General features: G+C 61.6%; 48 protein-coding genes, 1 pseudogene and 1 riboswitch (2 of these 50 running past the window's edge). Of the genes and pseudogenes, 39 read left to right on the top strand and 10 right to left on the bottom strand.

The features are described 5' to 3' along the window. Nucleotides 1-125: the beginning of a cation:proton antiporter gene (locus WHJ28_RS07305; protein ID WP_340041130.1), read on the bottom strand. It extends 1,057 nt beyond the left edge of the window; 125 of the gene's 1,182 nt are visible here — the first part of the coding sequence; the start codon lies at nt 123-125; the stop codon falls past the left edge of the window. Between the two features lie 162 nt (nt 126-287). Then, nucleotides 288-360, bottom strand: a riboswitch (Fluoride riboswitch). Between the two features lie 58 nt (nt 361-418). Between WHJ28_RS07305 and WHJ28_RS07300 the strand changes: the two genes are divergently transcribed. Together WHJ28_RS07300 and WHJ28_RS07295 are read left to right on the top strand one after the other, a co-directional pair. Then, nucleotides 419-1,222, top strand: a complete 804-nt coding sequence (locus WHJ28_RS07300; protein ID WP_340041128.1) for a TatD family hydrolase — start codon at nt 419-421, stop codon at nt 1,220-1,222. A gap of 41 nt (nt 1,223-1,263) precedes the next feature. Continuing rightward, nucleotides 1,264-1,881, top strand: coding sequence for a TatD family nuclease-associated radical SAM protein (locus WHJ28_RS07295; RefSeq protein WP_340041126.1), 618 nt, complete (start codon nt 1,264-1,266; stop codon nt 1,879-1,881). 44 nt (nt 1,882-1,925) lie between these two features. Here the strand turns inward: WHJ28_RS07295 and WHJ28_RS07290 are convergent, their stop codons facing one another. Next, nucleotides 1,926-2,159, bottom strand: coding sequence for an HPr family phosphocarrier protein (locus WHJ28_RS07290; protein ID WP_087189457.1), 234 nt, complete (start codon nt 2,157-2,159; stop codon nt 1,926-1,928). Nucleotides 2,160-2,564: 405 nt separating this feature from the next. On the opposite strand from WHJ28_RS07290, the gene mtaB reads away from it, so the two are divergent. Together mtaB and WHJ28_RS07280 are read left to right on the top strand one after the other, a co-directional pair. Next, on the top strand, nt 2,565-3,848 hold the full coding sequence (gene mtaB / locus WHJ28_RS07285) for a tRNA (N(6)-L-threonylcarbamoyladenosine(37)-C(2))-methylthiotransferase MtaB (RefSeq protein ID WP_340041120.1): 1,284 nt from the start codon (nt 2,565-2,567) through the stop codon (nt 3,846-3,848). Nucleotide 3,849: 1 nt separating this feature from the next. After that, on the top strand, nt 3,850-5,250 hold the full coding sequence (locus WHJ28_RS07280) for a S41 family peptidase (RefSeq protein WP_340041118.1): 1,401 nt from the start codon (nt 3,850-3,852) through the stop codon (nt 5,248-5,250). A 43-nt stretch (nt 5,251-5,293) separates the two neighbouring features. Here WHJ28_RS07280 and WHJ28_RS07275 read toward each other — a convergent pair whose 3' ends face one another. Then, nucleotides 5,294-5,860 carry an FUSC family protein gene (locus tag WHJ28_RS07275; RefSeq protein WP_340041116.1) on the bottom strand — a complete coding sequence of 189 codons (567 nt, stop codon included), beginning with the start codon at nt 5,858-5,860 and terminating at the stop codon, nt 5,294-5,296. Between the two features lie 60 nt (nt 5,861-5,920). Between WHJ28_RS07275 and thyA the strand changes: the two genes are divergently transcribed. The 6 genes from thyA to htpG all read left to right on the top strand — a co-directional run bounded on the left by thyA (nt 5,921) and on the right by htpG (nt 13,161). Next, nucleotides 5,921-6,751 (top strand): thymidylate synthase, encoded by an 831-nt coding sequence (gene thyA / locus WHJ28_RS07270; protein WP_340041115.1) that lies wholly within the window; start codon nt 5,921-5,923, stop codon nt 6,749-6,751. A 12-nt stretch (nt 6,752-6,763) separates the two neighbouring features. After that, on the top strand, nt 6,764-7,243 hold the full coding sequence (locus WHJ28_RS07265; protein ID WP_340041114.1) for a dihydrofolate reductase: 480 nt from the start codon (nt 6,764-6,766) through the stop codon (nt 7,241-7,243). Then, on the top strand, nt 7,243-7,815 hold the full coding sequence (locus tag WHJ28_RS07260) for an NUDIX hydrolase (protein ID WP_340041112.1): 573 nt from the start codon (nt 7,243-7,245) through the stop codon (nt 7,813-7,815). Before WHJ28_RS07265 ends, WHJ28_RS07260 begins: the two co-directional genes overlap by 1 nt. Before the next feature lie 381 nt (nt 7,816-8,196). Beyond that, entirely contained in the window at nt 8,197-9,567 is a 1,371-nt protein-coding gene (mnmE, locus tag WHJ28_RS07255; RefSeq protein WP_340041110.1) for a tRNA uridine-5-carboxymethylaminomethyl(34) synthesis GTPase MnmE, read from the top strand. A 122-nt stretch (nt 9,568-9,689) separates the two neighbouring features. Further along, complete coding sequence (locus WHJ28_RS07250; protein ID WP_340041108.1) at nt 9,690-11,120, top strand: hypothetical protein; 1,431 nt, start codon at nt 9,690-9,692, stop codon at nt 11,118-11,120. A gap of 121 nt (nt 11,121-11,241) precedes the next feature. Beyond that, nucleotides 11,242-13,161 carry a molecular chaperone HtpG gene (gene htpG, locus WHJ28_RS07245; protein WP_340041106.1) on the top strand — a complete coding sequence of 640 codons (1,920 nt, stop codon included), beginning with the start codon at nt 11,242-11,244 and terminating at the stop codon, nt 13,159-13,161. Between the two features lie 60 nt (nt 13,162-13,221). On the opposite strand, the gene WHJ28_RS07240 is transcribed toward htpG, so the two are convergent. The 5 genes from WHJ28_RS07240 to ybaK all read right to left on the bottom strand — a co-directional run bounded on the left by WHJ28_RS07240 (nt 13,222) and on the right by ybaK (nt 19,422). Continuing rightward, entirely contained in the window at nt 13,222-14,730 is a 1,509-nt protein-coding gene (locus tag WHJ28_RS07240; protein ID WP_340041104.1) for an Ig-like domain-containing protein, read from the bottom strand. 37 nt (nt 14,731-14,767) lie between these two features. Then, a complete protein-coding gene (locus tag WHJ28_RS07235; protein ID WP_340041102.1) occupies nt 14,768-17,041 on the bottom strand; it encodes an Ig-like domain-containing protein in 2,274 nt (757 codons plus the stop codon). 246 nt (nt 17,042-17,287) lie between these two features. Next, nucleotides 17,288-17,758: a hypothetical protein gene (locus WHJ28_RS07230; RefSeq protein ID WP_340041100.1), complete on the bottom strand. Its 471-nt coding sequence runs from the start codon at nt 17,756-17,758 to the stop codon at nt 17,288-17,290. Nucleotides 17,759-17,850: 92 nt separating this feature from the next. Next, nucleotides 17,851-18,696, bottom strand: coding sequence for a DUF4358 domain-containing protein (locus WHJ28_RS07225; protein ID WP_340041098.1), 846 nt, complete (start codon nt 18,694-18,696; stop codon nt 17,851-17,853). A gap of 249 nt (nt 18,697-18,945) precedes the next feature. After that, nucleotides 18,946-19,422 (bottom strand): Cys-tRNA(Pro) deacylase, encoded by a 477-nt coding sequence (ybaK, locus tag WHJ28_RS07220; protein WP_340041096.1) that lies wholly within the window; start codon nt 19,420-19,422, stop codon nt 18,946-18,948. 67 nt (nt 19,423-19,489) lie between these two features. On the opposite strand from ybaK, the gene WHJ28_RS07215 reads away from it, so the two are divergent. The 15 genes and pseudogenes from WHJ28_RS07215 to WHJ28_RS07145 all read left to right on the top strand — a co-directional run bounded on the left by WHJ28_RS07215 (nt 19,490) and on the right by WHJ28_RS07145 (nt 37,937). Then, entirely contained in the window at nt 19,490-20,530 is a 1,041-nt protein-coding gene (locus WHJ28_RS07215) for a M42 family metallopeptidase (RefSeq protein WP_340041094.1), read from the top strand. Between the two features lie 186 nt (nt 20,531-20,716). After that, nucleotides 20,717-22,783 (top strand): single-stranded-DNA-specific exonuclease RecJ, encoded by a 2,067-nt coding sequence (gene recJ / locus WHJ28_RS07210; RefSeq protein WP_340041092.1) that lies wholly within the window; start codon nt 20,717-20,719, stop codon nt 22,781-22,783. 176 nt (nt 22,784-22,959) lie between these two features. Next, nucleotides 22,960-25,191: a RelA/SpoT family protein gene (locus WHJ28_RS07205; protein WP_340041090.1), complete on the top strand. Its 2,232-nt coding sequence runs from the start codon at nt 22,960-22,962 to the stop codon at nt 25,189-25,191. 95 nt (nt 25,192-25,286) lie between these two features. Further along, the gene (locus WHJ28_RS07200; RefSeq protein ID WP_340041088.1) at nt 25,287-25,502 is read left to right on the top strand and encodes a hypothetical protein; all 216 of its coding nucleotides are present in this window, start codon (nt 25,287-25,289) and stop codon (nt 25,500-25,502) included. Continuing rightward, nucleotides 25,489-26,700, top strand: coding sequence for a carboxylate--amine ligase (locus WHJ28_RS07195; protein WP_340041086.1), 1,212 nt, complete (start codon nt 25,489-25,491; stop codon nt 26,698-26,700). Before WHJ28_RS07200 ends, WHJ28_RS07195 begins: the two co-directional genes overlap by 14 nt. Nucleotides 26,701-26,877: 177 nt before the next feature. Further along, nucleotides 26,878-27,582 (top strand): cysteate racemase, encoded by a 705-nt coding sequence (gene cuyB, locus WHJ28_RS07190; protein ID WP_340041084.1) that lies wholly within the window; start codon nt 26,878-26,880, stop codon nt 27,580-27,582. A gap of 52 nt (nt 27,583-27,634) precedes the next feature. Then, nucleotides 27,635-29,161 carry a Mur ligase family protein gene (locus WHJ28_RS07185; protein ID WP_340041082.1) on the top strand — a complete coding sequence of 509 codons (1,527 nt, stop codon included), beginning with the start codon at nt 27,635-27,637 and terminating at the stop codon, nt 29,159-29,161. Then, nucleotides 29,151-29,969: an epoxyqueuosine reductase gene (locus WHJ28_RS07180; protein WP_340041307.1), complete on the top strand. Its 819-nt coding sequence runs from the start codon at nt 29,151-29,153 to the stop codon at nt 29,967-29,969. The genes WHJ28_RS07185 and WHJ28_RS07180 overlap by 11 nt, the downstream gene beginning before the upstream one ends. Before the next feature lie 338 nt (nt 29,970-30,307). Beyond that, nucleotides 30,308-31,450, top strand: coding sequence for an acyl-CoA dehydrogenase family protein (locus tag WHJ28_RS07175; RefSeq protein ID WP_340041080.1), 1,143 nt, complete (start codon nt 30,308-30,310; stop codon nt 31,448-31,450). A gap of 71 nt (nt 31,451-31,521) precedes the next feature. Then, nucleotides 31,522-32,565, top strand: coding sequence for an MBL fold metallo-hydrolase (locus WHJ28_RS07170; protein WP_340041078.1), 1,044 nt, complete (start codon nt 31,522-31,524; stop codon nt 32,563-32,565). 18 nt (nt 32,566-32,583) lie between these two features. Further along, complete coding sequence (locus WHJ28_RS07165) at nt 32,584-33,381, top strand: electron transfer flavoprotein subunit beta/FixA family protein (protein WP_340041076.1); 798 nt, start codon at nt 32,584-32,586, stop codon at nt 33,379-33,381. Between the two features lie 13 nt (nt 33,382-33,394). Next, nucleotides 33,395-34,378 carry an electron transfer flavoprotein subunit alpha/FixB family protein gene (locus tag WHJ28_RS07160; RefSeq protein ID WP_340041074.1) on the top strand — a complete coding sequence of 328 codons (984 nt, stop codon included), beginning with the start codon at nt 33,395-33,397 and terminating at the stop codon, nt 34,376-34,378. Between the two features lie 42 nt (nt 34,379-34,420). After that, nucleotides 34,421-35,680: an acetyl-CoA C-acetyltransferase gene (locus tag WHJ28_RS07155; RefSeq protein ID WP_340041072.1), complete on the top strand. Its 1,260-nt coding sequence runs from the start codon at nt 34,421-34,423 to the stop codon at nt 35,678-35,680. Between the two features lie 5 nt (nt 35,681-35,685). After that, a pseudogene (locus WHJ28_RS07150) lies at nt 35,686-36,468 on the top strand (enoyl-CoA hydratase-related protein). A gap of 623 nt (nt 36,469-37,091) precedes the next feature. Beyond that, on the top strand, nt 37,092-37,937 hold the full coding sequence (locus WHJ28_RS07145) for a 3-hydroxybutyryl-CoA dehydrogenase (RefSeq protein WP_340041070.1): 846 nt from the start codon (nt 37,092-37,094) through the stop codon (nt 37,935-37,937). Nucleotides 37,938-38,036: 99 nt separating this feature from the next. Here WHJ28_RS07145 and WHJ28_RS07140 read toward each other — a convergent pair whose 3' ends face one another. Together WHJ28_RS07140 and WHJ28_RS07135 are read right to left on the bottom strand one after the other, a co-directional pair. Continuing rightward, nucleotides 38,037-38,897, bottom strand: a complete 861-nt coding sequence (locus WHJ28_RS07140) for a nitroreductase family protein (protein WP_340041068.1) — start codon at nt 38,895-38,897, stop codon at nt 38,037-38,039. Nucleotides 38,898-38,969: 72 nt separating this feature from the next. Continuing rightward, nucleotides 38,970-41,651, bottom strand: coding sequence for a sigma-54 interaction domain-containing protein (locus tag WHJ28_RS07135; protein WP_340041066.1), 2,682 nt, complete (start codon nt 41,649-41,651; stop codon nt 38,970-38,972). Nucleotides 41,652-42,027: 376 nt separating this feature from the next. Between WHJ28_RS07135 and WHJ28_RS07130 the strand changes: the two genes are divergently transcribed. The 14 genes from WHJ28_RS07130 to WHJ28_RS07065 all read left to right on the top strand — a co-directional run. Further along, nucleotides 42,028-43,221: a CaiB/BaiF CoA transferase family protein gene (locus WHJ28_RS07130; protein ID WP_340041064.1), complete on the top strand. Its 1,194-nt coding sequence runs from the start codon at nt 42,028-42,030 to the stop codon at nt 43,219-43,221. 71 nt (nt 43,222-43,292) lie between these two features. After that, nucleotides 43,293-44,474: a CaiB/BaiF CoA transferase family protein gene (locus tag WHJ28_RS07125; RefSeq protein ID WP_340041062.1), complete on the top strand. Its 1,182-nt coding sequence runs from the start codon at nt 43,293-43,295 to the stop codon at nt 44,472-44,474. Nucleotides 44,475-44,534: 60 nt separating this feature from the next. Beyond that, on the top strand, nt 44,535-46,169 hold the full coding sequence (locus tag WHJ28_RS07120) for a BCCT family transporter (protein ID WP_340041060.1): 1,635 nt from the start codon (nt 44,535-44,537) through the stop codon (nt 46,167-46,169). A 74-nt stretch (nt 46,170-46,243) separates the two neighbouring features. Further along, nucleotides 46,244-47,410, top strand: a complete 1,167-nt coding sequence (locus WHJ28_RS07115; RefSeq protein WP_340041058.1) for a CaiB/BaiF CoA transferase family protein — start codon at nt 46,244-46,246, stop codon at nt 47,408-47,410. Between the two features lie 12 nt (nt 47,411-47,422). Then, entirely contained in the window at nt 47,423-48,613 is a 1,191-nt protein-coding gene (locus tag WHJ28_RS07110; protein WP_340041056.1) for a CaiB/BaiF CoA transferase family protein, read from the top strand. Nucleotides 48,614-48,630: 17 nt separating this feature from the next. Next, a complete protein-coding gene (gene acrB, locus WHJ28_RS07105) occupies nt 48,631-49,431 on the top strand; it encodes an acryloyl-CoA reductase electron transfer subunit gamma (RefSeq protein ID WP_340041054.1) in 801 nt (266 codons plus the stop codon). A 20-nt stretch (nt 49,432-49,451) separates the two neighbouring features. Then, nucleotides 49,452-50,558, top strand: a complete 1,107-nt coding sequence (gene acrA / locus WHJ28_RS07100; protein ID WP_340041052.1) for an acryloyl-CoA reductase electron transfer subunit beta — start codon at nt 49,452-49,454, stop codon at nt 50,556-50,558. A gap of 31 nt (nt 50,559-50,589) precedes the next feature. Next, nucleotides 50,590-51,732, top strand: a complete 1,143-nt coding sequence (locus tag WHJ28_RS07095; RefSeq protein WP_340041050.1) for an acyl-CoA dehydrogenase family protein — start codon at nt 50,590-50,592, stop codon at nt 51,730-51,732. Nucleotides 51,733-51,805: 73 nt separating this feature from the next. Continuing rightward, entirely contained in the window at nt 51,806-52,690 is an 885-nt protein-coding gene (locus WHJ28_RS07090; protein WP_340041048.1) for a MaoC/PaaZ C-terminal domain-containing protein, read from the top strand. Nucleotides 52,691-52,719: 29 nt separating this feature from the next. Continuing rightward, nucleotides 52,720-54,060 carry a butyryl-CoA:acetate CoA-transferase gene (locus WHJ28_RS07085; protein WP_340041046.1) on the top strand — a complete coding sequence of 447 codons (1,341 nt, stop codon included), beginning with the start codon at nt 52,720-52,722 and terminating at the stop codon, nt 54,058-54,060. 31 nt (nt 54,061-54,091) lie between these two features. Then, complete coding sequence (locus WHJ28_RS07080) at nt 54,092-54,961, top strand: radical SAM protein (RefSeq protein ID WP_340041044.1); 870 nt, start codon at nt 54,092-54,094, stop codon at nt 54,959-54,961. 81 nt (nt 54,962-55,042) lie between these two features. After that, nucleotides 55,043-55,852, top strand: a complete 810-nt coding sequence (locus tag WHJ28_RS07075) for an AAA family ATPase (protein WP_340041042.1) — start codon at nt 55,043-55,045, stop codon at nt 55,850-55,852. Between the two features lie 3 nt (nt 55,853-55,855). Further along, complete coding sequence (locus tag WHJ28_RS07070) at nt 55,856-57,058, top strand: VWA domain-containing protein (RefSeq protein ID WP_340041040.1); 1,203 nt, start codon at nt 55,856-55,858, stop codon at nt 57,056-57,058. A gap of 27 nt (nt 57,059-57,085) precedes the next feature. Further along, nucleotides 57,086-57,671, top strand: the 5' end (the start) of a protein-coding gene (locus WHJ28_RS07065; RefSeq protein WP_340041038.1) for a sodium:solute symporter family protein. Its footprint extends 845 nt past the window's final position; the window shows 586 of its 1,431 coding nt (coding positions 1-586); its start codon is at nt 57,086-57,088; the stop codon falls past the right edge of the window.

Below are 57,671 nucleotides of genomic sequence, written 5' to 3'. Positions count from 1 at the left end.
AGGACATAGGGCCCCAGCAGAATGCCCGCCAGCAGCATCCCCACCAGGGAGGGCAGCCGCAGCCTGACGGCCAGCGTGCCCAGCACCAGGCCCAGCAGCAGCACGAAACCTAAACTTGTCAACATAACACACATCATCCTTCCCAGAGGGCGTCGCCCTTCCTGCGCGGCATTGCCGCACAGGAAGGATTGTGCATCATTTCCGGAGGCCTTAACGGGGCGAGGAAATGGCACATTTCTCTTTTTTGTTGCGTTTTTGCACAACAAAAAAGCCAATGCCCCCTGCAATAAATTGCAGAAGTCATCAGCCAAACGGCGGTTCGGGCAAATGCCCCGGGCGGACCTCATCCCCGTATTTCTGTGGCAGTATACCACAGGCTGATCCCCTTGTCAACCATGGGAAAAGGGAGTATGATAATATGGATAGAGCAAAACCGAACCCACAGGAGGCCCTTATGATCTTCGATACCCACGCCCACTACTACGACGACGCCTTTGACGCCGACCGGGACACCCTGCTGGCCCAGCTGCCGGACAAGGGGGTGGACCTGGTGGTGTGCCCCGGCTGTGACCTGGAGTCCTCCCGGCAGTCCATGGCCCTGGCCGAGCGCTGGGACTACCTCTACTTTGCCGCCGGGTTCCATCCGGAGAACCTGGAGGGCGTGACCATGGACCAGCTGGATGAGATCCGTGCCCTGTGCGCCCACAAAAAATGTGTGGCGGTTGGTGAGATCGGCCTGGACTACTACTGGGTCAAGACCCCAGAGGACCGGGCCAACTCCCGGGACTTTTTCGATGCCCAGCTCTCCCTGGCGGAGGAGCTGGACCTGCCCGCCATCGTCCACGACCGGGACGCCCACAAGGACTGTGTGGATATGGTCCGTGCCCATCCCAATGCCCGGGGTGTGTTCCACTGCTACGCCGGCAGCATGGAGGACGCCAAGGTGCTGGTGGACAAGGGGTGGATGCTCTCCTTCACCGGCAATATCACCTTCAAGAACGCCCGCCGGGCCCCTGAGGTGATAAGCTGGCTGCCCATGGACCGGATCATGCTGGAGACCGACGCCCCCTACATGGCCCCCGAGCCCTACCGGGGCCGCCGGTGTGATTCCTCTCTCATCCCCCTGATGGCCCAGACGGTGGCCCAGCTGAAGGGGCTGACCACCGAGGAGGTCCTCCGCATCACACTGGAGAACGGAAAGCGCTTTTTTGGAATCGCATAAGGACGGCCCCAGGCCGCCCATTGATATGGAGGTAATGTACCATGATGACCATTTCCTATGAGTACGAAGGCGCCCTCTATGTGAACCTGACCAACCGGTGCGACTGCCGGTGCGTGTTCTGCCTGCGGCACAACGGCCACAAAGGCTCCATCTACGCCGACGATCTGTGGCTGGACCACGAGCCCACCCGGCAGGAGGCTCTGGACGACCTGCTGGCCCGGGACTACGCCAAGTACCGGGAGCTGGTGTTCTGCGGCTTCGGCGAGCCCATGTACCGCACCGACGACATTCTGTGGCTGGTGGACCAGCTGAAGGAGCAGGTGTCCAACCTGCCGCCCATCCGCATCAACACCAACGGCCACGCCAACCTGATTTTGGGCCGGGACGTGACCCCGGAGCTGTCCGGCCGCATCGACACTGTGTCCATCTCCCTCAACGGCTCCACGCCGGAGGAGTACTGCGCCGTCACCCAGCCCAGAGACGGGGTCAAGGCCTGGGAGGCCATGCTGGACTTCGCCAGGAAGGCCAAGGCCCATGTGCCCCACGTGGTGATGACCATTGTGGACAAGGACAAGACCCAGGCGGAGATCGACCGCTGCCGGGTCATTACGGAGGAGCTGGGGGTCACCCTCCGCATCCGGGCCTACATTGAGGATTAAAAACAGCTGGGGCGCTGCAACAGCAGCGCCCCAGCTGTTTTACTTCACTTGACAAAGGCGTCTACCGCCTGACGGAAAGCGGCCTGGTCGCCGTCGCTGCCGTGGAGGCGGACCGTCACCGGGTGGGACAGGTCCAGGGAGAACAGCCCCATGATGGACTTGCCGTCCACCACATAGCGGCCGGACAGAATATCCACCTCGCAGGGGGAGCGGGTGGCGGCGTTGACAAACTGGCGGACCTCCTCGATGGAGGCCAGAGAAACCTGGAATTCAGACATGGGGCACCTCCTGAACGAATATTATCCTTGCAATCAAACCGGAATTCCGTATAATAATGTCTGCCGAATAAACCGCGATGCGGTTTATTTGCGCGGAGGTAGCCGCGCAATTTCATAAAAACAGCTTGAAGTGGCCGTTTTTATGAAATTCAGCCATTGTTACAATGCGTATTTCCGTTGGCGTGTCTCAACGCACCAACGGAAAGTGCGAGGTTTTTTGGACCGGATCGTCCAAAATCCTTGCACTTGAACAAAGCCATTTGGCCTTGAAAACCTTGGTTTTCAAGGCTTGTGGCTTTGTTCAGTACGCATTATAATAGGGGATGTCAAAACTCTGTCCTGTTTATTATACTGGCAAGTCGGACATTTTTCAACAGGAAAACGCCTGTAAAGAGAGGAAAGCGTATGCGTACAGCGATCTATACCCTGGGCTGCAAGGTGAACCAGTACGAGACCCAGGCCATGGAGGCCGAGCTCACCCGCCGGGGCCACACCCTGGTGCCCTTTGACGGGGAGGCCGACGCCTATATCATCAACACCTGTACCGTCACGGCGGTGAGCGATAAAAAATCCCGCCAGATGATCCGGCAGGCCCGCAAACGTGCCCCCCACGCCATCGTGGCGGTGTGCGGCTGCTACGCCCAGACCGACCCCGAGGCGGTGGAGGCCCTGGAGGTGGACCTGGTGATGGGCACCAACGACCGCATGGGTTTTGTGGACCGGCTGGAGGCCCTGAGTCCCGACGGGGGCCAGGTGGTGGACGTGGACGACGCCCTCCGCCGCCGCACCTATGAGCACTTGCCCGCCGGCGGCCTGGAGGGCCGCACCCGGGCCATGCTGAAGGTGGAGGACGGCTGCGTCAACTTCTGTACCTACTGCATTATCCCCTATGCCCGGGGGCCCATCCGCTCCCTGACTCTGGACCAGGCCGCCGCCGAGGCCGCCAAGCTGGCGGCGGAGGGATACCGGGAGATCGTGCTCACCGGCATTGAGATCTCCTCCTGGGGGCGGGACCTGGAGGGCAGGCCGGAGCTGATGGACCTCATCGAGGCGGTGTGCGCCGCCGCCCCGGACTGCCGGGTGCGGCTGGGCTCTCTGGAGCCCCGCACCATCACGGAGGAGTTCTGCCGCCGGGGGGCCGCCATCCCCAACCTGTGCCCCCACTTCCATCTGTCCATGCAGTCGGGGTGCGACAGCGTTTTGAAGCGGATGAACCGGAAATATGATACCGCTCGGTATTATGAGAGCGTCAGATTACTGCGGGAATACTTTGACCGCCCCGGCATCACCACCGATCTCATCGTGGGCTTTCCCGGGGAGACCGAGGAGGAGTTTCAGGAGACCCTGGATTTTATCAAAAAGTGCGCCTTCTCCGCCATGCATATCTTCCCCTACTCCCGCCGCACCGGTACCCCTGCCGCCGCCATGGCCGGCCAGTGCTCCAATGCGGTGAAGGAGGACCGGGCCCACCGGGCGGGCGAGGTGGCCCGTGGGCTGCACCAGGCCTGGCTGGAGGGCTGGGTGGGCCAGACCCTGCCGGTGCTCTTCGAGGAGGAGAAGGACGGCCTGTGGCGGGGCCACGCCCCCAACTACACCGAGGTGTTCGCGCCTGGTGAGGGATTACACAATGTGATGAAAGATGTGGAAATTCTTGAGGTTTATCAGGACGGCTTGAAAGGAAGGGGATAAGATGAAAACGCGCCTGCTGCCCCTGGCCCTGGCCCTGGCTCTGCTGGCCGGCTGCACGCCCGTGCCGAAGCCCTCTCCCTCGCCCACCCCGGAGCCTGATCCCACCCCCGTGGCCGGGCTGGACTTTGACGCCTTTCTGGAGGAGGTCAACGCCCGCCGCAAGGCGGTCATTGAAGGGGAGGCTGCTCTGGATATCAGCGCCTGGACGCCCGATTTCACCGAGCAGAACGACACCTATACGGAGGAGGAAATGGACATTCTCCTGACGCCCCACGATCTGGCGGAGCCGCTGACGCTAGAGACTGCCCAGGAGGATATCGGGGCTTTTTTTACCCTTCTGCGCACCACCTATGGAGCCTACGAGTATTTCGGCGGCGACGAGGTGTTCGGCCCGCTGGAGGAGCAGGCGCTGGCACAAATCAAGCAGGAGGCGGCGGATGGGAAAATCCTGCTGAGCAGGACCGTTCAGGATATTCTGGTGGACGCCCTGACCCCCGTGGTCCGGGACGGGCATTTTACCATCGGCGGACAGTCTCTCATTGAACCGTATCGGGTCTATCTGTACTATGTGCCCGGTCTGTATCTCTCCGAAGCGGAAGGGCTGGACCCGGACTATGTGAAGCCCACCATTGGCCCGGAGGGACAGATCTGTTATGGCTTTTATGCCCTGAGCCACGATGGGACCGACCTGCCCCACACCCTGGGGGACTATGACCTGGACTGGACCCAGGCGGAGCGGTCGACGCGTGGAAGTGAGGTATTTACGGAATATTCCTATCAAGATATCCCTGTGCTGCAATCTACTCAGATGTACGCCAGCACGCCGGAGCAGGAGGCCCAGCTGGAGCGGTTTGCCGCCTGCGGCGGGGAGTATGCCCATGAGCCGGTGCTGATCTTTGATGTGCGGGCCAACCCCGGCGGCAGCGACAGATGGATCATGAATTGGTTTGAGGGCTTTGCTGAACAGCAAGCTGAACCCAAGTGTGCCTATGGGCATCGATACAGCCAGCTGTCCTGCCGGACGATTTCCTACCCGGCAGACAGGATGGGGACCTGGGGAATATCGGAGAAGCAGGGGACATGGGTGCCGAGGGAGAGCGTGGCGCTCCTGCTGACGGATAAGGGGACCGCTTCTTCCGGAGAGACGGCGGTAAAATATTTCCATACGATGGAAAATGTGCTGGCAATAGGCGCCCCAAGCAGCGGCTGTGACCTAGTGTCCAACAACTGTGAAGTTTATCTTCCCAATACCGGCATTCCGATTTTCTTTGGTACCGGTCTGAGCTTTTGTGAGACACTGAACAACCGGGACGGCATGGGCTATCTGCCTGACCTGTGGGTCAACCCGCCGGACGCCCTGGACGCGGCGGCCCGCCTGTGCGACTACTACGGCCTGAAGTAGCGGACAAAAACCGGGCGGCCATTGGCCGCCCGGCAGAGTGATCCTACCGATGAAGCTTTGCCTTGAGCTTCTCCACCCAGGGCTCCAGCCGCTCCCGGGGGAGGAGCCAGTTGATAAGCAGGGACATGGCCACCCCCACGCCGGTGTCAAACATCCGGTTGAGGGCGTAGGACACATAGGTGTCCACCGGGGTGTTGAACAGGACGATGCACAGCACCACGCCGCCGGGCTGCACCGCTCCCACCCAGAAGGTCTGGGACAGCAGGATCAGGATGACCACCCCCACAAACAAAAGGGGCACCAGCAGCAGCCGGTTCTCCCCGTCGGGGTAGAAGATCAGATAGATGCGGAACAGGCCCATCCCCAGAAAGCCGCCGATGATGGTGCCGAACAGGCGGTTGCCGCCGTGGAGCTTGGAGTGGTCCATGTTGGCCCCCATGCCGAAGATGGCGCCGATACAGGCGAAGGTGGGGTTGCGGTTGTCCAGGAAGACGAAGTAGATGAGGGCGCACAGAGCAGCGGAGAGGGCGGTTTTCAGGTTGCGCAGGCCCACGTGCAGGTGCAGATGATGGGATGTGGTGGCGGAGCCGGAGGCGGGCACGTCTTTCATGGTGAGGTCACACTCCTGATGTATGATTTTAACGAAGTTTTCAAAAACGGGAGGTACGCGATGAGCAGAGCAGATGAGCTGTTTATTCAAAATTGCAAGGATATTCTGGCCCATGGGGTGTGGGACACCGACCAGGAGGTGCGCCCCCGGTGGGAGGACGGTACCCCCGCCCACACCGTGAAGAAATTTTGTATCGTCAACCGCTATGACCTGCGGGAGGAGTTTCCCGTCCAGACCATCCGGAAGATGGCCTTCAAGAGCGCGGTGGACGAGCTTTTGTGGATCTGGCAGAAGAAGTCCAACAACATCCACGACCTGAACAGCCACATCTGGGACGCCTGGGCCGATGAGAGCGGCTCCATCGGCAAGGCCTACGGCTATCAGCTGGGGGTACGCCACCAGTATGCCGAGGGAATGTTCGACCAGGTGGACCGGGTGCTCTACGATTTGAAGCACAATCCGGCTTCCCGGCGGATCATGACCAACCTCTATAACCACCACGACCTCCATGAGATGGCCCTCTACCCCTGCGCCTACTCCATGACCTTTAACGTCAGCGGACACACCCTCAACGCCATTCTCAACCAGCGCAGCCAGGATATGCTTACCGCCAACGGCTGGAACGTGATGCAGTACGCCGCCCTGGTCCACATGATGGCCCGGGTGTCCGGCCTGGAGGTTGGCGAGCTGGTCCACGTCATTGCCGACGCCCACATCTATGACCGCCATGTGCCGGTGGTGGAGGAGATCATCGCCCGCACCCCCTACGAGGCGCCCAAGCTGTGGATAGACCCGTCCGTCACCGACTTCTACGCCTTTACCAAGGAGAGCTTCCAGCTGGAGGGCTACCAGTTCCACACCCTGGACCAGCCCATCCCGGTGGCGGTGTAAGGAGGGACTGCTATGAATCTCATTGCAGCGGTAGACCAGAACTGGGCCATCGGCAAGGACGGGGATCAGCTGTGCTATATCCCCGCCGACCTGAAGCGGTTCCAGTCCCTCACCACCGGCCGCGCCGTCATTCTGGGCCGCAAGACCCTGACCACTTTCCCCGGCGGCCGGCCGCTGAAGAACCGGCGCAATCTGATTTTGTCCCGCAATGCCGCCTTCGCTCCCGAGGGATCGGAGGTGTTCTCCGGCGTGGAGGACCTGCTGAAGGCGGCCCCGGCGGATGCTTTCGTCATCGGCGGGGAGAGCGTGTACAAGGCTCTGCTGCCTTACTGCGACAAGGCCTATATCACCAAGATCGACAGGGCCTGGCCCGCCGATTCTTTCTTCCCCAACCTGGACGCCGATCCGGCGTGGCAGGTGACGGAGGAGGGGGATTGGCAGGAGCATGAGGGCCTGACCTTCCGCTATGTGACTTACGAGAGGGTGAACTGATGTACCGGGCGGAGATAGCGGCCTATGTGCCACAAAACCAGCAGGAGGTTGGGGACAAGGAAATGATGCTGGAGTACCTGCGCTTGTTCCCGGACGATATCCTGACCCGGCAGAACAGGATCGCCCACTTTACCGCCTCCGGCTTTGTGGTCAACGCCGACGCCAGCCGTGTGCTGATGGCTCACCACAACCTCTATAAAGTATGGGCCTGGACCGGCGGCCATGCCGACGGGGAAGCCGACCTGCTGTCGGTGGCCCTGCGGGAGGCGCGGGAGGAGACGGGGGTGGAGCACATCCGGCCCCTGAGCACGGCGCTGGCCTCTCTGGAGATCCTGCCGGTGTGGGGCCATGTGAAGCGGGGGGCGTGGGTGCCCTCCCATCAGCACCTGAATCTCACCTATCTGCTGACCGCAGACGAAAGTGACCCCCTCCATTATCGGGAGGGGGAGAATACAGGTGTGGCCTGGCTGCCGGCGGACCGGCTGCTGGAGCTGACAGGCGAGTGGCAGATGGATGAGATCTACACCAAGCTGCTGGAACGGGCCCGGCGGCTGGTGGGAAAAAGGCCGTAAAAGGTCTGCCGCACAAGGGCTGGGGCCATGCGCGGCAGACGGTTACCATATGGTTATGATATCATGCCTGTCTGCCCGGCGCAAGTGCCGACTTGCCCAAAAACCAGCCATATTTTTTGACAAGCTGACAAAAAATGTGAGACCATAAATTCTTTTGACACGGCATATACAAACAGATATGCAATGTAAAAAGATGGAAGTTGCGCGAAAGCGCGTTGGCCCACAGGGTTTTCCACATTATCCACAGGGTTTTCCACACTTGTCTACACCAGTGGAAAACAGCCGTTATTCATATTCCGGTAGACATAAAAGCAGTCAAGGGAAAAATCCACGGCAGAATTGCCAAAGTTTCCACACAGGGGGAGACGGGAAGGAAAGACCATGTCCGACACCATCGCAGCCATCGCCACGCCAGCCGTTCCCAGCGCCATCGGCATCCTGCGTCTCAGCGGGCCGGAGGCCATTGCCGCGGTCTCCGCGGTGTTTCGGCCCCTGGGGGGCAAACCTCTGACGGCGCAGGAGGACCGGCACCTGGTGCTGGGGGAGCTGCTGGGGCCGGGGGGCGAGGTGATTGACCAGGCCTTGGCCACCATTTCCCACGGCCCCCACAGCTACACCGGGGAGGATACGGCGGAACTCCAGTGCCACGGCTCCCCGGCGGTGCTCTCTCTGGGCCTGGAGGCCCTCTTTGCCCAGGGGGTGCGGCAGGCGGGGCCGGGGGAATTTACCCGTCGGGCCTTCCTCAACGGGCGGCTGGACCTGACACAGGCGGAGGCGGTGGCCGACCTCATCGACGCCGAGACCCCCGCCGCCGTGCATCAGGCCGCCGGGCAGCTCTCCGGCGCTCTGGGCCGCCGGGTGGGGGCCATTTACGACGGCCTTACCGACCTGCTGGCCCACTTCCACGCCGTGCTGGATTATCCCGACGAGGATATCGACCCTTTCCGGGCGGACACCATCCGGGCGGGATTGACCGGGGCAAAATCGGCCCTGGAGGACCTGCTGGCCACCTACCAGCGGGGCCGATACATTGCCGGGGGGGTGCCCTGCGTGCTGGTGGGGCGGCCCAATGCGGGCAAGTCCTCCCTGCTCAACGCCCTGGTGGGCTATGACCGGGCCATCGTCACCGACATCCCCGGCACCACCCGGGATACGGTGGAGGCCAAGTGCGTGCTGGGGGGCGTGACCCTGCGGCTCATTGACACCGCCGGCATCCGGGAGACCGAGGACACCGTGGAGCGCATCGGCGTGGAGCGCAGCCGGGCCGCTCTGGAGGAGGCCGCCCTCATCCTTGTGCTGTGGGACGGCTCAGCGGTTCTGGGGGAGGAGGACTGGGACCTGCTGGCCCAGGCCAGAGCCCACGCGCCGGTGCTCCTGGTGCGTACCAAGGCGGACCTGCCCTCCAAGCCCATGCCCGTGCTGGGGGTGGAGGAGATGCCCCCGGTGGTAGCAGTGTCCTCCAAGACCGGCCAGGGGCTGGATATGCTGGGAGAGCTGGTGGAAGGCCTCTTCCCCACGGTGGGCGCCGGAGGGGCGGGAGAACTGCTCACCAACGCCCGGCAGGCGGAGGCCGCCCGGCGGGCTCTGGAGGGCGTAGCCCGGGCGGAGGAGAGCCTGGAGGCGGGGATCACGCCCGATGCCCTCCTTACCGACGTGGAGGAGGCCCTGTCCGCCCTGGGTGAGCTCACCGGAGCCAACATCCGGGAGGACATCACCGCACGCATCTTCGAGCGGTTCTGTGTTGGAAAATAGGGGCGGCCTTTGGCCGCTCTTTTTTGCGCTTTGTAACACCTTGTCTCCACATTGGCACCGGCCCTGTAACCCTCTGTACCACGGAACATGGTAGGATGGAGGCAGAAAAGGAGGTTACTGTTATGAAGCGCACGGTATTGCCTGCCCTGCTGCTGGCCCTTGCCCTGTGCGGCTGCGCGGCACAGACACCGCCCCCTGCATCCCCATCTCCGGCGGCGGAGCCGCGCCCCCTGACCCAGGAGGAGATTGACCGGGTCAACGAGGCCTTCTCACCCCTGGTGGAGCAAGACGGCGTGACCTACGTTGCCCCAGTGAGCTGCTTCTTTACCTGTTATTATGACGATGTGAAAAATTTGGACTTTGCTGACTTTTTGTACTACTTCCCCGGCGACGGTACATTGAGCGCCGAAGATGAGGCGGAGTCTAACGCCCTGAAAGCCCTGCCCGGCTACCCCTGGGGGAATTCGCCGGGTTCCGTGCCCACCCACCGCATCCTCCGCGCTTCGGTGGACCAGGCCCTGGAGCGCTACGCCGGCATCACCTCCGCCGATCTGGACACCTCCGGCGTGCCCTATCTGGAGAAGTTCGACGCCTGGTACAACTTTACCAGCGACTTCGGCCCTGGCTGTTTTGTGTGCGCCGGAGGCCAGGTGGACGAGGCTGCCGGAACCGCTCTGCTGTGGACTGACGAGGGGGAGGACGGCTCCCGTATTGAACTGGCCCTGGGAAAGGACGGGGAGAACTGGCACATCCGGTCCCACCGGAATACCGCCTCCGACAAGCTGCTGGAGCTGCTGGCCGGGCTGGAGGGGGAGAATATCGGCTCTGTGAGCTGGTATGGGCCCAACGATCCCCTCGAGGCGGAGCAGCTGGCCGACCTTATCCGGGCCGCGGCGGCCCACCCGGTGGACCATCCCGATCTCACCCTCAATGGCTCGGACACCGACATCATATGGACCCTGGATTGCTACCTGGCCCCAAAGGATCAGGGGGCCTACTCCGAAGATGATGCGCTCCATCTCCAGGTGGGGCTGGAGGAAAACGTGGTGGAGATCTTCGGCGGGAGCAATTTGCCCCGGAGCAAGGTCCACCTGGAGGATGAGTCCCTCTACCAGCTCATCCGCACCAGCTGTGATACCCCGGACGACATCGACCAGGAGGCCTACGCCGCCTGCCGGGAACTGACCGACGCCTACTACGATGCCAGACTGGCGCAAGTGGGCGGCGAAGGCGGCTTCGTGAGCTGGGAGCTGACCTGCTTCCGGGAGGAGGATCAGGCTTCTGCTCTGGATGCCAAGGCCTACACCATCGGTGCGGCCTTCCGCACCGATCCGCCCGAGCGGGCTCCCCAACTGCTGGCCGGGGGCTCCTATGTGGACAGCCAGTTGCGGGTCCACGGCCTGGACTGGCAGGCCACCTATCTGGTGACCATCGGCGGCCAGCCCGCCGGAGTGCTCCGGCTGGGAGAGCCGACGGACGACGGCCCCCTGAGCCACTTTGACAGCGTGGAGGCCCTCCGGGCCGCCCTGTGGACGCCGGGAGATGAATTGTAAACATTTCTTGAACCCCCTTGCAATTTTTCATACGAAGGATTATGATAGCGTTAGCACTCAGGACATCTGAGTGCTAACGCTGTGTTTTTACATATAGTTTAAGATACAGGAGGCATCCACCATGGCAAAGAAACAGTTCAAAGCGGAGTCCAAGCGCCTGCTGGACCTGATGATCAACTCCATTTACACCCACAAGGAGATCTTCCTGCGGGAGATCATCTCCAACGCCAGCGACGCCATGGACAAGCTGGCCTATAAGGCCCTCACCGATGACAAGGTGGGTCTGGACCGGTCGGACCTGAAGATTACCCTCACCCCCGACCAGATCGCCCGCACCCTCACCATTAGCGACAACGGCATCGGCATGACCAAGGAAGAGCTGGAGCAGAACTTGGGCACCATCGCCCGCAGCGGCTCCCTCCAGTTCAAGGAGGAAATGGCCAGGCAGGAGAAGGCCGAGGGAGATACCACCGACATCATCGGTCAGTTCGGCGTGGGCTTCTACTCTGCCTTCATGGTGGCCGACCACGTCACCGTCACCAGTAAGGCCTACGGCGCCGAGGAGGCCTTCCGCTGGGAGTCCGACGGCGCCGACGGCTACACCATCACCCCCTGCGAGAAGGAGAGCGTGGGCACCGACATTGTCCTCCACATCAAGGCCAATACCGACGACGACCACTACGACGAGTATCTGGAGCAGTACCGCATCGCCGATCTGGTGAAGAAGTACTCCGACTATATCCACTACCCCATCGTCATGCTCATGCACAAGTCCCGCCAGAAGCCCCGTCCGGAGGACGCAGGCGACGACTACAAGCCCGAGTGGGAGGACTACGATGTATGGGAGACCCTCAACTCCATGGTGCCCCTGTGGCAGCGGCCCAAGAGTGAGGTCAAGACCGAGGAATATAACCAGTTCTACAAGGAGAAGTACGGTGACTGGGAGGACCCCCTGAGCGTGATCCACGTCTCCGCCGAGGGTACCGTGGAGTACAAGGCCATGCTCTACATCCCCTCTCACGCCCCCTACGACTTCTACACCCGGGAATATGAGAAGGGCCTGCAGCTCTACTCCTCCGGCGTGCTCATCATGGACAAGTGCGCCGACCTTTTGCCCGAGCACTTCCGCTTCGTCAAGGGTGTGGTGGACTCCCAGGACTTCTCCCTGAACATTTCCCGCGAGATGCTCCAGCACACCCGTCAGCTGAAGGTCATTGCCAACAACCTGGAGAAGAAGATCAAGGGCGAGCTGCTCCGCCTCCAGAAGGACGACCGGGAGAAGTACGAGACCTTCTGGAAGGCCTTCGGTCCCCAGATCAAGATGGGTGTGGTGGCCGACTACGGCGTCCACAAGGACCTGCTCAGCGACCTGCTGCTGTTCTGGTCCTCCAGGGACGGCAAGCTGACCACCCTGGCCGAGTACAAGGAGCGGATGGCCGAGGATCAGCAGTACGTCTACTTTGCCTGCGGCGAGGATACCGCCAAGCTGGACAAGCTGCCCCAGGCCGAGCGCATCCGGGACAAGGGCTACGAGATCCTCTACCTCACCGCCGAGGCCGACCAGTTTGTGGTCAACGTGCTGGGCGCGGTGGACGGCAAGAGCTTCAAGTCGGTGGACGACGACGACGCCCTGCCTGAGACCGACGAGGAGAAGGCCGCACTGGAGCAGAAGGCGGAGGAGAACAAGCCGGTGCTGGACTTCCTGAAGGAGACCCTGGGGGGCGACATCCATGAGGCCCGCCTGTCCAAGATCCTGAAGAGCGGCGCCGTGTGCCTCACCACCGACGGCCCCATCACCCTGGAGATGGAGAAGTACTTCCAGCGGATGGACCCGGACAACAAGGAGATGAAGGCCCAGCGGGTGCTGGAGCTCAACCCCGATTCGGCCGCCTTTGCCGCCCTGAAGCGGGCGGTGGCCGAGGACAAGGACCTGGCCGCCAAGTATGCCCAGCTGCTGTACGCCCAGGCCCAGCTCATCGCCGGCCTGCCTCTGGCCGACCCCGCGGGCTACACCGAGCTGGTGTGCTCCCTGATGAAGTAAAGAATCACAGAAGGCCCCGCTGCCGTTGGCAGCGGGGCCTTTTTGCATGGAATTGTAAACTCAGGGAGTAATTACAATCAGAATGCCGGGAACGCCGCCGGCAACGCTGGCGCCCATCATAACAAAATAGGTGCCATTGGAGTAGATCAGGGTAGTGCCGCCGTCGTCGTTGGTAAAGCTGTCCATAAAGCGGAAGCCGCTGGCCACCAGGGCGGCGTCGTAGCGCTCGGCGAAGTCCTCGCTATGGCCGGCGTTCTTGATGCCGGCGTAGGAGTAGAAGAAGCCGCCGGAGTTGTCGGAGGGATCATAGGTGCTGTCCATAGCGTAGGTGCCCATCACCAGACCGAAGTCAGGCACGCCAGCAAACCGGGAGTAGGACTGATACCCGGAGCTGGCCGGCTTCTTGACAGTGACGGTGCAGGAAGCGCTCTTGCCGTTGGAGGTGGAGGCGGTGATGGTGGCGGTACCGGGAGCCACGGCGGTGACGGTGCCGTTCCAGACGGTGGCCACAGCGGTGTTGGAGGAGGTCCAGGTAATGTTCTTGTTGGCGGCGTCGGCGGGCTGGACGGTGGCGGTGAGGGTGCCGGTCTTGCCCACGTCCAGGGTCATGGTGGTCTGGTTCAGGGTGACAGAGGAGACGGCCACGGGGGCGGCGGTGACAGTGACGGTGCAGGAGCCGCTGACGCCGTTGTCGGCCACGGCGGTGATGGTGGCGGTGCCCGCCTTATGGGCGGTGACGGTGCCGTTGCTGACGCTGGCCACGCTGGCGTCGGAGGAGCTCCAGGTCAGGGACTTGACGGTGGCGTTGGAGGGGGCCGTCTGTACGGAGACGGCGCCGGTCTTGCCGGCCTCCAGGGTCAGGCCGGTGAGAGTCAGGCCGGTCAGGCCCACATAGGTGAGGGAGATGTTCTGCCGCAGGGCGGGGTTGGCCATGCGGGACACGATGGCGGCCACAGAGGAGCGGGTGATGGTGGTCTCAGGCTGGAAGGTGCCCTTGGAGTCGCTGCCGGTGAGGATGCCCGCCCGGTAGAGCAGATAGATGTCGTTGTAGTTGTCGGAACCGGCGGCCACGTCGGGGATCATGCCGTCGTCCACGGTGTTCTTGGCCTCCAGAGCCTCGGCGGGCAGGGAACGGGCCAGGATGGCGGCAAACTGCCGGCGGGTGGCCGCAGCGTTGTAGTCGGTAAACTGGCCCTGGGAGATGATGCCGTTCTTCACGGCGTAGTCCACATAGACCTGGTACCAGGGTTCGCCCTGGACAAAGTTGGCGGCGCCGGTGTTGTAGATGCTGTGGAGACGGCAGGCCAGGGCGATGGTGGAGCCCACGGTGATGTTGCCGTCGGGGGAGAAGGAGGTGCCGCTGGTGCCCTTCATCAGGGCCATCTCATAGGCGGTCTTGACGTTTTCCGTGTACCAGGTGTCGGCGGGCATGTCGGTAAAGGTGCCGGTGGTATAGGCGTTGACGGACTTGAAGTTGGACAGGCCGGCTTCGGTCGCCAGGGCGCCGGTGGTCAGCAGGGACACCGACAGGCCCAGGGCCAGAAACAGGGACAGGATGCGTCTTTTCATGGGGCAGAACTCCTTTCAGTGAAGTATAAAATTGAGACTACAGGTTTTTGATGATGGAATTGGCCGTGCTCAGAATACTGTTCCACTGCTTGAGAACATAGGTGAATTGTTTCTGACCCCGGATGATATCCATATCATTGCCGTTCTGAGCGATCTGCTCGTACATGGTAATGGTGGAATCCACATCGTCCAGCAGGGTGGTGGCAAGCGCTTTGACACTGGACCAGTAGGAGTTGTCGCCGCAGGCGGTGATGATATCGCTTACGGTGGTTCGGAAACTCTTCATGGCTGCGCTGGCGGGGATGTAGTGGATGATGGCCGACTTGATGACGTCCGGATCAAGAGGATTACTGGCGGCCTCATCGCTGGCAGCGCCCACCTCATCTTTGGCCACCTCCAGAGCGGCCATACCGTCGGTGAAGTGGTCGCTCATGGCTTTGCCGATCTCCATGGCCTCCTCCTTCTCCGGGTCCACCTCGGGCTCAGGGGTCTCGGGCTCCACCAGGCCGGGCACGGCCTTGTCGCCGGAGTAGCTGACAAACTCGATGGAAGCGGCCTGGGACAGGGCGGTGGGGTCCACATCGAAGGTCATCTCCACAGCAAAGTCCTGATTATTGCCCACGCTCTTGGAGCTGTAGTCGGTGGCCAGCAGCTTGCCGCTGGCGTCGTACAGATTGATGCGGACGTAGAAGTACTGGGAGCCGCTGCCCACACTGCCCTGAGCGGTGGCCTCCAGACGGGCCTTGCCGTACTGAAGCTTGCCGCTGGTGAAGGTGAAGTCATTCACCAGGAAGTTGGTGACCGTGCCGCCGGAGCGGTAGACAATGGTCATGGGGCCGTAGTTGTGGTTCAGCTGGGGCACGGAGAAGTCCAGCTTGGTGGAGGCCTTGACGGTCACCCGGCAGTAATCATACCGGCCGTTTTCGGAGGTGGCGGTGATCCGGGCGGAGCCGGGGGCCAGGGCGGTGACCTTGCCGCTGGAGTTGACGGTGGCCACGCTGGTGTCGGAGGACTCCCACTCCACGCTGTCATTGGTGGCGTCGGAGGGATACACCGAGGCGCTGAGGTACTCGCTGTCCCCAACCTCCAGCGTCAGGCTGCTGGGGTCCACGGTGACGCTGGAGACCTTGATCTCGGGGGTGACGGTGACCTTGCAGGCGGCGGTCTTTCCGTTGTAGGTGGTGACGGTGATGGTGGCGGTGCCCTCCCGCTTGGCGGTGACGGTGCCGCCGCTGCTGACGGTGGCCACGCTGGTGTTGGAGGAGGACCAGGTAAGGCTGTCATTGGTGGCGTCGCTGGGTTTCACCGTGGCGGTCAGACGGCCGGTGGTGCCCTCCGCCAGACTCATGGTGGACTTGTTCAGGGAGACGCCGGTGACCTCCACGGGGGCGGGGGTGACGGTGACCTTACAGGTGGCCTTGACCCCGTTGGCGGCGGAGGCGGTGATGGTGGCGGTACCCTTCTTCACCGCGGTGACCTTGCCGTTGTCCACAGCAGCCACGCTGGCGTTGGAGGACTTCCAGGTCACGTTGGAGACGGTGGCGTCAGCGGGAGTGGGGGTGACGGTAAGGGTGGAGGTCTTGCCCTCCTCCAGCGTCAGGCTGGTCTGGTTCATGGTCAGCTTGGTGGCGGGAACCACCTTCATGGTGACGGACTGCCGCAGCTGGGGCATGGCCATGCGGGAGACGATGGCGGCCACCGACGAGCGGGTAATGGTGGACTCGGGGACGAAGGTGCCCTTGGAGTCGCTGCCGGTGAGGATGCCCGCCCGGTAGAGGAGATAGATGTCGTCATAGTTGGCGGAACCGGCGGCCAGATCGGGGATGGTGCCGTCTTCCACCGTGTTTTTCTCCTCCAGAGCCTCCTTGGGCAGAGCCTTGGCCAGAATGGCGGCAAACTGCCGGCGGGTGGCCACGGCGTCATAGTTGGTAAACTGGCCCTGGGTGATGATGCCGTTCTTCACGGCATAGTCCACATAGACCTGATACCAGGGGTTGCCCTGGATGAAGTTGGCGCCGCCGGTGTGATAGATGCTGTGGAGCCGGCAGGCCAGGGCGATGGCGGAACCCACGGTAATGTTGCCGTCGGGGGAGAAGGCAACGGAGCTGGTGCCCTTCATCAGACCCAGCTCATAGGCGGTCTTGACGTTTTCCGTGTACCAGGTGCTGGCGGGCACATCGGTAAAGGTACCGGCGGTGTAGGCGGCGCTCTTCTGGAAGTTGGACAGACCCTTGCCTGCGGCCAGGGCGGCAGGACACAGGGTCAGTACCAGCCCCAGGGTCAACGCCAGGGACAAGATGTGCTTTTTCATATGATTTCTTCCTCCTGTCAGGGTGCGCTCAGGTCAAACAGGGCGGAGCTCCTCCGCACTCTGCCCTGCCGGACCTTTTTTCCAATCACAACTATATACTCTTTTTTTTGGTAAAACAATTTGCCGGCTGCATAGTGTTTGTGGAAAGATATTCAGGAGGAAAACAAAAAAACCGCGCAAAGCAGTGGGTTTTCCTGCATTTTGCGCGGTTTGTATTAATTCAGTTTGGAAGGATATTCCGGCCAGTCAGAGCTGGGAGAGGGCCTTCCACAGTCTCTTCTGATTGGGCAGCATCTGCCGGGGGGTGGTACGCCTGGCGTAGCGGGTGGCCAGTTCCCGCTGCCTGTCGGGGGAAAGAAAGGGCAGCAGGGCCATGGCCCGCCCTTCAAAGGCGGACAGGGAGAAGGCCACGGTGTGATCGGTGGGGACGGGATAGAAGAGCATCAGCTCCAGGGCCTGGACAGCCAGGCGGCAGGCCTCCTCCGCCGGACAGGTCTCCAGCAGACCGGTGAGGACAGTCAGACGTTCCGTCATGGCGGCGTCAAACTCCTCCACCGCATAGGACACCCGGGGATTGCCCTGGGCCCGGAAGAAGTTGCCCATGACCTCGCCCACACTGGACGCCTTGCTTTTCTTCAACTTATCTATAAAATGCTGGTAACAGGCCTCCAGATCCTCCAGGGCCTGAGTGGCGGATACGGGGGTGTGTTCTTCCATGGAGATCCCTCCTTTTTTCACATTATAGCCGCTGCCGGTGTAAAAAACAAGGCCCCGGCCGCAGCCGGGACCTTGTTTCGTGCTTGAAAGGTTCAGCCCTGAGCGGCCACGAAGTCGTGGAACAGCTGCTCGGCCTGATCGGCGTTCTCGCCGATGAAGAAGAACACATAGCCGTCCTCAATCACGGTGCGGGCATCCTGCACCTTGGGCAGGTTCTGGGCCAGGTACCAGGAGAAGGTGTCCTCCTGCTGCTTGCGGTAGGCCTCCAGAGCGTCGGTGACCGCCTTCTCGTTGGCGCCCTCCGCCAGCTTGCCGACGATGACGGTGTCGGGGGAGGTGATCATGGGGAAGAAGGCCACGATCTGCTCAAACTCATCCACGGGGAACTTATAGGCGTCGGCCAGCATATCCTCGTAGGTGCGGGAGCCGAACATCTCGCTGCTCTCCATGATGGAGTAAGCCAGCTTGACCATGGGGTCGTTGTTGGGGGTGGTGATGTCCACAGCGCCAAAGTCCTCGGCGGTGGGGTCGGCCCAGGTGACGGTGTAGCCGTCCAGCAGGGCCAGCACGCCGGCGGACACATAAGTTACGCCGGCGGTAACCTCCGCCTTCTCCTTCACCAGCTCGTCGTTGACCAGAATGGTGTTGTCGTCAAAGTTTACGGTGATCTTGTCCTGTCCGAAGTTGAACCAGGCCTCGTTGCCCTCCTGATCCCAGTACACGTTGCCGTGGTCGGACTCGGCCAGCAAACGCAGGGGCAGCATGGAGTCGGAGGCGGCGGGGAGGGCGGCGGTGTCCAGCTTCTCTCCGTTGAGGGTGATGGAAGTGGTGTAGCCCACCTTGGCGGAGATGAGCACGGGGGTCTCCACAGCCAGGGCGGGGAGGGTCATGGAACCGGCCAGGGTCAGGGCCAGTGCGGCGGCGCCGAATTTTTTCATGGATAAGGTCCTCCTTGCAAGTTTGTTGTCACAAGGATAGACGGGGCTTTTTGAAAAAGGTTCCCCAAAAGAGGAAAAATTTTATGGCCAATTTTGCTATGCTTTTGCATAGCAAAATTGGCCATGTGCCGCTTTCAGCGGCACGGCCATGAAATCAAAGCGCATGGGCCGGGACGGCCCATATGCGCATAAACTTCATGCGCCACAGCCTTTGCTTGTTTTCGTGGTATGCTCTTGGCGCATAAAGTTTTATTTCGCCACCGGAGCAAACCGGCCCCGCACCAGGACCGCCAGGGCAGCCGGGGCCACCTCCACCTGGGCGCCAATCTTGCCGGCGCTGACGGTAATGGTGTCCAGGCTCTCCACGCTCTGGTCAAAGACGGTGGGGAACTGCTTCTTCATGCCCACCGGGGAGCAGCCCCCGTGGACGTAACCGGTGAGGGGGAGCAGCTGGGCCTGCTTGATCATCTCGATGGATTTCTCTCCCACCGCCTTGGCGGCGGCCTTCAGGTCCAGCTCCTTCAGCACCGGGATGACGAACACATAATATTTCTTGCTGGCCCCCTGGGTCACCAGAGTCTTGCACACGCTGGCCGGGTCCTTGTCAATGAGGGCGGCCACGCTGGCGCCGTCCACCGCCCCGTCGGGGTGGGCGTAGTGGTGGGGGGTGTAGGGCACCTTTTTTTGATCCAGTACCCGCATCACATTGGTCTTTTCTTCGGACATGGTTGCATCGCTCCCGTGGTTTGGTATAAGATAGGGACATCATACTACAATCAAGGAGCGGACGCAAATGCTGGATACACAAAATTGTCAGGGCATCATGATGGACATTGCCAAGCGGCTGCTGGCCATTGACAGCCCCAGCGGATTTACCCAGAACGTGGTGCGGGAGGCGGAGCAGATCGCCCAGGACCACGGCTATACCACCCGGCGCACCAACAAGGGCAACCTGATCGTATCGGTGCCCGGCCGGGAGAAGGGCAAGAAAATCGGCCTGTGCGCCCATGTGGATACCCTGGGCCTGATGGTGCGCTCCATCACCGCCGACGGTATGCTGAAGATCACCAAGGTGGGCGGCCCCATCCTGCCCACCCTGGACGGCGAGTACTGCCGCATCTACACCCGGGACGGCAAGGTGTACACCGGTACCATCCTGTCCCTGTCCCCCGCGGTCCACGTCTATGATGACGCCGCCACCCGGCCCCGGGAGGAGAAGGAACTGGCGGTACGCATCGACGAGAAGGTGAAGAGCAAGAAGGACGTGGAGGCTCTGGGCATCTGCGCCGGGGACTATGTGTGCTTTGATCCCAAGACCACCGTCACCGACAGCGGTTTCCTCAAGTCCCGGTTCATTGACGACAAGGGCAGCGCCGCCATTCTGCTCACCCTGCTGCGGCTGATGCACTTTGCCAAGGTGCGCCCCCGCTACGACACCGACGTGTGCTTCACCGTCCACGAGGAGGTGGGCCACGGCGGCGCCACTCTGCCTCCGGTGGACGAGCTGCTGGCGGTGGATATGGGCTGCGTGGGCGACGATCTGAGCTGCACCGAGTATCAGGTGTCCATCTGCGCCAAGGACAGCAACGGACCCTACGACTATGAGATGGTGAGCCGTCTGGTGGAGCTGGCCAAGAACAACGGGGTGGACTACGCGGTGGATATCTACCCCCATTACGGCTCCGATGTGGCAGTGGCCTGGAAGACGGGCATGGACGCCAAGGGCGCCCTCATCGGCCCCGGTGTCCACGCCTCCCACGGCATGGAGCGGACGCATTTTGATGGGATGAAGGCCACCATTGATTTGGTGAGCCTGTATCTGGAGCTGGGATAAAGTCGGGCGCACACTGTGCGCCCCTACATGGGACGGGAAAGGCGTAGGGGCGGGTGCCCACACCCGCCCGCATCGGGACGCGCGGACGGCAGTTTGCCGTCCGCCGTTTTTTCCAAGGCCTTGTCACAGGGAAAGGCATTTGATATAATAAAGGGTAATTTTAATGGGAAAGGACGGTGGCCGCCCATGAAATATAAACAATGGAATCAGGCGGCCAGCGATCCGGCCGCGGTAGCCGCTTTGGAGCGGGCGGGACTGCCCACTCTGGCGGCCATGACCCTGTGCGCCCGGGGGCTGGATACCCCGGAGAAGGCCCGTGCATTTCTGGATGCGGGACGGGGTCAGCTTCAGGATCCCCTGCTGATGAAAGACATGGACAGGGCCGCCGCCCGGCTGGCCCGTGCCCTGGCGGCGGGGGAGACCATTGCAGTCTACGGCGACTACGACGTGGACGGCATCACCTCCACCAGCCTGCTCACCGACTTCCTCCGCCGGGAGGGGGGAGATGTGATCCCCTACATCCCCGACCGGATGGAGGAGGGCTACGGCCTGAACACCGATGCCCTGGATACCCTCCACCAGGCGGGGGTCAGTCTGGTGGTGACGGTGGACTGCGGCATCACCGCCGTGGAGGAGGCCCGCCACGCCACCCGTCTGGGCATGGATCTGGTGATCACCGACCACCACGAATGCAAGGAGGAGCTGCCCGCCGCGCTGGCAGTGGTGGACCCCCACCAGGCCGACTGCTCCTATCCGTTTCAATGTCTGGCGGGCGTGGGGGTGGCTCTCAAGCTGGTGCTGGCCCTGGGCGGTCCTGCCCGGCAGGAGGAACTGCTGAGCCGGTACGCCGATCTGGCGGCTATCGGTACGGTGGCCGATGTGATGAGCCTCACCGGGGAGAACCGCACCATTGTGCGGCTGGGTTTGGAGGCCCTGCGCCAAACCAGCCGCCCCGGCCTGAAGGCCCTGCTGGTTCAGGCGGGCCTGGAGGAGCGGCCCCTCAACTCGGTGGCCATCGGCTACACCCTGGCCCCACGGCTCAATGCCTCTGGCCGGATGGGCTGCGCCTCCTTGGCCGCCGAGTTGCTGCTCACCGCAGATCCCGCCCGGGGAGAGGAACTGGCCATCCAGCTGTGCGAGCTCAACCGGGAGCGGCAGACCATCGAGGCCCGGATCTCCTCCGAATGTCAGGAACTGGCCGAGGCCCTGCCGCCGGAGGAGCGGTATGCTCTGGTGCTGGCCGGCGACCACTGGCACCAGGGGGTGGTGGGCATTGTGGCCTCCCGCCTGGCGGAGAAGTACTCCTGCCCCGCCTTTATGATCTGCCTTCAGGACGGCAAGGGAAAAGGTTCCTGCCGGTCCTTCGGCGGCTTCAACCTGTTTGCCGCTCTGGAGCACTGCGCCCCCCTGCTGGAGGGCTTCGGCGGCCATGAGCTGGCGGCGGGCTTTACCATTCTGGAGGAGAACATTCCCGCCTTTGCCGCCGCCATGAACGACTATGTCCGTCAGTGTACCGGGGGGGCCGAGATGGTGTCCACCCTGGATGTGGATTGTCCGGTGGACGATGTGGGTATCCTTACCCTGGAGGGGGTGGAGGGCCTGGACCTGCTGGAGCCCTACGGCTCGGGCAACCCCAAGCCGGTGTTCTCCCTGTCGGGCTGTCTCATTACCGCCCTCAGCGAGGTGGGGGGCGGCCGGCATCTGAAGCTGAAGCTGGCCTCCGGCGGCCGCAGCTTTGACGCCATCTTCTTCTCTGCCACCGCCGCCGGGATGGGGGTGGCTCAGGGAGACCGGGTGGACGTGGCCTTTACCCCCCAGATCAATGAGTACCGGGGGTGGCGCTCGGTCCAGTTCCAGGTGTGCGATCTGCGTCCCGCCCTCACCCGGGCTCAAGCCGAGCGGGCCCTGTTTGAAAAATTCCGCCGGGGCGAGGAGCTGACCCGCCGGGAGGCGGCCGCCCTGTTGCCCACCAGAGAGGAGTTTGTGGTTCTCTGGCGCTATTTGAAGGGCCATGCCGGACAGTCCCCTCTGGAGGAGACCGCCCACCGGCTGGCCCGCAACATCGCCCGCTCCGCCGGACGGCGGGAGACTGTCATGCGTACCTTGGTATGTCTGGAGGTCTTTGACGAGCGGGGACTCATCCGGCTGGAACACACCACCGACCACCTCCACATTGCCCTGCGGAGTGTGGAGGGCAAGGTGGACCTGGATGACAGCTGGATCATGCGCCGGCTGCGGGGCATGAGCGGATAAGCCTTGAACAGCCTTCCCCCCATAGGGGGGAAGGTGGCCCGCAGGGCCGGATGAGGGGGTGCCCGACACAAGGAACCCCTCATCAGTCTCGCTGTGCTCGACAGCTTCCCCCCATAGGGGGGAAGCAAGGAGGCATCCCCACAATATTATTTTTATTTCAACAGGAGGTGCCCTGTATGGACCCCATCCTGGAGCGTTATCAGGCTCTTGAGGACAAAATCAAAGCATATAATCCGGCGCTGGACGCCCAGCGCCTGTTCAGCGCGTTCACCTATGCGGACAATGCCCACTCCGGGCAGCTGCGTAAGGACGGATCGCCCTATATCACCCACCCCTTGGCGGTGGCCGAGATCGTGGCCGAGCTGGAGCTGGACACCGATTCCATCATCGCCGCCCTCCTCCACGACTGTATTGAGGACACCGGCTCCACCCATGAAGAGATCGCCAAACTCTTCGGGGTGGTGGTGGCCGACCTGGTGGAGGGCGTCACCAAGCTGACCCGGGTGCAGTACACCTCCAAGGAAGAGGAGCAGATGGAGAACCTGCGCAAGATGCTCATGGCCATGGCCAAGGACATCCGGGTGATCCTCATCAAGATCTGCGACCGCCTCCACAATATGCGGACCATGGAGTACCAGTCTCCCAGAAAGCAGAAGGAGAAGGCCCTGGAGACCATGGAGATCTACGCCCCCATCGCCCACCGCTTGGGTATGCAGCGCATCAAGTGGGAGCTGGAGGATACCTCCCTGCGTTACCTGGACCCGGTGGGCTACAAGGAGATCTCCGACGAGCTGGCCGCCCGTTCCGCCGCCCATGAGGAATTCCTGGCCACGGTCCAGCGGCGCATCCAGGAGCGGCTGGACGCCGAGGGCATCCACTGCACCATCTATGGCCGGGTGAAGCACGCCTATTCCATCTACCGGAAAATGTACACCCAGAACAAGACCATGGACGAGATCTTTGATCTCTATGCCTTTCGGGTCATTGTGGATGACATCTCCGAGTGCTACAATGTACTGGGTGTGATCCACGACCTGTTCAACCCGGTGCTGGGCCGGTTCAAGGACTACATCGGCACCCCCAAGCCCAACGGCTATCAGTCCCTCCACACCACCGTCATCGGCCGGGACGGCATCCCCTTCGAGGTGCAGATCCGCACCTGGGAGATGCACCACACCGCTGAGTACGGCATCGCCGCCCACTGGAAGTACAAGCAGGGCATGGCCAATGCCAAGCTGGGTACCGAGGCCGCCTTCGAGTGGGTACGCAAGCTGCTGGAGAGCCAGCAGGACGTGGACGCCGAGGAATTTGTGCGCACCATGCGGGTGGACCTGTTCTCCGACGAGGTCTTCGTGTTCACCCCCCGGGGCGACGTGATCAACCTGCCCGCCGGGGCCACCCCCATCGACTTTGCCTACAACATCCACTCCGCCGTGGGCAACCACATGACGGGCGCCAAGGTCAACGGCCGCATGGTCACCTTTGATACCCCCCTGAAAAACGGCGACATCGTGGAGGTCATCACCTCCAAGTCGGCCCACGGCCCCAGCCGGGACTGGATGAAGATCTGCAAGTCCAACGAGGCCCGCAATAAGATCCGCCAGTGGTTCAAGAAGGAGCGGCGGGAGGAGAACATCGCCACCGGCCGTTCCTCCTTCGAGTCGGAGCTCAAGCACGTGGGCCTGTCCCTGGCGGCCATCACCGCCGAGGACGTACTGCCCTTTGTTTTGAAGAAGGTGCGCTTCGGCACCCTGGATGAGCTGTATGCCGCCATCGGCTACGGCGGTATGTCCGCCCAGAAGGCGGTGGTACGGGTCAAGGACGAGATGACCCGGCTCAACCGCCAGGCCGAGCAGCAGGCGGCCGCTGAAAAGACCGCCCAGCAGGCCGATGCCATTTACCCCTCCACCAGCAACCCGCCCCCTGTGCCCGTCAAGACCGGCAAGAGCGACCAGAGCGGCATCATCGTGGAGGGCATCGACAACTGCCTGGTGAAGTTCGCCAAGTGCTGCACCCCCGTGCCGGGCGATCCGGTGGTGGGCTTTATCACCCGGGGCTTCGGCGTCTCCGTCCACCGGGCGGACTGCCCCAACGCCGCCCCCGAGAAGCGCAAGCCGGAGGAGGAGGGGCGCTGGATCAAGGTATCCTGGGCCACCGGGGAGCTGGCTACCTACCGCACGTCTCTGGAGATCGCGGCCAAGGATCGGGACGGCCTGACCCTGGATGTGGCCATGGCCCTGTCCACCATGAAGGCCAAGACCACCAGCCTGTCCGCCCGGTCCATGCCCGACGGCTACGCCACCGTCAGCATCGTGCTGGAGGTCAAGAACCACACGGAGCTTACCGCCGTCATCAACAAGCTGGGTCAGATCCAGGGGGTCTACCAGGTCAAGAGAGCGGCCGGATAACAATTTGTAGGGGTGGCCTTTATGGCCGCCCGCGGGCGACCACAAGGGTCGCCCCTACAGTCAATCACCGCCTTTTCTCTTGTTGAGGAGAACGAATGATGATTCAGAGAGAGATACTGCAAGAAAACGAGATCCTGGACCGGCTGATCTCCCAGTGCTTTGCGGGCGGAGAGCTGCTCCGGCGGGAGCTGCGGCTTACCGAGGCCCAGGCCGCCTATGTGGCGGGACATTATTGCGCCCAGGTCATTCCCATGGGCGAACATTGGTATGAAATTACCTTCCAGGAGGCATTTTACAATGGCTGCAACTGAATTTGTGCCCGTGCTGCTGGGCTCGGACATCAACGCCTACAGCATGGCCCGGGCCTTCCACGAGGCCTACGGCGTACATTCCGTGGTGTATGGAATGTTTCCCGCCAGCGTGTGCGCCGGCAGCAAGATCATCGACTACCGGGTACGGGAGCACAACGACCGGGTGGACAAGGTGCTGGAGAACGTCACCGAGGTGGCCCGTGAGCACCCGGACAAGAAGATTTTGGTGCTGGGCTGCGGAGACAACTACCTCAACTCCATTTCCGCCAACCTGCCCAACTACCCGGAGAACGTCATCGCTCCCTATGTGGACCTGTCCATGCTGGAGACCCTGATCCACAAGGAGAAGTTCTACGACCTGTGCGACCAGTACGGCATCGACCATCCGGCCACCTACGTCTACCACAAGGGGGAGGGCCACGGCTTTACCCTGCCTTTTGATGGCCCCTTTGTGGTCAAGCCCGCCGAGTCGGATACCTACTGGAAGCATCCCTTCCCCACTCAGAAGAAGGCCTACGTCCTCCAGACTCGGGAGGAAGTGGACCAGGTCATTGACGATATCTACAACGCCGGATATGAGGACTCCCTCATCATCCAGGACTTTATCCCTGGTGACGACAGTTTCATGCGGGTGGTGACCAACTACTCCGGCGCCGACGGCAAGGTGCGCCTCATGTGCGTGGGCCACGTCCTGCTGGAGGAGCACACCGCCCACGCCATCGGCAACCACGCCGTCATCATCACCGAGCCCGAGCCCGAGCTGTGCGAGAAGCTGAAAGACTTCCTGGAGGCCATCCACTTCACCGGCTTCTCCAACTTTGATATCAAGTACGACCAGCGGGACGGCAAGTTCAAGGCCTTTGAGATCAACTGCCGCCAGGGCCGGTCCAACTACTATGTCACCGGGGCGGGCTACAATCTGGCCAAGTACCTGGTGGAGGACCGGGTGTTGGGCAGGGACTGTGAGCTGACCATTACCCGCAACCGCCATCTATGGTGGGTCATTCCCCCCAAGGTGGCCTATGACTATGTGAATCTCCGGTACCACCAGGAGATGAAGGCGCTGGAAAAGGCCAACGCCGTGGTCAACCCCCTGTTCTATAAGCCGGACAACGGCCTGGTGCGTACCCTGCGCATCCTGAAGGGCCAGCGCCGCTATGTGGGCTGGTACGCCTCTTGTATGGAAAAGGTGAAATAATGGAACAACGCTTTGGCATTCTGGGCGGCATGGGCCGCCCCACCCGGCTTGCGCCGTGCGGGGACCCCGGTGATTGGATCTGCTCGGGGCAAGTGAATTGCCCCGGCACCAAGGTTTTGGCCTGCGGCCAAAACGCTTGTAGGGGCCCCATGCCGGAATATGGCAGGAGGTGGCGATATGCCTGAACAACGACTTGGCATCTTGGGCGGCATGGGGCCCCAGGCCACCCAGGACTTTTATCAGCGGATTCTGGACCGCACCGACGCCTCCTGCGACCAGGAGCACCTGCCCACCCTGATCTGGAGCGACACCTCCATGCCCGACCGCACCGCCGCCATTCTGGGGGGCGACGCGGAGGGCTGCTACCGGCGTCTGCTCTCGGGAGCCCGTCTGCTGGAGGGGGGCGGCTGCACTGTGCTGGCCATTCCCTGCAACACCTCCCACTACTTTGCCGATCGGCTTCAGGGGGATATCTCCATCCCTCTCATCCATATGCCCCGGGAGACCGTGGGGGTGCTGGCGGAGGAGGGGCGGCGCAAGGTGGGCATCCTGGCCACCGACGGCACCATCCGCACCGGCGTGTATCAGAAGGAGTGTACCGCCCGGGGCATTGAGGCCGTCTCTCCTCCGGATGAGGTCCAGAAGCTGGTGATGTGCATCATCTACGACGAGATCAAGCGGGGGGAAAAGGGCTCCCGGGAGAAATTCGCCGTCATTGACCGCTGGCTCCGTCAGGCCGGGTGCGACAGCGCCATTCTGGGCTGCACCGAGCTGAGTGTCTACCGCACCTATCACGGCCTGCCCGACCACTATCTGGACGCTATGGACGTGCTGGCTCAGCGGTGTATCACCGCCTGCGGCTACAAGCTGCGGATGGTATAAGCAATGGGCCGATGGCGACATCGGCCCTACAAGTTTCTGGTGGTGAATGACTATGACCGATTTCCGCCGCCCTCTGGGCGACTATGTGCAGCTGCTGCTGCGCCATGACCTGCTGGCCGACAAGGGGCCGGTTCACGCCGACCTGACTGCCCCGGTGGCCCTGGTGTCCTGCGACTCCCAGGTGGTGATTCCCCATACCCTCTTCCTCTGCAAGGGGGCCAAGTTCAAGGAGGACTACCTGCGCCAGGCCATGGACAAGGGTGCCTTCGTGTATGTCAGCGAGATCCCCTATCCCGACGTGCCCCTGCCCTGCCTGCGGGTCACCGACATCCGGCAGGCCATGGGCCTGCTGGCCGATCTGGCCTACGGCCACCCCTCCGGCAAGCTGACCATCACCGGCATCACCGGCACCAAGGGCAAGACTACCACGGCCTACTATATCAAGTCCATCGTGGACACCTGGCTGGCTGCCCAGGGCCACCGGGAGAGCGCCTTGCTCTCCACTATCGTCACCGACGACGGCCTGGAGCGCAAAACCGCCAAGCTGACCACCCCGGAGCCCCTGGACCTGCAGCGACACCTGTCCAATGCAGTCACCGCCGGGGCGGACTACCTCACCATGGAGGTATCCTCCCAGGCCCTGAAGTATGGCCGGGTCATCGGAGTGGACCTGTCCTGCGCCGTATTCCTCAACATCGGCGAGGACCACATCTCCCCGGTGGAGCACCCCGATCTGGAGGACTATCTCCAATCCAAACTGTTGATTTTCCGGCAGGCGAAAACTGCCTGTATTTCCATGGACTGCGATCACGCCCCTGAGGTGGCCCAGGCCGCCGCCCGGTGTGAGAAGGTCATTACCTTCTCCCAGAAGGACCCCGCCGCCGCGGTATACGGCACCAACGTCCGCAAGGAGGGGAACCAGATCGCCTTTCACGTCCGTACCCCCCGGTACGAGGGAGAGCTGGCCATCTCCACCCCCGGCCTGTTCAACGTGGAGAACGCTCTGGCCGCTGTGGCGGTGGCCGAGGCCTACGGCATCCCCCAAAAGACGGTGGAAGAGGGTCTGGTGAATGCTTTCGTCCCCGGCCGTATGGAGCACTATGTCAGCGCCGACAACCAGATCTCCGTCATTGTGGACTACTCCCACAACGGCATGAGCTTGCAGAACGCCCTGCGGTCCGTCCGGACGGAGTATCCCGACCGGCAGCTGACGGTGCTTTTCGGCTGCACCGGCGGCAAGGGCATCGACCGCCGGGAGGGCATGGGCAATGCCGCCGGTGAGTGGGCCCACCGGGTCATCCTCACCGAGGACGATCCCGGCCCCGAGGAGGTGGAGGACATCTGTGCCGACATCGGCGTGTTCCTCAAGCGATGGAACAAGGACTACACCGTCATTCCTAACCGGGAGCGGGCGGTGGAGACCGCCATCCTGGAGGCCCAGCGCCCCGCCGTGGTGCTGCTGGCGGGCAAGGGCTGCGAGATCTTCCAGAAGCGGAAGAACGGCCCCGAGCCCTGCATCCCCGACGGGGTGCTGGCCCGGCAGGCCCTGGACAAGTACGATCGTGACCATGCTGAATAAGGCTTTTGCCGCCGCAGGCGCCGCCGCCTGGGGCGGCTTGCCGTTTTCAGAACTGGCGGAGGACATGACCCCCGAGGCCATCGCAAAGGCAGAACAGCTGTGCCCCAATCCCCGCACCGTGCTGGTGGCCGCCTTCCCCTACTACGCCGGGGACCGGCCCGGAAACCTGTCCCTCTACGCCCGGGGGCGGGATTATCATCAGGCCGTCACCGAAAAGCTGAATACGATCTGTGATATTTTGCGAGATAAATACGAAAATAGGGCGTTTTTGCCTGCCGCCGACAACTCCCCTCTGCCGGAACGGCAGGCGGCCTGGCGGTGCGGCATCGGCCTGCGAGGGAAAAACGGTCTGATGATTTTGCCCCCCTACGGCAGCTATGTGTTCCTGGGCACCATCCTTACCGACGTGGAGTTGGACCTGCCGCCCCGCACTCCGTCCGCCAACTGTGTGGGCTGCGGCAAGTGTCTGAGCGCCTGCCCCGGCGGCGCTCTGGGGGAGAATGGGGTGGACCTGTCCCGCTGTCTGTCCGAACTGACCCAGAAGAAAGGGGAGCTGACCGGGGAAGAGGAGGCTCTGGTGAAGGCCCACTCCCTGATCTGGGGGTGCGATACCTGCCAGCGGGTGTGCCCTTACAACGCCCATCCCGCCCTATCCCCTCTGCCTGAGTTTCGAGAGGGACTGGTGGATACCCTGGACCGGGCCGACCTGGAGGGACTCACCAACCGGACCTTCCGGGAGAAGTACGGCGACCGGGCCTTTGCCTGGCGGGGGCCCGCCCCCCTGCGGCGCAATCTGGAGTGGAAATGAGGCTCTGCCCACCAATGGGGGCAGAGCCTCATTTCCGTGGTGCGTGTGGTCATAAAGGTGAAACTACGGGACGGGTGAATCAACTTTGGAAACAGCAGAGCGAGTTTTGGTTCATTGTCGGTGCCCTAAAGGGGATTCGTGCCATATCCAAATCAGCTAAAAAAGGAAATAAGCAGTAAAAAACAGAGGGATATATGGGGGATATCTCAACCCGTAAGCCGAAATATCGTAAAGAAGTACTGTGGAGGGAGAATGTGGCACACGCTTTGCTAAACTGTTATACAGCGAGAGTCAATGCGTACTTCGGCAATATTACGATAAAGAAAGGGAGAGTATCCATGAACTTTGAACTGACTCAGAACCAGCTGAACGCCCAGAAGATCGCCCGTGATTTTGCTGAGAACACCCTGGCCAAGGATATCCTGACCCGGGACGCCACCGCTGAGTTTCCCCGGGACCTGTATGACGAGATGGGCCGTATGGGCCTGATCGGCATTCCCTATCCTGTGGAGATGGGCGGCCAGGGCGGCGACTATCTGTCCTACATCGTCTCTCTGGAGGAGATCTCCAAGGTGGACGCCTCCATGGGCATCACCTACTCCGTGTCCACTTCTCTGTTCTGCGGCGTGATCATGAATTCCGACCTGCCCGCCGAGAAGAAGGCGGAGTTCATCCGTCCCGTGGCCTCCGGTAAGGCCTTGGGTTCTTTTGCCCTCACCGAGCCCAACGCCGGCTCCGACGCCGCCGGGTGCAAGACCATTGCCGTGAAGGACGGCGACGAGTGGGTCATCAACGGCTCCAAGTGCTTCATCACCAACGGCCCTGTGTCCGACTACTTTGTGGTGTTCACCACCACCGATGTGGCACCCGGCACCAAGGGCATGGCCTGCTTCATGGTGCCCAAGGGCACCCCGGGCTTTGAGCAGGGCAAGCGCCACAACACCATGGGTATCCGCAGCGCCGCCGTGTGCGAACTGTATTTCGACAACTGCCGCGTGCCCGAGTACAACATGGTGGCTGAGCCCGGCAAGGGCTTCGCGCTGGCCATGAAGTCCCTGGACGGCGGCCGCATCGGTGTGGCAGCCCAGGGCCTGGGTATTGCCGAGGGCGCCTTTGAGATCGCCCGCAAGTACATGATGGAGCGGGAGCAGTTCGGCAAGCCCATTGCCAAGCAGCAGAACCTGGCCTTCCGCATGGTGGATATGCAGGTGCAGATCGAGCAGGCCAAGTATATGCTCTACAAGGCCGCCCTGGATAAGCAGGAGGGCCGCCCCTACACCGAGTCCGCCGCCAAGGCCAAGCTGGTGTGCACCGACGCCGCCATGCACGTCACCACCGAGGCGGTCCAGATGCTGGGCGGCAACGGCTTCATGAAGGAGTACCATGTGGAGCGCATGATGCGCGACGCCAAGATCACCCAGATCTATGAGGGCAGCAACGAGATCCAGAAGCTGATCCTCTCCGGCAAGCTGTTTAAGTAAAAACAATGGTGGCCAATGCCCAACACCGGCCGGTGTTGGGCATTGGCCGGTGCAAAAGGAGCGAAAGGAACATGGTAGAACAGATCCGCGACGGGGTCTATCGCATTGGAGTAACGCTGCCTCAGAACCCCCTGCGGGAACTGAACAGCTACGTCATCTGCGGAGAAGGCAGAAATCTGCTCATCGACACCGGCTTTAATCGGCCGGAGTGCCTGGAGGCGCTTCAGGGAGGCATCCGTGAGCTGGGGCTGGACATGGAGCGCACCGACCTCTTTCTCACCCATCTGCACTCCGACCATGTGGGCCTGGCCAGCCAGGTATCGGGCAGAAACAGCCGGATCTACATGAATCCCGTAGACAACGCGGGGATGAACCGGTTCCTGACCCACCCCGACGGCTGGGGGAATCAGGCGCTGCGCTTTCTGAACGAGGGTTTCCCGCCTGAGGAGCTGGCCGTGGTCAAGGAGAACAATCCGGGCCGGAAATACCGGCCGGACTGTGTTCTGGAGGCCATTCCGGTGGAGGACGGCGGGGAGATCCAGGTGGGGGGTATCCGGCTGAAGGGAATCTTCACCCCTGGACATACCCCCGGCCATACCTGCCTCTTCTGGGAGGAGAAGGGGGTACTCTTCACCGGCGACCACGTCCTCTTTGACATCACCCCCAACATCTCCATCTGGGAGGAGCTGCAAAACCCGCTGGCCACCTACTTTGTCAGCCTGGGTAAGATCGCCAAGCTGAAGGTGGACCTCTGCCTGCCCGGCCACCGGGCCACCAACACGGATCTGCAGGGGCGGATCGAAAGCCTGCTCCGCCACCACCAGGTCCGCCTGGAGGAAGTGGTGGGTATTGTGACGGACCAGCCTGGCATCAGCGGCTATGAGGTGGCCAAGCGAATGACCTGGTCCATCCGGGCCAAGGGCTGGGAGGACTTCCCCTCGGGACAGAAGTGGTTTGCCGTAGGCGAGGCCATGACCCATCTGGCCTGTCTGACCGAGCTGGGGGCCCTCCGCAGAGAGGAGCGAGCGGGCGTATCCGCCTACCTGCCCGGCCAGCCGGTGGACATCGCCGCCGCCATCCGGGCCTATTTTGAGGGCCGCGTGAGCCCAAAGTGAATGGGGCGTGGATCGGATATGGATCTGTTGGTCTGTCTCAAGCAAGTACCTGATCTGGCGGCGGGGGTGCCGGACCCGGAGGTGGGGGTGGCCTTTCCCGACCATGTGGAGCAGGTCATCAGCACGCTGGACGGGTACGCTCTGGAGGCTGCCGCGCGGATACAGGACGGCTGCTCCAACTGCTCCATCACCCTGCTCTCTCTGGATGGAGAGGAGGCGCTGCGCAGCGGGTATTCCGTGGCGGGGGAGGAGGTCATGCTGGTCCGGGACCCGGACTTTGAAGGCTCCGACCCGGTGGCCAAAGGCATGATCCTGGCGGCGGCGGCTGAGGAGCTGGAACGCCGCCGGGGGCGGACCTTTGACCTGATCCTCTGCGGACAGCAGTCGGCCGATATGGGCAGCGGACTTACCGGCCCCTCTCTGGCTGAGGCGCTGAGACGCCCCGCGGTGGGCGGTGTGCTTGCGGCTATCCCTGCCGACGGCGGTTTCCGCCTGGAACGGGAGACCGGTCGGGGCGTCCAGACGGTGGAGGCGCCCTGGGGCAGTGTGGCGCTGGTGACCCGGTCTGACCACCCCCTGCGCTATCCAACGATTTTACGCAATATGATGGCTGTGGAGATGGAAGTGCCCGTGCTCCACAAAAAAGACCTGTCCGCTGTGGATCTGACCGCCGTTGGCCGGGCGGGGGCACGGGTGCATACCATAAAGCGCTTTGCGCCCACCGCGAAGGCGGATGCCGTGCGGATCAGCGCATCTTCCGGCGAGGCGGCGGCACTGGAGCTGCTGCATGGGCTGGAGCGGGCCAGGGTACTTTGAGGAGGTGGGCAACATGGAAGGAAAGCAGGATGTCTGGATCTGGCTGGAAGACGTTGACGGGTCCTGTACCGGGCTGGAACTGGTCACTCCGGGGAGAACGCTGGCCCAGTGGCTGGGCGGGAGCCTGACCGCGGTAGCCATAGGCGGGGCGGTGGACGAGTTGCTTGGAGCCGCCGTCGGGTCCGGCGTGGATAAGATCGTGGCGGTGGAGGGGGAAGAATACGCGGTCTATCAGACGGACGTATATGCCGCCGCCCTGGGTATTCTGGTGGAGCGTCACCGGCCCGCGGTGATCCTGTTTTCCGCCGATCAGACCGGGCGGGAGCTGGCCGCGGCGGTGGCCGCGGCCCTGAAAGTGGGCCTGGCTCAGGATGCGGTGGCGCTGGAGGCAGCCGATACCGGCAGCGTTCTCTTCACCCGGCCGGTGCTGGGCGGCAAGCAGATGGTGACTCAGATCTGCGGTCCCGGCCTGCCCCAGATCGGGACTGTGCGTCCCGGAGCCTTCCGCCGTGCGGCCGCTTTTTTTGAAGCCCCCCCTCCCACTGTGGTGCGGGAAACCATCCATGTGCCGCCCTCTCCGCTGCGTGTCGCCCATCAGATCAGAGCCGCAGTACAGGATAAAGTGGATCTGGAGGGGGCTGAGATCATCCTTGCCGGTGGGCGGGGACTGGGCGGTCCCAAAGGCTTTGACCTGCTCCGTGAGGCGGCTAAAATATTGGGGGCCCAGGTGGCGGCCTCCCGTGCGGCGGTGGACCTGGGATGGATCTCCCATGCCCACCAGGTGGGACAGACCGGAAAGACCGTGGCCCCACGGCTGTACATCGCCTGCGGTATCTCAGGGGCCATGCAGCATCTGGCCGGGATGAGCGGGTCGGATGTGATCGTGGCCATCAACAAAGACCCCAGAGCCCCTATTTTTCAGGTGGCCGACTATGGAGTGGAGGGCGATCTCTACCAGGTCCTTCCGCCCTTTGTGGAAGCATGGAAAAACCGATGAGCGCATTTGCGCGGGATGATAAGAATTGTCAGGAGGATCATTATGAAAGAATTGTATGTGGTTAACTGCTGCCGTACTGCCATGGGTTCCTTCGGCGGCTCTCTCACCAACACCTCTTCCGTGGAGCTGGGCGCCATCGTGGTGAAGGAGGCCCTGCACCGGGCCGGTGTAAAGCCCGAGCAGGTGGACGAGGTCATGTTCGGCAACGTGCTCACTGCCGCCCAGGGCCAGAACGTGGCCCGCCAGGTGGCCGTAAAGGCCGGCATCCCTTACTCTGTTACCGCTTACACTGTGGGCATGGTGTGCGGCTCCGGCATGAAGTCCATGATTGAGGCAGCCCGCACCATCCTGGCCGGTGACGCCGACATCATTGTGTGCGGCGGTACCGAGAATATGTCCGCCGCTCCCTACGCTCTGCCCGCCGAGCGCTGGGGCGCCCGTATGGGCGACAAGAAGGTGGTGGACACCATGATCAAGGATGGCCTGTGGGATGCCTACAACAACTACCACATGGGCACCACCGCTGAGAATGTGGCTGACGTGTGGGGCATTACCCGTGAGGAGATGGACGCCTTTGCCGCCGCCTCCCAGCAGAAGACCGAGGCTGCCCAGGCCGCCGGTAAGTTTGCGGCTGAAATCGTGCCCGTCATGGTGAAAAAGAAGAAGGAAATGGTGGAGTTCAAGGTGGACGAGTTCCCCAAGGCCGGGGTCACCGTGGAGGGCATCTCCAAGCTGAAGGGGGCTTTCCCCGCCGGTCCCGAGGGCGTGGAGGACGAGATCATCCATACTTTTGAGCCCGCCCAGGTCCATGGGGACGATGCCCGCAAGCACGTCCAGCGGGTCACCGCCGCCAGCTCCTCCGGTATCAACGACGGCGCCGCCGCCATCGTGCTGGCCTCCGGCGAGGCCGTGGAGAAGTACGGCCTGAAGCCCATGGCCAAGCTGATCGGCTGGGGCCAGGGGGGCGTGGACCCCAAGATCATGGGCGTGGGCCCTGTGCCCGCCTCCCGTCAGGCCCTGGCCAAGGCCGGGCTGACCATCGAGGACATCGACTTGGTGGAGGCCAACGAGGCCTTTGCCGCTCAGTCCATCGCCGTGGCCCGTGAGCTGGGCTTCGACATGGAGAAAGTCAACGTCAACGGCGGCGCCATTGCCCTGGGTCACCCCGTAGGCGCTTCCGGCGCCCGCATTATCGTTACCCTGCTGCATGAGATGCTCAAGCGGCCCGAGGCCAAGCGGGGCCTGGCCACCCTGTGCATCGGCGGCGGCATGGGCGTGGCCTCCGTGTTTGAGAAGTGCTGAGGGCTGTGGACATGAGTTTTGTGAAGCTGGAAAAGCAGGGCCACGTTGGCGTGGTGACCATTGACCGGCAGGAGGCGCTGAACGCGCTGAACAGCCAGGTTCTGAGCGATCTGGACGCGGTCATCGATCAGGTGGCTGCCGACGACGAGATCTATGTGATGATCCTCACCGGCGCGGGCCGTTCCTTTGTGGCGGGCGCTGATATCGGCGAGATGAAGAACTTCTCTTCCATCGACGGCAAGAAGTTCGGCGTGCACGGCGGCGGTGTGTTCCTGAAGCTGGAGAATATGGCCAAGCCGGTCATTGCCGCCATCAACGGTTTTGCTCTGGGCGGCGGCTGTGAGCTGAGCATGGCCTGCGATATCCGTCTGGCCAGTGAGAAGGCCAAGTTTGGTCAGCCCGAGGTGGGCCTGGGTATCACCCCTGGCTTTGCCGGTACTTAGCGGCTGCCCCGCATCGTGGGCATCTCCAAGGCCATGGAGCTGATCCTGACCGCCAAGGTCATCAAGGCCGACGAGGCCAAGGCCATCGGCCTGGTCAGCGAGGTCTATCCCGCCGAGGAGCTGATGGATAAGGCCATGGAGCTGGCCAACGCCATCTGCGCCAACGCTCAGATCGCCGTGCAGGAGTCCAAGCGCTGCATCCGCATGGGTATGCAGACCGACATCGCCACCGGCTCCGCCTTCGAGGCCGAGGCTTTCGGCGTCTGCTGCGGCACCGCCGACAAGGACGAAGGCATGGGCGCTTTCCTGGAGAAGCGCGCTGAGAAGCACTTCCAGAACAAGTAAGCTGACCGGAAGTGAGTACTTACCCGGCCCATGGCTGAGTCCCCGGCGCTTGCGCCGTCAAGCGTTTTGGCCTGTGGCCAAAACCTTGAAATCGACGGAATTCACTTCCGGCGATTTGAGTGAGATCATGGGGTCCCCGCGCGGTGCGCAGCACCGGGTGGGGGGATGGCATGGGCGCTTTCCTGGAGAAGCGCGCTGAGAAGCACTTCCAGAATAAGTAGGCTATCCGGAAGTGAGTACTTACCCGGCCCATGGCTGAGTCCCCGGCGCTTGCGCCGTCAAGCGTTTTGGCCTGTGGCCAAAACCTTGAAATCGACGGAATTCACTTCCGGCGATTTGAGTGAGATCATGGGGTCCCCGCGCGGTGCGCAGCACCGGGTGGGGGGATGGCATGGGCGCTTTCCTGGAGAAGCGCGCTGAGAAGCATTTCCAGAACAAGTAAGCTGACCGGAAGTGAGTACTTACCCGGCCCCTGCTGCCGGGTCCCAGCCGCGGTTCAGCAGCGGACGGATCACCGGCCGCAGGACGAGACCGGAGAGCACCTCTGGGCATGGCGGGCAGCACAGCACAGAGGCCCTCTCCGGCTCAGATATCAGTTCAATCATCCGTTTGGAGGGTTTATTATGAGCGCCAAAATTGTTGTAATCGGCAGCGGCACCATGGGCCTGGACATTGCTCAGGCCTTTGCCAAGAAGAACTTTGACGTTGTGGTGCGTGATATCAGCGACGACATTATTAAGGCCTCCGAGGCCCGCCTGAACAAGGGCCTGGACAAGCTGGTGTCCAAGGGCAAGATGGACGAGGCCGGCAAGGCCGAGCTGCTGAGCCACATGACCTTTACCACCGATATGGGCCTGGCCGCCGACGCCGACCTGGTGGTGGAAGCCGCTGTGGAGAACCTGGACATTAAGAAGAGCATCTTTGCCGAGCTGGACAGCATCTGCAAGCCTGAGACCATTCTGGCCTCCAATACCTCTTCCATCTCCATCACCGCCATTGCCGCCGCTACCAAGCGCCCCGACAAGTTCATCGGTATGCACTTCTTTAACCCCGCCACCGTGATGAAGCTGGTGGAGGTCATCCGGGGTGCCCACACCTCCGATGAGACCTATCAGGCCGTGCACGACATCTCCGTGGCCATCGGTAAGGAGCCTGTTGAGGTGAACGAGGCCCCCGGCTTCGTGGTCAACAAGATCCTGATCCCCATGATCAACGAGGGCATCGATCTGCTGTACACCGGCGTGGCTACCGCCGAGGGCATTGACACCGCCATGAAGCTGGGCTGCAACCATCCCATGGGCCCCCTGGCTCTGGGCGATCTGATCGGCCTGGACGTGTGCCTGGCCATCATGGACACCCTGTACAACGAGACTCACGATCCCAAGTACCGCGCCTCTCTGCTGCTGCGGAAGATGGTGCGCGCCGGCAAGCTGGGCCGCAAGACCGGCATCGGCTTTTTCCGGTATTAAGTTTGAGGTGACTTCCTAATTCCCCTTTCTCCCCTTTACAGCAGAACGGCCCCGCCTGGATCCAGGCGGGGCCGTTCTGTTTTTGTAAAAGCAGAAGGATCAAAAATCCACGGTGTGTACTTTGAGATGGTCGAAGCGCTGCACGCCCCGGGGGAAGGTGATGGCGGGGACGCCGAAGATCAGCGGGCACTGGAGGAAGTGATGCTCCGGGATGCCCAGTCTGGCCCGCACATCGGGCAGCTTCTTCAGGGCGGCTCCCGCGAAGGAGGCCACAACGGTACCCAGACCATAGGCGTTAAAGAGCAGTTCGGCATAGCTCATGGCGATCCCGGTGTCCACCACCCAGTCGCCCCGGTCCATGGCGGCGTGGATCAGCAGCAGGTTGGGGGCCCCGCGGAAGATCACGTCCTTGCCGTGGTCCATGCCTTTTTTGACCAGTGCGAAGTCCTTGGCGTTAAAGCCCTCCGGAAAAATGCCCTGCTCGGCATTTTCCTGCACCCGCTGCCAGAAATAGGTCTTGAACCGGGCGAAGGCCTCCTTATCCGGGAAGGTGGTGAACTCCACCTGCTGGTGGCAGCCGCCGCTGGGCGCGTTGCCTACGATTTTCAGAATGTGGGCCAGAGTGGCGGGGTCTACGTCCTCGTCCTTGTAGTTCCGGCAGGTGCGGCGGGTGAGCATGAGGGTCTCCACGGCCTGGGGAGAGGGACGGTGGGCGGTAAGCACGCTGTGGGCAGGGTCCTTGCCGCAGATGCTCAGGGCGCCGGTGGGGCAGACGGCCATACATCTCTGGCAGGCCCAGCAGCTGTGCCAGCTGTCGCTGGGATCGGTCTGGCTCATGACCGGACGGCCCTCCTGATCCTTGACCATGGCGTGGGTCCAGCAGATCTTGGTACACAGACCACATTTGGTACATTTATCATAATCCACTTTCAAACAAGCCTGTTCTGCGGTCAAACGCATGGATATCGTTCCTTTCTCTATGTAATAAATATGCCTTCCCCCTCGGCTCGCAAGGAGTCGAGGGGGAATCATTCAGGACAGATTGGCCCGCTTGCGGGACACAGTGGCATTGCTGACGGAGAGGGCGGCCGCCGCCTCCTGAGCAGTGCCGTAGCGGCTGAGGGCGTCGGAGATGATCTCGTTGTCCCAGCGCCGCTGCATCTCGCTGAACTGTAGGGCGGCAGAGGTGTCCTGGGTATTCTGGAATTCGGCAGGCAGATCCTCCGGCAGAATCACGCTGCCCTCGGACATGATATAGCTGCGCTCCACCACATTGGCCAGCTGGCGCAGGTTGCCCGGCCAGCTGTAAAGCAGGAACAGGCTCATCACATCGGGGGAGAAGCGCTTTTTGGCGCCGTAACGGTCAATGGACTGCTCCAGGAAGAATTCCGCGTAGCGCTCGATGTCATCATCCCGGTTGCGGAGGGAGGGGATCTGAAGCTCAATGACGTTGATGCGCCAGTAAAGATCCTCCCGGAACTTCTTTTGCTGGATCAGCTGCTGCAGGTCCTGGTTGGTGGCGCAGATGATACGCACGTCGGCGTTGACCACCTTGCTGCCGCCCACTGGGATAAAACGCTTGTTTTCGATCACGTCCAGGAATTTGGCCTGGGCGCTGAGGGGCAGGTCGCCGATCTCGTCCAGGAAGAGGGTGCCGCCGTTGGCCATTTCAAACAGGCCCTTGCGGCCCTGGGGTCCCGCGCCGGTAAAGGCGCCCTTCTCGTAGCCGAACAGCTCGGACTCGATCAGATTCTGGGGAATGCTGGCGCAGTTGATGGAGACAAAGGGCCCGTCCCGGCGGCTGCCCACCTCATGGATATAGCGGGCAAACACGCTTTTTCCTGTGCCGGATTCTCCGCGGATCAGGACCGACAAGTCCTGCCAGCCGGACCGCACAGCATCCTGGAGGAACAGATTCATCTCGGGGGATACGCCGAAGAATACAAAGTCCTTGCTGCCCACATGGATGCGGCGCTTCTTGCGGCAGATCTCCATACGTCGCTGAATGGTCTCCTGGCTGAAATGGATCTGTGTGGCGCTGACGTAGAAGAGCCCTTTGCCCACGATATCGTTGATGGGCGCGATCATGGTCTGGCGCTGCTTGCCCGAGGTGGTCAGGTACTCCAGAACAATGGGGCTGCCCTTGATGCCCGCCATTTTATATCCGGCCCGGTACATGGCGGTGGTCAGGAAGGTGTCGGGGGAGGCGGAACTGTCGTCCGATTCGCCCTGGTAGCGCTTTGCGATGCACACCAGGTCCTGGTCCACAACACAGATCCGGTTGGGGATCACGTCCAGGATCATGAAGAACTGCTGCTGCGTCAGGCGACCGGCGGCATTTTCCTGCCGGATGTGCTCTGTAATGGCCGAAAGGGTATTGTGGCCCTCCGGCGGGGTAATGTACTTGCGGATCAGACGGGTAGCGGTGCTCTGGCTCACCTGAAGAGCGGCGGCCAGCTTGCGGGTGGAGGGGTACCGGCGGTACTGGGTCTGGATAAACCGGCGCTCCCGCTCCTCAATGCGCTGAGCGTAGGTTGCGGTGGAGGACTGGGTGCCGCGGCTGCCGAAAAGCCCTCTGGCGGCGGAGAGGGGAATTTGCATATCCCGGGCCATAAAGAGCATTTTCTCCACCGTATTTTTCAGCTGGCGCACATTGCCCGGCCAGTCGTACTCCCGCAGAAATTGCTGGAGCTCCGGCGTGAAGCGCAGGTCGGTACCGTTGTGTTCGTTGTACGCATTGCGGAAATGGTTGGCCATATAGAGCACATCGTTGGGGCGCTCCCGCAGAGGGGGAATGCGGACTTCCACCGTATTCAGCCGCCACAGCAGGTCCTCCCGGAACGCTCCCTGCCGTACCAGTTCGGTCAGATCCTTATTGGTGGCGGCCAGAATGCGTACGTCTATGGGACGATACTCCTGACCGCCCACGGGGAGAATGGTCTGGTTTTCCACCGCGGTAAGGATTTTGGCCTGCAGCTCCAGAGGCATATCTCCGATCTCGTCCAAGAGGAGGGTACCGCCGTTGGCCAGCTCAAAGAGGCCCTTTTTCCCCTTGGGAGAGGCGTTGGTAAAGGCGTAGGGCGCATAGCCAAAAAGCTCCGACTCCAACAGATCCTTGGCGATGGCGGCGCAGTTTACAACAAGGAAGGGGCCGCTGCGCCGGTTGCTGAGACGGTGCACATATTCAGCCAGCATGGTCTTGCCCGAGCCGGATTCTCCCAGCAGGAGCATGGGCAGATCGCTGGGCGCGCAGCGCTCACAGCTGCGGAGCACAGGCTCCATCTGGGCGGAGCAGGAGAGAAAACGCCGCTCTCCGGAATTGAGACCGGAATCGCGCTTGCAGTCAAAATAGAGGTCGTAGGCCTGCTCCTCCCGCTGGACGCTCACCACGGAAAAGATGGATTTGTCCATATCCTCTGAGATGTACTTCTGGAAGCACAGGTATCGGATCCCACCAATGGTGACGCGATAGATATCCTGGATTCCCGTCTCCTGGGAGAGCAGTTCTCCCCGCTCCCAGCCCGGAGCCATCAAGACCCCGTCCTCATCGGTCAACCGGGTGCCGGGATGTACGTTCAGCACCGTCTGGGCCTCCCGGTTGGCATACAGGACCGTATAGTCGTCCTGTATGGCGTAGACGGGGTTGGGAAGCTGCTCCAGAATGGCGGAGAGCATTTCCTGAGGCATATGAAGGAAAATATTGCGGTTAATCATAGCGCTGCTCCTTTGTGGAAAAAGACGAGACGACCACCAGCATTTTTTGTTAGAATATCATATGTTTATCTGGTTTTCAAGCTAAAAAACAGGATAAAAATATAAAAAATGGGATGAAATAAAAGGAGTGAACCATTTATGAAAATACAGGGCGACGGCGTTTTTAAAAATGATTCACTTTTTGGGAAAATCCCCCTGTGAGGCGGGTTGAAAAAAGAAGAAACAAGAGTGGATATTTTGCAATTTGGGGACAAATGATATTTTTTTAACAAAATCAGATTAACCAGAGATATTTGGCACGCCGGATGCTAGATGTATTGGGCCGAGACGACCGCACGCACAAAAATATTTAGAGAGATCAAGAAAGGAAATGACTATGAAGGCATTGGATGGCGTGACAATCATTGATTTTACGCAGCGGCACGCAGGCAGTGTGGCTACTATGATCCTGGCGGACTTTGGCGCCAAGGTGATCAAAGTGGAGCGGGCGGACCGCCCCGATCCTGCCCGTGAGTGGGCCCCCATGCAAAATGGCCACAGCGTCTATTTTACTTACATGAACCGTGGCAAGGAGGGCGTCTGTGTGGACTACACCACGGAGGCCGGCAAGCAGGTCATCCTGGACCTGGTGAAGAGCGCCGATGTGGTCTGCGAAAACCTGCCTGTGGGCGAGATGGAGAAGTACGGCCTGGACTATGAGTCGCTGAAGGAGATCAAGCCCGACCTGATCTATGCCGCCCTCTCTCCCTTCGGGCTGACCGGTCCCCGCAAGAACAAGAAGGCGGACGACCTGACCATCCAGGCCATCGGCGGCTACATGGACCGCACCGGCTTTGCCGACGGCCCGGCCACCCCCGTGGGCTGCCGCGTGGCCAACCACATCAGCGCCGCCTATCTGGCCACCAGCATCAACCTGGCCCTCATTCACAAGTATAAGACCGGCCAGGGTCAGATGATCGACCTGTCCGAGCTGGACTGCCTGTTTGCCATGATGGAGACCGGCCCCTGGGTGTACAACATCAACGGCAAGGTGCTGCCCCGTACCGGCAACTCCTATCCTTCCATCTCTCCCTACGATACTCTGAAGGCCAAGGACGGGTTCCTGTCCGTGGGTATCTCCACCGATAACCAGTGGCAGAAGTTCTGCTGTGCCCTGGGCATGACCGATCTGGCGGAAAACGAGCTGTATATGACCAATGAGTCCCGCGGCGACCACTATGAGTGCGGCCTGAAGGCTGAGCTGGAGGCCGTTACTTCTCAGCGGGAGAAGTTCGAGATGGAGGCCACCCTGCGGGAGGCCAAGCTGCCCTGCGCCGCCGTTTATACCGTGCCCGACGCCATGGCCAGCGAGCACATCAAGGTGCGCGAGATGCTGGTGGAGGTGGAGGACGCCGGTGCCGGCAAGGTGACCATCCCCGGCACCACGGTCAAGCTGATGAAGACCCCCGGCACCATCGAGAAGGGCGCTCCCCTGGTGGGCGGCGATACCCACGCGGTGCTCAGCGGACTGGGCTATGACGAGGCCAAGCTCCAGCAGCTGAAGGCAGACGGCGTGATCTGCGAAGCCTGATCAGACACATTGAAAAATAATCGCGCAGCTCTGCTTTGACAGAGGTGCTGAAGAAAGGATTCGGCAAGAATATGAAAATTCTGGAAGGCGTTACCGTCATTGATTTTACCCAGGCGTACAGCGGCCCCTTCTGCGCCATGCAGCTGGCTGATTTCGGCGCGCGGGTCATCAAGATCGAGCGTGCGGGCGTGGGAGACCAGTCCCGTGAGTGGACCCCTTTCCGCAATAACTACAGCGGCTACTATTCCTCCATCAACCGCAACAAGGAGAGCCTGACTCTGGATATCTCCTCTGAAGAGGGTCAGAACATCATCAAGAAGCTGGCCAAGGACGCCGACATCGTTCTGGAAAACTTCAAGTGCGGTACTCTGACCAAGATGGGTCTGGACTATGACGCGCTGAAGGAGATCAACCCCGGCATCATCTTTGCCTCCCTGTCCGGCTTCGGCCAGTCCGGCCCCTTCAAGAAGCTGGCCGCCTACGACAACGTGGTGCAGTCCATGTGCGGCATCATGGATATCACCGGCTATCCCGACGGCGACCCCTGCCGCGTGGGCCCCGGCATCGGCGACAGCTTTACCGGCCTGCTGCTGTGCAACGGTATCCTGATGGCTTACCTGCACAAGCTCAAGACCGGCGAGGGCCAGAACCTGAACATCGCCATGCTGGACGCCCTCTTCGGAATCGAGGAGAACGCCATTCTCTACAAGTCCGTGCTGGACCAGAACCTGACCCGCATGGGTACCCGTAACGCCATGTTCGCCCCCTACGATGTGTTTACCTGCGCCGACGGTCTGTACACCATTGCCGTCATCGACGATGAGGACTTTGCCCGCTTCTGCAACGCCATCGGCAAGCCCCGCCTGGCCGGTGACGACCGCTTCTTCACCAACGCTGACCGTCTGGCCAACTACGATGCCCTGATGGCTGAGATCACCCCCTTCTTTGCCAATAAGACCCGGGCCGAGCTGGACCAGGTCTTCACTGTGGCCAACGTGGCCGGAGGCTCCGTGCAGAATGTGCCCGAGATCGTTCATGACGAGCAGTTGATGGCCCGTGAGATGCTGTGGGAGATCGATGATCCCGGCCTGGGTACCCACAAGAACATGGCCAACCCCATGAAGATGAGCCTGACTCCCCCTGTGCTGCGCAATGGCGCTCCCCTGCTGGGTCAGGATACCGACCACATCCTGGAAGAGCTGGGGTACAACGCCGAGCAGATCGCCGCCATGCACCGGGAAGGAGTGGTGTGATCAAGCTGCAGCAGGTATGTGTTGGGATATTTCAGAAGATTGGATAAGGAGAGATTGTACATGTTGAAAAAAGCCACCGAAGGGGTCAACCACAAACTGCTGTGGCCCGCCCTCATTCTGCTGGTTGCCATTACCACCATCAGTGTGATCATTCCCGATGAGTTTGTAAACTTCCTGATGGGGATCCAGAAGACATCCATTTCCTATCTGGGCGGTACGGCCAGCTTGGTGTCCCTGCTGTGCGTGCTGACGGTTCTGGCCATCTATTTCTCCCCTCTGGGTAAAGTGAAGCTGGGCGGCAAGGACGCCAAGCCCATGATGAACAAGTGGAACTGGTTTGCCATTACCCTTTGCACCACCATTGCTACCGGCTGTGTGTACTGGGGCATTGTGCAGCCCATCCTCCATGTGAACGAGCCCCCCATCATGTGGGGCGTGGAGCCTAACAGCCCCCAGGCCATTGTAAAGACCATGTCCACTATTTTCCTGCAGTGGACCGCTCAGCCCTACGGCATTTACGCCCTGCCCGCCATTATCTTTGCCTTTGTCTACTTCAACATGAAGCAGCCCTACGGCATTGTGTCCACCCTGGTGCCCGTGCTGGGCCAGAACCGCTGCAAGAGATGGTTTACGGCCATTTCTTCCGTGCTGCTGTTCGTCAACGTGTGCGCCATGTGCGCCTCTCTGGCTCAGGGTATGTTCAACCTGTCCGGCGCCGCCAAGTACCTGATGGGCTGGGATACCACCACCACCCTGCTGATCTCCATCGGCGTTCTGTTCGTGGTGCCCGCCATCATTTCCTCCATCTCCGGCATCCTCTCCGGCATCCGGATGCTGTCCGACCTGAATATGCGCCTGTACTTCATTCTGGTCATCTTCCTGATCTGTACCACCAATGTGCCCTATGTGCTCAACCTGGGCATCGAGGGCACCGGCGAGTTCATCCATACTTATTTCCAGCAGTCTCTGGCCACCGGCGTTGCCTCCGGCGATACCTTCTTCCCTGACTGGATCAACTACAACTTTGCCGTGTGGATGTCCGCCATCTGTTTTGCCCCCGTGTTTATGGGTTCCCTCTGCCGCGGCCGTACCCTGCGCGAGGTGATCCAGGTGCTGTTCTTTGGGCCTGTGATCTTCTCCATTGTGTGGATGACCTTCCTGTCCGGCACCGCCATCTATCAGGATATCGCCACCGGCCACAGCCTGACCGAGGCCATGTATAACCTGGGCCAGAACACCCTGCCCTATAAACTGTTTGATACACTGCCCTGGCCTCAGGTGTCGACCGGTCTGTACCTCATTGCGATCGTGATCTCCTTTGTTACCTACACCGACTCCTCGCTTACCGCAATGAGTACCCTGGCCTGTACCCATCCCGGCGACGAGGGCGACAAGGTCAAGGAGAATCCCATCGCCGGCGCCTTTGTTAAGATCGTGCTGGGCGGCGTGCTCATTTTCCTCACCAGCATCATGGTGTCCGTGGCCAACGTGGACGGCGCCCGTATTCTGGCCAACCTGTCCGGCTGGGTCTGCATGATCATTGAGATCATCCTCATCATCGGCGCCTTCAGGCTGATGAAGAACCCTGAAAAGTACAACTATGTGGAAAACGGTGTGCCTGACGAGGAGGGCAAACCCACCAAGAAGAACAAGATCGACTGGAAGGCTCTGTTTATCCCCGGCTATACAAAATAATAACCGGCAGTACGGGGGACATTTGCGCCCCCGTACTGCGATGTCTCTGTCTGCATGAAAGGAGGAGACAGCTCATGCAGCCATTGAAAGGGATCCGTATTTTGGATCTGACCACCATCAACCCCTTTACTGACACGGAATTTTCTGACTACGGCGCGGAAGTGATTAAGGTAGAGCGGCCCGGAAGCGGCGATACCATCCGGGACTATCCCCCCTTTATTGACGGCATCAGCGCCTATCACTGCTACACCGACCGGGGTAAGAAGAGCATTACCCTGAACCTGAAGGACGACCAGGGCAAGGAGATCCTCAAGCGCCTGGTGAAGGACGCCGACGTACTGGTGGAGAACTTCAAGAACGGCACCATGGAAAAGATGGGCCTGGGCTTTGAGGAACTCTCCAAGATCAATCCCGCCCTGGTGTACGGTAAGCTTTCCTCTTATGGCTCCGTGGGACCCCAGAAGGATTACATCGCTTACGATATTGCCGTCCAGGCCCAGAGCGGCATTATGGACGCCACCGGCTATCCCGGCGACGAACCCTCCCGGGTAGGCTGCTACGTCAGCGACCATCTGTCCTGTACTTATCTGGGTACCGCCATTGTGTTGGCCCTCTACCACGCCAAGAAGACGGGCAAGGGTCAGCGGGTGGAGGTCTCCATGCTGGACTCGGTGGTGAGCGTTATGGGAGAGAAGGTAGCCGCCCTCAACTGCGGGGAAAACGCGTCCCGCACCGGGCATCTCCATGACGCCTGGGCCCCCTACGATATCCTGCCCTGCGCCGACGGCTGGGTGGCCCTGGCCGTTACCGAAGACAGCCAGTGGGCCGCCTTCTGCCAGGCGTTCGGCAAGCCTGAGTGGGCGGAGGTCTATCCCACCAATGACAGCCGCCGGGCTGCCTATCTGGAGCGCCTGCGGCCCCAGCTGGAGGCCCTCCTGGCCAATGTGACCCGCGCCGATTTTGACAGCCGCTGCGCAGCCGCCGGCGTGCCCGCCGGACCGGTGAACACCATGGAGGAGGCCATCGAGAGCGACCACCTGAAGGCCCGCAATATGCTGCCCACCGTGGTGGACCAGCGGGTGGGCGATGTGCTCACCGTGGGCAAGGTCATCAAGTATAACGGGGCGCTGGAGGACAATTTCACCACCGCTCCGCTGCTGGGCCAGAACAACGACGAGATCCTGGGCGCCTGCTACACCCAGGAAGAACTGGCCAAGTTCCAGGCCGACGGCGTGATCTGAGGAGGTGCGGACATGGAAAAAGTACTGAGCGATATTAAGGTGCTGGACCTGACCTGCGGCCTTCCCGGCGCTATCTGCACCATGAATCTGGGCGACTGCGGCGCGGAGGTTATCAAGGTAGAGCTTCCCGCCGGCGATCCCGCCCGTGCCCGCGGCCCTCTGAAAAACGGCGCCAGCGCCCTGTTTGCCGGACTCAACCGCAACAAGAAGGGTCTGTGCCTGGACTACAATACCCCCCAGGGCGCGGAGCTGCTGCGCAAGCTGGCAGCCACCTGCGACGTGGTGGTGACCAACGGCGCTGACGTGCTGGACTATGAGACCGCCAAGGGCCTGAATCCCGGCGTGATCTATGCTTCCATCACCGGCTTCGGCGAGCAGGGCCCCCTGAAGGACCACCTGGCCGACGATCTTATCATCACCGCCATGAGCGGCATGATGGACCGCACCGGCCGCCGGGGCGAGCCCCCCATGATGCCCGGCGTGGACTTCGGCGGCTCCTACAGCGGCGTGGCCCTGCTGTCCGGCATCGTGATGGCCCTCTTCAACAAGCTGACCACCGGCGAGGGTACCAAGATAGAGGTATCCGTGCTGGACTGCATCTTCTATATGCTGGAGCTCTTTGTCATGAACTACTCCATCGACGGGAAGATCGTGGCCAAGAACGGCAACCAGGACACCGAGGTGGCTCCTCTGGGCACCTTTGCCGCCCAGGACGGCTATGCCGCCATCGCCATCAGCTCTGAGGGCCAGTGGAAGAAGTTCTGTGCCCTGGTGGGCGCCGAACAGCTGGTGGACGACCCCCGTTTTGCCGACAACGCTGCCCGGCTGGCTCACCTGGATGAGCTGATCGAGGAGATGGGCAAGATCACCGGCGCCTGGAAGAAGGATGAGCTGGTGGCCGCCATGGGCGGCAATAAGCTGGCCGGCGGCGCCCTCAAGTCTGTCAGCGAGATCATTGACGACCCCCAGATCCGGGCGGCCGAGATGATCGTGGACGGTCAGGACCCTGTCCTGGGCAGCCTGTACCGGGTGGGTACGCCCATGAAGCTGGGCGGCACCCCCCTGGACGTGACCGCTATGCCTGCTCCCGGACTGGGACAGCATACCGACGAGATCCTCAGCGCCCTGGGCCTGTCCGGCACGGAAGTGGACGGGCTGAAAGCGGCCGGGATCGTTCGTGCACATACATCTACAGTACAGTAAGGAGTGCAAATCAAAATATGAAAGCCATTGTTTGTGTAAAGCAGGTTCCCGACACCTCTGGCAAGGTGGCGGTCAATCCCGATGGTACCCTGAACCGGGCCTCTATGCAGACCATCACCAACCCCGATGACATGAACGCCGTGGAGGCCGCTCTGCGTCTGAAGGACGAGACCGGCTGCAAGGTGATCGTGGTCACCATGGGTCCTCCTCCTGCCGAGGGTATGCTCCGTGAACTGCTGGCCATGGGTGCCGACGAGGCTGTGCTGGTGTCCGCCCGTGAGTTCGGCGGTTCCGACACCTACGCCACCTCTCAGATCCTGTCCGCCGCCATCAAGAAGATCGGCCTGGACAAGGACGACGTGATCTTCTGCGGCCGTCAGGCCATCGATGGCGACACCGCTCAGGTGGGTCCCCAGATCGCCGAGAAGCTGGGCCTGCCCCAGATCTCCTATGTGGCCGACGTGACCCGTGAGGGCGAGCTGGTGGTGTGCAAGCGCATGCTGGAGGACGGTTACATGGTGGTGGAGACCACCACTCCCTGCCTGCTGACCTGCATCAAGGAGCTCAACGATCCCCGCTATATGACCATGCAGGGCATCAGCGAGTGCTACGAGAAGCCCTTCACCGTCCTGGACTTCGAGGCTCTGAAGGACGATCCCCTCATCGATCTGACCACCATTGGCCTCAAGGGCTCTCCCACCAACATCTTTAAGTCCTTTACGCCTCCCCAGAAGGGCACCGGCATGATGCTGGAGGGCAGCGGCAAAGAAACCACCGACAAGCTGGCCGGTATTCTGGCCGCCAAGCACGTGATCTAATCGAAAGGAGCACCTGAATCATGGGAACTTATAACAGTGCGGAGATTGCCGCCTTTAAAGATGTATGGGTATTCTGCGAGCAGCGCCAGGGCGTGATGATGCCCACCAGCTACGAGCTGATCTCCGAGGGCCGCAAGCTGGCCGACGAGCTGGGCGTGAACCTGTGCGGCCTGCTGGTGGGCGACAACGTGGAGCACCTGGCCAAGGACCTGGGCGGCCACGGCGCCGACAAGGTCTACCTGTGTGAATCTCCTCTGCTGAAGGACTACACCACCGACGCCTACACCAAGGTGGTGGCCGACGCTGTCCAGGCCTACAAGCCTGAGATCATGCTCTTCGGCGCCTCCAACATCGGCCGCGATCTGGCTCCCCGCTGCGCCGCCCGTCTGCACACCGGCCTGTGCGCCGACTGCACCCACCTGGATGTGGATGTGGCCAAGTATGTGGAGTTCCTGCGTGAGAGCTCCACTCTGGACGTGGACGGCACCAACTGGGATATGGCCAACCGTGACCTGAAGATGACCCGTCCCGCCTTCGGCGGCCACCTGATGGCCACCATCATCTGCCCCCGCTTCCGTCCCGCCATGGCCACCGTCCGTCCCGGCGTGATGAAGAAGAACGCCTATGACGAGGCCAAGGCCAACGCCGTGGAGATCGTCCGCCCCCAGGTCACCCTGGGCGAGGCCGACCTGCACACCCGGGTCCGCGAGATCGTCAAGGAGACCCGCAAGCTGGTGGACCTGACCGGCGCTGATGTGGTGGTGTCCGTGGGCCGCGGCATCTCCTCCAACATTGAGAAGGGCATCAAGCTGGCCGAGGAGCTGGCTGAGGTCCTGGGCGGCGTGGTTGGTTCCTCCCGCCCTGTGGTGGACAACGGCTGGATGACCGCCGACCACCAGGTGGGCCAGACCGGCAAGACCGTTCACCCCCGCCTCTACATTGCCCTGGGCATTTCCGGCGCCATTCAGCACCAGGCCGGTATGCAGGATTCCGAGCACATCATCGCCGTGAACAAGAATTCCAGCGCCCCCATCTTCCAGGTGGCCGACTACGGCATCTGCGGCGACCTGTTCAAGGTGGTCCCCGAGATGATCGCATCTTTCAAGGCCGCCAAGGCCGAGGCCTGAGACGGGCAGAGTAATACAGGAGGTAAAAAACATGGCTTTTCAGCTGACAAAGACCCAGAAAATGGTCCAGTCCCTGGCCAAGGAGTTTGCAGATAAAGAACTGGCCCCCATTGCGGCCGAGATGGACAAAAATGAGCGTATGGAGCCTGCCGTTCTGGAGAAGCTCGCCAAGATGGGCTTCATGGGCATCGGCGTGCCCAAGGAGTACGGCGGCGCCGGCTTCGGCATGATGGAGAAGTCCCTCATGGTCACCGAGCTGGCCAAGCAGTGCGCCAGCACCGCCGAGGTGATGGCCGTGCACACCATGGCCATCACCGGCATCATCAAGTACGGCACCCCCGAGCAGAAAGAGAAATACCTGACTGGCTCCGCCAAGGGCTGGATCGCCGGCTTTGCCCTCACCGAGCCCAACGCCGGCTCCGACGCCGCCAATGTCCAGACCACCGCTGTGCTGGACGGCGATGAGTGGGTCATCAATGGCTCCAAGTGCTTCATCTCCAACATGGGCCCCAGCGAGGGCGACTTCGTCACCATCCTGGCCGTCACCGATCCCACCAAGGGTTACAGCGGCATGTCCACCATCATCGTGGACCGGGATACCCCCGGCTTCATCATCGGCAAGCGTGAGGAGAAGATGGGCATCCGGGCCGCCGACGTGTCCGAGCTGATCTTCGAGAACTGCCGCGTGCCCAAGAGCAACCTGCTGGGCAAGGAAGGCAAGGGCTTTAAGATCTTCATGGAGGCCCTGGACGGCGGCCGTATCGGCATGGCCTCCCAGGCTCTGGGTATTGCCGAGGAGGCCCTGCGCCTGTCCAAGGATTACCTGAAGGTCCGCGTTCAGTTCGGCAAGCCCCTGGAGAAGCAGCAGGGTCTGCAGTGGTACATCGCCGACATGGCTACCAAGGTGTCCGCTGCCCGTGCGCTGATTTACGAGGCCGCCATGACCATGGATCGGGGCGAGAACTGCACCGAGATCGCCGCCATCGCCAAGTACTATGCCTCTGAGATGGCTGTGGAGGTCACCAACAAGGCCCTGCAGATCTACTCCGGCTACGGCTATATGCGGGACTACCCCCTGGAGCGTATGTACCGCGACGCCCGTATCGTGCCGATCTACGAGGGTACTTCCGAGATCCAGAAGAATATCATCGCCCGTGAGGAACTGAAGAAGTAATTGCTCCTGCGGGAGAGAGAGCACCACAGATCCACCGTGGTGCTCTCTCGTATATTAGAACGGGAGGTAAGCAATGGAACGAGTCAATCTGGCCGAGCTGTTGGTGGGACAGCGGATGGAGCCCCGCTATCTGGAGTACAACTGGCGGGATGTCGCCCTTTACGCCCTGGCTGTGGGCGCCAAGCAGGACGATCTGATGTATACCTATGAGAAAAATATGAAGGCGCTGCCCACCTACGGCACCATCCCTTACTGGGGCACCATCAACGTGCGCCCCTATCAGTGGATGCCCCTGCCCGCCTCCATGCTGGCCAACGAGATCATCAAGCCCACCATTTCCTTCCTGAACATGGACCATGAGATCATCATGCACCGGCCCATCGACCCCATCAAGGGTACCTTCCAGTACCAAGATCGGATCACCGATGTGTACGACCGGGGAGAAGGCCGGGGCGCTGTGGTAAAGACCCAGCTGGACGTGCGGGACGAGGCGGGCAACCTGGTGTGTACCAACCGCTCCACCACCTTCTTCCATGAGGCGGGCGGTTTCGGCGGCCCTCCCATGCCCAAGAGCGATGTGGTCATTCCCGACCGGGCTCCCGACTATGAGGAGGAGGACTATATCAGCCCCGTGCAGCATCTGCTCTACCGGCTCACCGGCGACACCAATTTGATTCACGTGGACCCCGATTATGCCCGCAAGATGGGCCTTGAGAGCTCCTGTATGCAGGGCCTTTGCTCCTTCGGCTTCTCCTGCCGGATGGCCATCGGGGCTCTGATCCCCGGCCAGCCCGAGCGGATGCGCCGTATGGCGGCCCAGATGACCTCTGTCCTCTACCCGGGCACCCCGGTGAAGTTCCAGCTGTGGAAGATGGAGGAGGGGAAGGCCTGCTTCCGCTTCCTCAATCAGACCACCGGGAAAGCAGTGCTGGACCGCGGCGTATTCCAGTGGGCATGAGGCGCCCCGCGAGAGGAGAAGCATGATATATGGATTTTCGGAAACTCTATGAAGAGAAGCTGACCACCCCGGAACAGGCGGTGTCCGTGGTTCGTTCCGGCGACTGGGTGGATTACGGCTGGTGCACCGGCACGCCCCGGGTACTTGACCGCGCCCTGGCGGCCCGTTATACTGAACTGAGCGATGTAAAGGTGCGTGGCGGCGTGCTGTTTGAAAAGCCCGCCATCATGCAGGTGCCCGACGTGGCGGAGCACTTCACCTGGAACTCCTGGCATATGTCCGGCGTGGAGCGCAAGATGATCGCCGAGGGCGCCAGCTTCTATATCCCCCTGCGTTATTCTGAAATGCCCGGCTACTACCGCAATATGGCCGAGCCCATCCGGGCGGCCATGTTCCAGGTGGCTCCCATGGACAAGGCGGGCTACTTCAACTTCGGCCCCAACGCTTCCCACCTGAAGACCCTGTGCGAGCAGGCGGAGATGGTGATCGTGGAAGTCAATGAGAATATGCCCCGCTGCCTGGGCGGCGTGGGCGAGGGCGTCCACATCTCCGACGTCACCTATGTGGTGGAAGGGGAGAACGCCCCCATGTGGACCCTAGGTGCCGGCGCGCCCACCGAGGTGGATCAGGCGGTGGCCAAGTTGATCGTGGCGGAGATCCCCAACGGGGCCTGCCTCCAGCTGGGCATCGGCGGTATGCCCAACGCCGTGGGCTCCATGATTGCCCAGTCCGATCTGAAGGACCTGGGCGTCCACACCGAGATGTATGTGGACGGCTTTGTGGACATGGCCATGGCGGGTAAGCTCACCGGCAGCCGGAAGAGCATCGACCGGGGACGGCAGACCTATGCCTTTGCCGCCGGTAGCCAGAAGCTGTACGACTATCTGGACAACAACCCGGCCTGCATGAGCACTCCGGTGGACTACACCAACGACGTGCGGGTGGTGTCCCAGCTGGACAACTTCATCTCCATCAACAACGCGGTGGACGTGGACCTGTTCGGCCAGGTCAATGCCGAGACCTCCGGCACCAAGCACATCTCCGGCGCCGGCGGGCAGCTGGACTTTGTGCTGGGCGCCTACCTGTCCAAGGGCGGCAAGAGCTTTATCTGCTGCTCCTCCACTGTGAAGAGCAAGGACGGCACGCTGGAGTCCCGTATCCGGCCCACCCTGCGGGAGGGCTCCGTGGTCACCGACACCCGTACCAATATCCACTATCTGGTCACTGAGTACGGCATTGCCAACCTGAAGGGGCTGGCTACCTGGCAGCGGGCGGAGGCCATCATCGGCGTGGCCCACCCCGATTTCCGGGAGGAGCTGATCGCCCAGGCCGGGGCCATGGGCATCTGGCGCAGGTCCAATCAACGCTGATCTAATCTGAGTAAGAAACGGAGCTCACACCATGCGATACGAAGGCAACATCTACCGCCCTCCCGGCGAACGAAACAGCTATTTGCTCCAGGTCACCGTGGGGTGCTCCCACAATGCCTGCGCGTTTTGCGGCATGTACAAGGACAAGCGCTACCATGTGCGGCCTATCCGGGATATCCTGGAGGACATCCTGATGGCAAAGGAATACTACGGCGACGTTTCCCGGGTGTTCCTGTGTGACGGCGACGCCATCGGCCTGCCCACGGAGGATCTGCTGCGCATCCTCAAGGCCCTGTATCTCACATTCCCGTCGCTGCAGAAGGTAGCCACCTTCGCCGGGCCCCGGCCCACCCTGAAAAAGACCCCGGAGGAGCTGCGCGCCCTGCGGGAGGCCGGCCTGACCCGGGTCTACCTGGGTGTAGAGAGCGGGAGTGACGCCCTGCTGAAGGAGATGGTCAAGGGGGTCACCGCGGAAGAGATGCTGCGGGCGGGTACCATGCTGCGGGAGGCGGGGCTGGACCTGTGGGCCATGATCCTGCTGGGTCTGGACGGCCACGGCGCGGGTCTGGAGCACGCCAGGGCCAGCACCGAGATCATCAACGCCATGAAGCCCCGGCACCTGTCCCTGCTCTCTCTGGTCATGGAGCCGGGTACCCGGCTGTATCGCTACTGGAAGAGCGGGAAATTCGTCCAGTGCACGCCGGAGGAGATCCTGCAGCAGGTGCGGTATATGGTGGCCAACCTGACGGTGGACCCCCTCCACTTCACCTGCGATCATGCCTCTAATTACCTGCCCCTCAAGGGGACGCTCAGCCAGGAGCGGGAGGGATTTCTGGCCGCGATCGACAGCGCCCTGGCAGGCCAGCTGCGGATTCGTCCCGAGGCCAGCCGCCGGGTGTGATATGCGGATTTGACAGGCGGTCCGGCTTCAGGCTGGGCCGCCTGTTCTGTCTTAATTATGATGAAATAAGGAGTTTATACCATGAAGCAGACCTTTCGCGGAACCGAGACCTATGTGGCCTCCCAGGAGCTGCAGGAGGCGGTCAATATTGCGCTGGCCCTGGGCAAGCCCCTGCTGATCAAGGGCGAGCCGGGTACCGGCAAAACTGTGCTGGCCCAGGCCATTGCCGAATCCATGGACCGGCAGCTCATTACCTGGAGCGTCAAATCCACCACCAAGGCCCAGGACGGCCTGTATGTCTACGACGTGGTGCAGCGTCTCTACGACAGCCAGTTCGGCGAGGCCGTGGACGACATCGCCAAATATATCAAGCTGGGCAAGCTGGGCGAGGCCTTCCAGTCGGAAGAGCAGGTGGTCCTGCTCATCGATGAGGTGGACAAGGCCGATCTGGAGTTCCCCAACGACCTGCTGTGGGAGCTGGACCGGATGGAGTTCTATGTGCCTGAGACCAAGGAGACCGTCAAGGCCAGGCAGCGCCCGGTGGTCATCATTACCTCCAATGCCGAGAAGGAGCTGCCCGACGCCTTCCTGCGCCGGTGTATCTTCCACTATATCCAGTTCCCGGACGCCCAGCAGATGGAGAAAATCGTAAAAGTCCATCTGGGGGATGTGGATCAGATCCTGCTCTCTCAGGTGATCGAGGCCTTCTACTGGCTGCGTTCCCTGCGGGGCCTGGAGAAGCGGCCCAGCACATCTGAGCTGATCGACTGGGTGCAGGCCCTCATTCTGGGGGGCATCGATCCCGAGCGCATCACGTCGGAACTGCCCTTCCTGGGGGTGCTGCTGAAAAAGGAGAAGGATGTGCGTCTGGTTCGGGAAAAGCTGAGGTAAGATATGTTTACATCCTTTTTTTATCTGCTGCGTGCCAGAGGGGTGCCCGTCTCGCTGGATGAGTGGATGACGCTGATGGAGGCGCTGAAGCAGGGGCTCCACGGCATGACGCTGATGGGATTTTACAGCACCTGCCGGGCGGTACTGGTCAAGAGCGAGGCGCGGTATGACGACTTTGACCGGGCTTTCCTGGAGTTCTTCGGCGACATTGCCCGGAATACCCGGGAGCTGCCTCCGGAGCTGCTGGAGTGGCTCAACGGCCCGGAGCTGGAGGCGCTGGATCATTTGGAACAGTTCCAGCGGCTGATGGAGCAGAACGGCCTGAGCATGGAAGAGGTGCTCAAGCGGTTTGAGGAGCGGCTGAAGGATCAGGACGGCGAGCACAACGGCGGCAGCAAGTGGATCGGCCGGGATGGCTTCAGCCCCTTCGGCAACAACGGCAAGAAGCTGGGAGGCATCCGGGTGGGAGGACAGAGCCGCAACCGCTCGGCCTTTATGGTGGCGGGGGAGAGGCGGTTCCGGGACTTCCGCCAGGACAACACCCTGGACATCCGCCAGTTCCAGATGGCCTTCCGCAAGCTGCGCCAGCTCTCGGTCCAGGCTGAGCCGGACCGCACGGAGCTGGATGTGGACGCCACCATCCGGGAGACCGGCGACAACGCCGGGCGGTTGAAGGTGGTCTACCAGCGTCCCCGGAAGAATAGCATCAAGGTGCTTCTGCTGATGGACTCCGGCGGCTCCATGGACTACTATGCCGGGCTGTGCAGCCAGCTGTTCCAGGCGGCGGAGCGGTCCAACACCTTTAAAGATCTGAAGGTCTACTATTTCCACAACTGCATCTATGAGCGCCTCCATCTGGAGCCCACCCTCTTTGATATCGGGGAGGATACCGACAGCGTGCTGTCCAATCTGGACAGTGAGTATCGGGTCATCGTGGTGGGGGACGCCATGATGGCGCCGGAGGAGCTGTATTATCCCAAATATGACTGGCGTGCCAGAAGTTATGGCAAACAGGCCGGCATCGATTATCTGAAGCAATTAAAAGAACGATACGCCCATATCATTTGGCTGAATCCCCAGCCCAGAGCGGAGCTGTCCTCCTATTGGGCCACCACCTATGATGAACTGGCCAAGATCTTTGATATGTATGACCTGACTGTGGATGGCCTGGAGCGGGGCATTGAACGGCTGCTGGTCCGCTACTGATCGCCACGGGGGCGGGAGGTTGAGAAATTGACAAAGCTGCAAACGGTATCCCTGGTGGGGCTGCTGGTCTACTTTGCCGTGCTGCTGCTGGCAGTATCCAGAGAAAAGAAAAATCACTCGGTATTGGATTATTTCTTTGCCGGGCGCACATTGCCCGCCTGGGCGCTGTCAATCACCTTTATCGCGTCGTGGTGGGGGGCCGGTTCCGCTTTGTCTACGGCGGATCTGGCCTATCAACAGGGTCTGGGCGCCTTCTGGTATTACGGCGTGCCGGTACTGCTGTCCACGCTGCTGATCACCATTGCCGCCAAGGCCATCCGGCGGGTGGGGTTCCTGACTCAGGGGAAGATGATGGAGGAACGCTATTCCAAAGGGGTCTCCAAAATGCTTTCCGTCATGATCCTGCTTTTCATGACCTTTTCCGCCGCCTCCCAGATGGTGGGCGTAGGCAATTTTTTCGGTACCTATCTGGGGCTGGATTATGAAGCGGCCGTGCTGCTGGGCACATTGATCGTCCTGATCTATTCGCTGTTTGGCGGGTTTCGGGGTGTGGTGCTCACCGACATCATTCAATTCTGGCTGCTGGTGCTGGCGGCGGTGGCGGTCTTTGGGA

It is taken from the genome of Flavonifractor porci (genome assembly GCF_037572415.1).
GTDB lineage: Bacteria > Bacillota > Clostridia > Oscillospirales > Oscillospiraceae > Flavonifractor > Flavonifractor porci.
This window is presented reverse-complemented; position numbering and strand designations above follow the sequence as displayed.

Excerpts from the sequence above, each read along its gene's own strand:
- WHJ28_RS07200 (WP_340041088.1), top strand. The coding sequence starts at position 25,287 with ATGATGATTCAGAGAGAGATACTGCAAGAAAACGAGATCCTGGACCGG.
- mtaB (WP_340041120.1), top strand. The coding sequence starts at position 2,565 with ATGCGTACAGCGATCTATACCCTGGGCTGCAAGGTGAACCAGTACGAG.
- ybaK (WP_340041096.1), bottom strand. The coding sequence starts at position 19,422 with ATGTCCGAAGAAAAGACCAATGTGATGCGGGTACTGGATCAAAAAAAG.
- WHJ28_RS07275 (WP_340041116.1), bottom strand. The coding sequence starts at position 5,860 with ATGAAAGACGTGCCCGCCTCCGGCTCCGCCACCACATCCCATCATCTG.
- WHJ28_RS07115 (WP_340041058.1), top strand. The coding sequence starts at position 46,244 with ATGCAGCCATTGAAAGGGATCCGTATTTTGGATCTGACCACCATCAAC.
- WHJ28_RS07230 (WP_340041100.1), bottom strand. The coding sequence starts at position 17,758 with ATGGAAGAACACACCCCCGTATCCGCCACTCAGGCCCTGGAGGATCTG.
- WHJ28_RS07280 (WP_340041118.1), top strand. The coding sequence starts at position 3,850 with ATGAAAACGCGCCTGCTGCCCCTGGCCCTGGCCCTGGCTCTGCTGGCC.
- WHJ28_RS07260 (WP_340041112.1), top strand. The coding sequence starts at position 7,243 with ATGTACCGGGCGGAGATAGCGGCCTATGTGCCACAAAACCAGCAGGAG.
- cuyB (WP_340041084.1), top strand. The coding sequence starts at position 26,878 with ATGCCTGAACAACGACTTGGCATCTTGGGCGGCATGGGGCCCCAGGCC.
- WHJ28_RS07165 (WP_340041076.1), top strand. The coding sequence starts at position 32,584 with ATGGATCTGTTGGTCTGTCTCAAGCAAGTACCTGATCTGGCGGCGGGG.
- WHJ28_RS07240 (WP_340041104.1), bottom strand. The coding sequence starts at position 14,730 with ATGAAAAGACGCATCCTGTCCCTGTTTCTGGCCCTGGGCCTGTCGGTG.
- WHJ28_RS07095 (WP_340041050.1), top strand. The coding sequence starts at position 50,590 with ATGGCTTTTCAGCTGACAAAGACCCAGAAAATGGTCCAGTCCCTGGCC.
- WHJ28_RS07215 (WP_340041094.1), top strand. The coding sequence starts at position 19,490 with ATGCTGGATACACAAAATTGTCAGGGCATCATGATGGACATTGCCAAG.
- WHJ28_RS07075 (WP_340041042.1), top strand. The coding sequence starts at position 55,043 with ATGAAGCAGACCTTTCGCGGAACCGAGACCTATGTGGCCTCCCAGGAG.
- WHJ28_RS07195 (WP_340041086.1), top strand. The coding sequence starts at position 25,489 with ATGGCTGCAACTGAATTTGTGCCCGTGCTGCTGGGCTCGGACATCAAC.
- WHJ28_RS07265 (WP_340041114.1), top strand. The coding sequence starts at position 6,764 with ATGAATCTCATTGCAGCGGTAGACCAGAACTGGGCCATCGGCAAGGAC.
- thyA (WP_340041115.1), top strand. The coding sequence starts at position 5,921 with ATGAGCAGAGCAGATGAGCTGTTTATTCAAAATTGCAAGGATATTCTG.
- WHJ28_RS07250 (WP_340041108.1), top strand. The coding sequence starts at position 9,690 with ATGAAGCGCACGGTATTGCCTGCCCTGCTGCTGGCCCTTGCCCTGTGC.
- WHJ28_RS07290 (WP_087189457.1), bottom strand. The coding sequence starts at position 2,159 with ATGTCTGAATTCCAGGTTTCTCTGGCCTCCATCGAGGAGGTCCGCCAG.
- WHJ28_RS07205 (WP_340041090.1), top strand. The coding sequence starts at position 22,960 with ATGGACCCCATCCTGGAGCGTTATCAGGCTCTTGAGGACAAAATCAAA.
- recJ (WP_340041092.1), top strand. The coding sequence starts at position 20,717 with ATGAAATATAAACAATGGAATCAGGCGGCCAGCGATCCGGCCGCGGTA.
- WHJ28_RS07145 (WP_340041070.1), top strand. The coding sequence starts at position 37,092 with ATGAGCGCCAAAATTGTTGTAATCGGCAGCGGCACCATGGGCCTGGAC.
- WHJ28_RS07170 (WP_340041078.1), top strand. The coding sequence starts at position 31,522 with ATGGTAGAACAGATCCGCGACGGGGTCTATCGCATTGGAGTAACGCTG.
- WHJ28_RS07135 (WP_340041066.1), bottom strand. The coding sequence starts at position 41,651 with ATGATTAACCGCAATATTTTCCTTCATATGCCTCAGGAAATGCTCTCC.
- WHJ28_RS07180 (WP_340041307.1), top strand. The coding sequence starts at position 29,151 with ATGCTGAATAAGGCTTTTGCCGCCGCAGGCGCCGCCGCCTGGGGCGGC.
- WHJ28_RS07175 (WP_340041080.1), top strand. The coding sequence starts at position 30,308 with ATGAACTTTGAACTGACTCAGAACCAGCTGAACGCCCAGAAGATCGCC.
- acrB (WP_340041054.1), top strand. The coding sequence starts at position 48,631 with ATGAAAGCCATTGTTTGTGTAAAGCAGGTTCCCGACACCTCTGGCAAG.
- WHJ28_RS07300 (WP_340041128.1), top strand. The coding sequence starts at position 419 with ATGGATAGAGCAAAACCGAACCCACAGGAGGCCCTTATGATCTTCGAT.
- acrA (WP_340041052.1), top strand. The coding sequence starts at position 49,452 with ATGGGAACTTATAACAGTGCGGAGATTGCCGCCTTTAAAGATGTATGG.
- WHJ28_RS07140 (WP_340041068.1), bottom strand. The coding sequence starts at position 38,897 with ATGCGTTTGACCGCAGAACAGGCTTGTTTGAAAGTGGATTATGATAAA.
- WHJ28_RS07090 (WP_340041048.1), top strand. The coding sequence starts at position 51,806 with ATGGAACGAGTCAATCTGGCCGAGCTGTTGGTGGGACAGCGGATGGAG.
- WHJ28_RS07295 (WP_340041126.1), top strand. The coding sequence starts at position 1,264 with ATGATGACCATTTCCTATGAGTACGAAGGCGCCCTCTATGTGAACCTG.
- WHJ28_RS07085 (WP_340041046.1), top strand. The coding sequence starts at position 52,720 with ATGGATTTTCGGAAACTCTATGAAGAGAAGCTGACCACCCCGGAACAG.
- WHJ28_RS07070 (WP_340041040.1), top strand. The coding sequence starts at position 55,856 with ATGTTTACATCCTTTTTTTATCTGCTGCGTGCCAGAGGGGTGCCCGTC.
- WHJ28_RS07160 (WP_340041074.1), top strand. The coding sequence starts at position 33,395 with ATGGAAGGAAAGCAGGATGTCTGGATCTGGCTGGAAGACGTTGACGGG.
- WHJ28_RS07080 (WP_340041044.1), top strand. The coding sequence starts at position 54,092 with ATGCGATACGAAGGCAACATCTACCGCCCTCCCGGCGAACGAAACAGC.
- WHJ28_RS07110 (WP_340041056.1), top strand. The coding sequence starts at position 47,423 with ATGGAAAAAGTACTGAGCGATATTAAGGTGCTGGACCTGACCTGCGGC.
- WHJ28_RS07185 (WP_340041082.1), top strand. The coding sequence starts at position 27,635 with ATGACCGATTTCCGCCGCCCTCTGGGCGACTATGTGCAGCTGCTGCTG.
- WHJ28_RS07225 (WP_340041098.1), bottom strand. The coding sequence starts at position 18,696 with ATGAAAAAATTCGGCGCCGCCGCACTGGCCCTGACCCTGGCCGGTTCC.
- WHJ28_RS07130 (WP_340041064.1), top strand. The coding sequence starts at position 42,028 with ATGAAGGCATTGGATGGCGTGACAATCATTGATTTTACGCAGCGGCAC.
- WHJ28_RS07235 (WP_340041102.1), bottom strand. The coding sequence starts at position 17,041 with ATGAAAAAGCACATCTTGTCCCTGGCGTTGACCCTGGGGCTGGTACTG.
- mnmE (WP_340041110.1), top strand. The coding sequence starts at position 8,197 with ATGTCCGACACCATCGCAGCCATCGCCACGCCAGCCGTTCCCAGCGCC.
- htpG (WP_340041106.1), top strand. The coding sequence starts at position 11,242 with ATGGCAAAGAAACAGTTCAAAGCGGAGTCCAAGCGCCTGCTGGACCTG.
- WHJ28_RS07125 (WP_340041062.1), top strand. The coding sequence starts at position 43,293 with ATGAAAATTCTGGAAGGCGTTACCGTCATTGATTTTACCCAGGCGTAC.
- WHJ28_RS07120 (WP_340041060.1), top strand. The coding sequence starts at position 44,535 with ATGTTGAAAAAAGCCACCGAAGGGGTCAACCACAAACTGCTGTGGCCC.
- WHJ28_RS07155 (WP_340041072.1), top strand. The coding sequence starts at position 34,421 with ATGAAAGAATTGTATGTGGTTAACTGCTGCCGTACTGCCATGGGTTCC.